The sequence below is a fragment of the Pseudoalteromonas sp. A25 genome (genome assembly GCF_009176705.1).
Taxonomy (GTDB): domain Bacteria; phylum Pseudomonadota; class Gammaproteobacteria; order Enterobacterales; family Alteromonadaceae; genus Pseudoalteromonas.
Genome location: NZ_AP021846.1, coordinates 3,760,687 through 3,818,357 on the forward strand (window position 1 = coordinate 3,760,687; position 57,671 = coordinate 3,818,357).

Here is a 57,671-nt window from a genome sequence, read left to right on the forward strand (position 1 = left end):
ACATAAAAAGGAATGCCATGATGATTGGCTAATACGGCTAGATTGTAAGTGCCCACTTTGTTGGCAAAGTCACCATTAGCCGCAATCCTATCTGCGCCCACAAAAATTTTATCCACTTGCTTAGCAGCCATTAGGCTTGCCGCCATGTTGTCGCAGATAAGCGTATACGGTATTTGCCATTTTGAAAGCTCAAACGCTGTTAACCTACCACCTTGCAATAAAGGCCTAGTTTCATCTACCCATACATGAACATTACCGTGAGCTTGGTGTGCTTTGTAAATCACCCCCAGTGCAGTGCCAATACCGGCAGTAGCAAGCGCGCCAGTATTACAATGAGTTAGTATGTTGTCACCTGCATTCACTAACTGTGCGCCTAATGTGGCCATTTGCTCACACAATGCCACATCCTCAAAAAACAGCTGCTCTGCGGTTTTAACTAACTGATTAACATAGTCATCATGAGCCAATGCATCACACATTTTTGCCATACAATGCATTAAATTAACCGCTGTGGGACGCGTTGCTTCTAAATCATCAATAGCTTGTGCTAATTGCGTTTTACTCTGCGCTTGTAATGCCAAATGGGCCACCAATAAAGTTGCCGCAAGGCCTATCAAAGGCGCTCCGCGCACTTTTAAAGACACGATATATGACTGCATTTGCTCTACACTTTCGCATAAAAGCCATTGCTGTTCATGGGGCAGTAAATACTGATCTAACACCCACAACTGGTTGTCTGTATATTTCAAACTTCGGGCAATTAAGGTCTGCATAATGATTCTCTACTCTAAATTCAGCGGTGTTATTTTACACCAGCACAAAAAGAAGTATAGACATCTAAACATTTAAAAGCTTAGAATGCCGTAATTAGTTTCGTTACTCTATGGCTTCTTATGACTAACTACACCACTTTGGACAATGCTCAAGCACTTGAGTATGTAAAAACTCAAACGCAACTTTTTAGCGATGATGCAAATCTGACTTGCTACGAGTTTGGCGATGGCAATCTAAATTTGGTTTTTCGTGTAGCCGATCAACACCAAAACAGCGTGATTTTAAAGCAAGCACTGCCCTACGCGCGATGTGTTGGTCAGTCGTGGCCATTAACATTAGACAGAGCACGTATAGAAGCTAGTGTACTTAAAAAACATGGCGAGATATGCCCAGATACAACCGTTCAGGTTTTGCATCAAAATAACGACTTAGCCATTACCATTTTGGAAGATTTGGGTCATATGCAGATCCTCAGAAGCCAGCTATGTGAAGGAAAAACCTTCGATCACCTCGCATCAAACATTTCCCATTACCTTGCTCATACGAGTTTTTTTACCAGTGATTTCTATTTAGAGCCGCAGCAGAAGAAAGCGCTTGTATCAGAGTTTACTAACCCCGAGCTATGCGCCATCACCGAAGGTTTGTTTTTTGACGATCCATATCGCGTCTGTGAAAGGAATAACTTTGCACACGGTTTAAAAGAGCAAGTCAACAAACTGCATCAAAACCATGCGTTAAAACTGGCGGTAGCGCAGTTGAAAGGCCAATTCCTATGTTCTGCGCAAGCATTACTGCATGGTGATATTCATACCGGCAGTATTTTTGTCGACAACAAACACGTAAAAGTCATTGACCCTGAGTTTGGCTTTTTCGGACCAATTGGTTTTGACTTAGGCTCTTTTATTGGTAACTTATTACTTAACTATTGCGCGCAAAATGCGCGCGCCAAAGCGTTACCACAGCGCAGAGATATACATGCTTACCTACTTAAGTGCATACAAACATGCGTGAGTGAATTTGAGCAGACTTGGCTGGCTTTAGCTCAAACGCACACTCAAGATTTAGCCTTACAAACAACAGGTTATGCTGAGTTATTTGTAGAGCAAGTGCTACGAGAAGCATTTGGCTTTTGTGGAACTGAACTGATACGCCGCACCATAGGACTTGCCCATGTTGCTGATATTGATGGCATTGAAGATGAGCAAGCAAAGCTAAACGCGCAGTCTCAAGCGCTACAGCTGGGCGAGCAACTTATATTACAGGCACCACATTGCAAATCGAAAGAAGATTTATCGCAACTGTTGTTGAGTTTACTACTCTAATACCAATCCGCTTAACTAAGTGGTCTATTTTGAAGCAAGAAAACCTTGTCGATAACAAGGCATAAATTTCGTGATTTAGTTGTTCTAAATGAGAAATTTTTAACGCAGCTGTCGTCAGGTTTAATCCTTCAAAAGGATTAAGTGTTATTGCGGATTGGTATAAATAATCAAATCAATGAAAAAAGCAGCTTGTGCTGCTTTTTGCTCTAAATTAGGTTTTCAAGCAACCTCATACCTGGGCATGAAGTTGCTCACCAACTAGCTCGCCGCTAGAGTTTGTTGAATATATTGCTCTATCTGCGCTTCTAGCAAGAATAAAGGCACAGAGCCATGGCGCAACACCTGATGGTGAAACTCTCGTAAGTCGAATTTGCTACCGAGCGCTTGTTCAGCCTTGGCACGTAAGCGCTTAATGGTGAGCTCACCAATTTTGTATGATAACGCTTGTGCTGGCCAAGAAATATAACGATCCGTTTCAGTTTTAACATTATGCAGTGATAAAGCCGTATTGTTCTTCATGAAATCCATTGCTTGCGCTCGAGTCCAGCCAAACATATGCATACCTGTATCGACAACCAAGCGAACGGCTCGCCACATTTCGTAGGTTAAACGACCAAAATTGCTGTAAGGGTCTTGATAGAAACCCACTTCAAGTCCTAAGTACTCAGAGTAAAGTCCCCAACCCTCACCAAACGCTGAAATATAGCTGTTGCGTCGATAATCAGGTAAGTGCTCCATTTCTTCATTCAGCGCAATCTGTAAATGGTGTCCAGGCACCGCTTCATGTAGCGTTAGCGCCTCTAAAACATACAGTGGACGTTTGTCTAGTGCATACGTATTAACCCAATAATACCCGGCTTCTAAGTCATTACTTGCGCCCAAGTAACGCCCCGTGGTGTATTTTGGTGCTATGCTGGCAGGCACCGGTGCAACGCCATAAGGACGACGTGGCAAGGTATGAAATAGCTGTGGTAACTTCGCATCTATACGTTTAGAAATATACGCAGCTTCTTTAAGCAATTGCTCTGGCGTTTTGGCATAAAACTGCGGATCCGTTCTTAAGAAATCTACAAATTCAGCGAAAGAGCCTGTAAACCCAACTTGCTCAATTACCGACTCCATTTCTTTTCTGATTCGCGCCACTTCTTTTAAACCCAACTCATGGATCTCTTTAGGAGACATATCTGTTGTCGTGTAATACTGGGCTCTGTTTTTATAAAAATCTTGGCCATTGGGTGTATCACGCAAAGCGATTGTTTGACGCGCGTTGGGACGATATTGCTCAGTAAAAAATTTAAGATAGGCACGGTAAGCAGGCATCACCTTAGTGCGCAATACTGACTGAGCTCGGTCTTGTAACTTGGCAAACGCATCGTCTGATAATTTTGCGGTATTTGATTTAAACGGCGAATAGAAAACCGACTGTGTGACATCTTCGTGAATAAAGCCAGCAATAGACTGCTCATATCCCTCTAACACCACTTGCGGTTGAGTATGCCCTGTTTGCATCCCCATCCGCATCCAATGCATATTTTGCTCAAAAAAACGCGGCACTTCTGCTAAACGTTTTAGATAAACGTCAAACCCGTCGGCTTTGGTAAAGTCACTATTGCTGATGACATAAGTGAGCTCGGAGTGGAACCCACCCTCTGAAGTCAGTGGCACATAATGTTTATTAAAGCGGTATTCATCCACCTTATTTTGAACTTGCGCACGCAATATCGTGTGATTAATCTGGTTTTCTTTAGACAGCTTTAAAAACTCAACCGCATCTAACTGTTTAAGTAGACTCAACTGTGCTTGGTATTGCTGCGCTAAATAATCAGCACTTAAATTAGGTAAATAATATTTCTTACCTGATGAGTCTACTTTGTAGGGATCTGATTTTTTTAGTAGCTGCTGAGCTTGTTGCTCCACTTGATGAAACATATCGTTACTCGTCGAGCTTGGCGTTATCTGACAGCCCGCCAACGACAGACTCGCAATCAATACACCAACCGTTAACGCAAAATTTCTAATCACATTTTTACCCTAAGATTCTGGACTTTTTTTGACTGTAACTGAGCAAACACAACGACTGCAACTAAAAGCGTTCAATCCCACAAATTGCAATATGTTTAATTTGCAGGCAAACTACGAAAAATTGCTGATAAAAAAAGCGAACAGTCGCATATTTTTAACTTTTCTATTTCAAATGTGGCTGTTTTGATTTTAAATACAGATTGCACTCAGTGCTCAAGTAGATATGATGTTAGTGACACTCAACCTATCATTTCAGGGAAAGTCACTGACTCGATGTAATGTTTTATTATTGCGGTAAATAGAATGATATTCCATGACTCCATGGCCAATGCACAAGAAAAAATGACACAGGTTTGCCTCTTTCTAGAGCAATATCATTTGCCGCCGACCCCAATGAACTATCATGTGGCGTATACCTATATTAGTAAGTGTGAAGCAGCTCTAAATAAAGCAATTGATAGCGCCATTCGAGAAAAGCACACGATAGACAGTATCTTTGTTGAACACCTGTATTTTGAACACCTGAACAAAGGACATAAAACAGAAACCGAGTTACTAAATAATGTAGACGGTGCTTTAACAAACTTATCCAAAGTCACTAACGAGTCTCAAAAACAATTTGCCAACTTTGCACACAAAGTCGCATCTTGTGTACAAGATCTAGATGAAAACAACATAGCCAAAAGCAAAAAAGCTGTTGTACAACTGAGCCACTCGACTGACGCCCTGCTAAAACAGCATCAACTCTTCAAAGCACAAATAAAAAAAGTACGCCTAATGTATATGAAGTCACAGCAGCAATTACAACATCTTCGTAAACAACATATGATTGACCCGCAGACGGGTCTTTATAAACGTCACTTTTTGAATCAACAAACACAAGTTTGGTTGGCAAAAGACCGGTCTATTTGCGCAATATCAATACAAATAAACAACTTGTCTGACTTCACCAATGAGTATGGCGATATCGTTGGTGAAGTGATCCTCAACCGAGTAGCAAAAAAAGTACGTAAGTACGTGCTCGAAAGTGGTTTGCCAGGGCGGACCAAAGAGCAAGAATTTACCGTTTTATTAGCAGATATTGAAACCAGCACAGCCAATGTGATCGCTGAAAAAATACGTAACAGTGTAGAAAAGCTTAAATTTGTCAGCTCCAGAGGCAATGTTGAATTACCTCGTATTCAGCTCTCTTTAGGGATCACGAAACGACAGCAAGAACAAAGCTTTGATGAGCTTGCATACAAAGCACATTTAGCAGCACAAAAGGCGCATTTATCAGGGCAAAGCTGTTTCACCAGCGCGTAACACCCAAAGCGTATCAAATTTAACAAATTCTGCTGTGATAAATTGCACCTCAGTCACGCAATCAAGTACACTAAAGCCCAATTTAGCGTAATGGCCAAAGCAGAGAAGCATCATGAAAGAGTCGCAACACCAAACCACTGATTTCGGTTATAAAACAGTCGCACGAGAAGAAAAAGCATCAATGGTTGCAGATGTATTCCATTCGGTCGCCGCCAAATACGACATCATGAATGACTTAATGTCATTTGGCATTCATCGTTTATGGAAGCGCCAAGCTATTGCTTGCTCCGGGGTACGCAAAGGTCATCGTGTACTGGATTTAGCCGGTGGTACAGGAGATTTAACGGCAAAATTCAGTCAGCTAGTCGGTGATACCGGTCAAGTTATTCTGGGTGATATTAATGACTCTATGTTAAAAGTAGGCCGTGATAAATTGCGCGATCTAGGGCTTGTCAGCAATATAGAGTACGTACAAATGAATGCTGAAGCGCTACCATTTCCAGATAACAGCATTGATGTGATCACCATTGCTTTTGGTTTACGTAATGTCACAGACAAAGATGCAGCGCTGCGCTCAATGTATCGTATTCTCAAGCCTGGTGGTCGTTTGCTGATCTTAGAATTTTCAAAAACTGACAGTGAAGCATTATCAAAGATTTATGACTTTTACTCATTTAACCTGCTACCAACCATGGGCAAACTCGTGGCTAATGACAGTGAGTCATATCGCTACTTGGCTGAATCTATCCGCATGCATCCAGATCAAGAAACATTAAAAAGCATGATGGAAGACGCCGGCTTTGAACAAACTAGCTACCAAAACATGACTGGTGGTATTGTCGCACTGCATCGCGGTTTTAAATACTAGAGGCTGACATGATTAACACTTTGCTGGTCGCTGCGGTTGAACGTGTGCTCAACGCAGCCCTAAAGTTAGATCCTAGTTTTGCAACATCGCTCGAAAAAACGCGGCATCAAGTGTTGCTGATTGAAATTAGAGATTGGCAACAGACTTTTGCTCTGACTTTTACAGGTCAAAGCTTTATGCTATTCAACAACTATCAAGAACACGCTGATTGCCATATAAGCGCAAGCATTGAGACTTTAACCCAGCTAAAAGACCCCAGTGTATTAACGCAACTCATTCGCCAAGAAAAGTTAGACTTACAAGGTAATTTAAACCTCGCTCAAGCCTACAGCCAGAGTTTCTCTAGCTTAGATATTGATTGGCCAGAACAATTATCCCCATATCTAGGTGATGCAGCCGCTCAGCAGCTAGCGCAGCATATACAGCTTGCTTGTGCTCGCACACAACACTTCGGCAAAGTGCTCAAAAGTACGACCTCTCAGTTACTGCAAGACGAACTCAAAGTGGCAGTCCATCCGCTTGAGGTCGCACAATTTAAAGCACATACTCGAGAGCTTAAACAACAAACCGCACAATTAGAGCAACGTATTAATCAACTACTCGCGCGTTAAAATTAAGGAAACTAGTTTGGCAATTACTCGCTTATACCAGATAACACACACCTTACTCAGTTTTGGGCTTGATGAGTTTATTCCTGCAAAAAAGCGACCTTGGTTTGCTCGCGTAGCTAGAAATAGTTTGTTTTGGATACGCAATAAACACGCCGACAAATCCATAGGTGTAAGACTGCGGTTAGCGCTGCAAACTTTAGGCCCGGTATGGGTTAAGTTTGGGCAAATGCTCTCTACCCGTCGCGATTTATTGCCGCCAGAGGTCGCTGAAGAGCTGGCTTTATTGCAAGATAAAGTAGCCCCTTTTGATGGTGCGCAGGCGCAACAATTGATAGAAAGCGCATTACAAATCAACGATATTAGCGAGCTATTTAGTGAGTTTGAGCAGGTTCCATTAGCTTCAGCCTCGATTGCGCAAGTTCATACCGCCACGTTGGTACATAAAGAACATGAGCGAGAAGTTGTCATTAAAGTGATCCGCCCAGGCATAGAGCAGCAGATCACCGCCGATTTAGCGTTAATGGCGCAGTTTGCCAAACTATTGGTGAAGCTTTTTAAGTCAAGCCGTCGCTTGCGTCCTGTTGAAGTTGTCAAAGAGTATAAAAAAACCTTACTTGATGAGCTGGATCTGATGCGAGAAGCAGCCAATGCGATTCAGCTTAAGCGAAACTTCACTGACTCTGAATCTCTTTATATCCCAGAGGTCTATAGCGATTACTCTCGTACCAATGTACTCGTTATGGAACGCATTTATGGGATACCCGTGTCTGATACTGACGCGTTGCTTGCGCAAGGCACCAACATGAAACTCTTGGCTGAGCGAGGGGTGGAAGTATTCTTCACGCAGGTATTCAGAGACAGTTTTTTTCATGCTGATATGCACCCTGGCAATATTTTTGTGTCGCGCAACACACCGCATAACCCTCAATACATCGGCATAGATTGCGGTATTGTAGGTACGTTAAATAAAGAAGATAAGCGTTATCTCGCTGAAAACTTTATCGCATTTTTTAATCGAGATTATCGCCAAGTAGCCCAGCTACACGTTGACTCTGGCTGGGTCCCTGCAGATACCTGTGTTGAAGAATTTGAATTTGCTATACGCACAGTCTGTGAACCTATCTTTAACAAGCCACTTGCTGAAATATCCTTTGGTCATGTTTTAGTTAATTTGTTCAATACGGCGCGACGCTTTAATATGGAAGTACAGCCTCAACTGGTATTACTGCAAAAAACCTTACTTTACGTTGAGGGTCTTGGCCGTCAACTTTATCCTCAGCTTGATTTATGGCAAACCGCTAAGCCCTTTTTAGAACAATGGGTTAAAGAGCAGGTCGGCCCTTGGTCAGTGTTAAAACAACTGTACGCTAACTTGCCGTTTTGGGCAGAAAAAATGCCTGAAATGCCAGATCTTATTTACCATAATCTCAAGCGAAGTAACCGCCAACTGACCCATACCAAAGAACAAAACGATGTAAAACCCATACTATTGGGCATGCTGGCTTGTACTTCGTTGATATGTGCGAGCTTGAGCTATTTGGCAAATGAGTGGTTGCTAAGCGGTTTAACATTATCTGCAAGCGCTATCCTATTTATCAGTGCGTGGCGCAAAATAGGGTGATATTTTACACACTGGGCGTATAATCACGACAAGTTGAGTATTTATAAACGGAGTCATCATGGGTTTAGGTGGGATCAGTATTTGGCAGTTATTAATCATCCTTGCCATCATTGTTTTATTGTTTGGAACAAAAAAACTACGTGGCATCGGCAGTGATCTAGGTGGAGCTGTAAAAGGCTTCAAAAAAGCAATGTCGGATGAAGACAAAGCATCTTCGGCTCAATTAACCGAGCAAAAACAACAAGAACAACAGACAAATACGACCGAGCAAGAGAAAAAAGACAAAGATAAGGTGTAAACTCATGGGTATGTGGGAGTTGGTCGTAGTACTTATTGTGGGCCTGATTGTATTAGGCCCTGAACGTTTGCCGGTTGCCATTCGAACCGTGAGCCGTTGGATAAATACTATCAAATCGGTTGCCAACTCTGTAAAAGCAGAAGTAAACGAAGAGCTGCGCGTTCATGAGCTACATACCAATTTAAAAAAAGCGGAACAGCAAAACATGCAGGACTTACCTGAGGACATAAAACACTCAGTAAGCGAGCTGCAAAAAGCCGCTGATTCAGTAAAACACAGTTACAAAAGCGCGTCAGACGCCAAAAAAGACTGAATAAGCAAGTAATTTAGAAGTTAAAGAGCAACCTATGTCACAAGCACAGCACAGCGGTTTTATTGGCCATTTAATTGAGCTTAGAAATCGGGTTATGAAGGCGCTACTGAGTGTTTTGCTGATCTTTATCGCACTGGTCTATTTCGCCAACGATATCTATGGCTATGTTGCAGCGCCCTTAATCGCAACATTGCCGGCGCAAAGTACGATGATAGCTACAGATGTAACAGCTCCCTTTTTTGCGCCTTTTAAACTCACGCTGTTTGTTGCACTATTTGGTGCCATCCCAATTATACTTCATCAAATCTGGAGCTTTATTGCCCCAGGCCTTTACCAACATGAAAAACGTATGCTGATCCCCGTACTGCTCTCAAGTATCGTGCTGTTTTATTGCGGCATCGCGTTTTGTTATTTTGTTGTGCTCCCTATAGTTCTGAGCTTTTTTACCAGTGTTGGGCCACAAATGATGACCATATCTCCAGATATTAGTAGCTATTTGAGCTTTGCCTTAAAGCTATTTTTTGCATTTGGAGTGGCATTTGAAATCCCTGTCGCTATTATGTTGTTGTGCTGGAGCGGCGCAACATCGGTAAAAAGCCTCAAAGAAAAACGGCCTTATATGGTCGTGGGTGCATTCGTCGTAGCCATGTTTTTAACACCACCCGATGTACTCTCACAGACCCTTTTAGCAATACCTATGCTATTACTCTTTGAGCTAGGCTTATTACTAGCGAAATGTTATACAAAAGAATCAGAAAAACAGGAATCCGAACAATGAAAAAAATAGCACTTTTAAGTGTGGTATTAGCAAGTGCTACTGCGTTTGCACAACCTGTAGATCAACAAGCTCTGGCAGCTTGTACACTCATTAAAAAAGATTTTAAGCGTTTAGTGTGCTTTGACAAAGTAATGGCCAATCAGCCAATCAATATCGAGCAAACGATTACCCAAAATGCACCACCTGAACTGTCGGACGAAGAGCGTTTTGGCATGTCTAAAAAATTATTAAAAGAGAAAACTGACTACTCAGAAGCACAGCAGATCAATGCCTCTGTCATTGAAGTTAAAAAATCTCCGTTAGGCACCCGTTTATTTAAACTTGATAATGGGCAGTCATGGAAACAGCTCGACAGCGGTGCATTCTACGCCAAAAAAGGGGATGATATCCAGATAGAGCGTGGCACTTTAGGGTCATTCATAATGACTAAAGCAGGCTCAAACCGCAGTATCAGAGTCAAGCGAGTGGACTGATGACCGCGCATTATATTGATGCTGGTATAAACTTAACGAGTTCACAATTCGACAAGGATCGTGACGACGTTGTAGTACGAGCAAAACAAGCCAGCATCGATAATATGTTACTTATCGGCAGTAATGTTGAAGACTCCAAACACAGCCTGCAACTGGCGCTACAATATGACTTTGTAAGCACCGCAGGCATTCACCCACACGATGCAAAAGATGCGCCTAGCAACTACCTTGCGCAATTAACTCAATTATTAGGCCAGCCCAAAGTCGTCGCGGTGGGTGAGTGTGGTCTGGATTTCAACCGAGACTTTTCACCTCGCCCGCAACAGATAGAAATCTTCACACAACAGCTTAGCCTGGCACAGCAATTGGCTATGCCTGTTTATTTACATGAAAGAGATGCGTTTAATACGATGCAAACCGCGCTGACACAGGTTAATGTCCAAGGCGTCTTGCATTGCTTTACAGGTAACAAAGCCGCGTTAGAATTTTACTTAGACTATGGCCTCATGATTGGAGTGACAGGCTGGGTTTGTGACGAGCGTAGAGGTGCACAGCTTCAACAACTCATCCCACTTATCCCTGATGATAAACTACTTATCGAAACAGATGCTCCCTATTTATTGCCACGTACTTTAAAGCCAAAACCAAAATCACGCCGCAATGAGCCTGCATTTGTTAATGAGGTGGCGCGCCAAGTAGCCCTTTTAAGAGGACAAAGTATTGAGCATGTAGCGCAAATTAGTCGTGATAACTTTAAGCAACTCTTCAAAGTTGAGGGTGAAATACAGTGATCCGCCTACTCTGTGTTTTACTCTGCATGTTCGTCACTTTTTCTACTCATGCATTTGAAATTAAAGAAACATTTAGCAAGCGTGAAACGTTGCCTTTTTCGTATGTGCAAAACAACAGTGAAACGCTTGAGCAACTAACAAGTACTGAGCTTGATTGGCAACACGTTGACAGTGGATTTTTACACCTTAAACCAGACTTGAAAAATATTTGGCTCAAAGTTGTTTTAAACAACCAAACCAACCAAGATCTGCCACTGCTACTGAGTGTGAACAACAACCAATTGGATAACATCACCGCGTTTATTCCCGAGCAAAATCGCTCTATTTTGGTCGCACCTAACAGTGAATACCAACTAGGTGCTCAACAACCTATTTCACATCAAGTCCAGTTAGTGCCAATCAAACTGTCTGCCCATGAGGGCAGCACAATTTTCATTAAATTAAAAAATAGCGGCCAAACTTATTTACCGCTAAGTTTATGGCATCCCATTGAATACCTAAAATACACCAGTAAATTTAACTTACTCTATGGGGTGTTGGCTGGGTTCATTGTAGCTATGGTTCTGACTAATATCTCACTGTACTCCTTTACCCATAAGCACTATTTCTTATTTGCCGGTTTGACCATCGCAACCATTTGGCTGCTCAATGCACACCTCTACGGGTTTAGTCATCGTTATATTTATAGTAACTGGCTGTGGCTACAACAATATGGGCAAGCGCTTTTCTTGTTTATTTCGACTTGGCTGTTTATCCCTATCTTGAAAAGCACACTTGTCCCTAAAAGTGCATTGCGTACACAATACATCTTAAGCGTGATGTTAAAAGTAGGCCTTATATGTGCAGCCGCGCTCCCTATGGCACCATACAGAATAGCTTTATTCGTTGCGTTTACCTTAAGCTTTGCGACCACCGTCATCTATCTAGCTTTAGCCGTAAACGCTTACAGGCACTCAGCCCCATTTTATAAAGCCTATGTGCTAATGTTTAGTACCTTATTACTTGTACTTGTCTATCAAAGTACTTTTGAGCTGGGGCTACTTTCAAGCCCGGTTCTGGATAGACCTTTAAGCTACCTGTGCTACTTATTAATTAGTATGACCTTAAGCTACGCGTTGGTGCGTCAATTTATTCAAGAACGCGACAACAAAATTAAACATCAACAAGCTCGTCTTGCACAAACACGGGCTGAAGATGCCTTACTAAAAGAGCGTTTGCTCATACAAGAGCAAGCACAAGAAAAACTGGAAACCAGTATTGATGAGCGCACCTTTAAACTTGAAGTAACGCTTCGGGAGTTACAAGAGAAGAACCGCGAGTTAGAAAAACTCAATATGGAAGATGCACTTACAAAAGTAAAAAATCGACGCTACTTCGATAAACGCATCCTGATGGAAGTGAGACGCTCAAGAAGAGAGCAAACCACCCTAAGTGTGGTCATGTTAGACATCGATCATTTCAAAAAAATAAACGATAACTATGGTCATGTTGTCGGCGACCAAGCTATTTGCGCCATTGCCAAAATAATAGAGCAACATCTTAAACGACCATTAGACGAAGTATTTAGATATGGTGGTGAAGAATTTGTATTGCTACTACCCAACACTCAACAAGATGGGGCATTAGAACTTGCCGAGCAAATTCGTCATAGTATATCTACCACAAACTTCGACTTTGCTGTGGTGCAATTGCAAATGACACTCAGTGCGGGTGTATATAGCGCCATAGCCAATGACAGTAAAAACCCCACCTTATTTACCGACTTAGCAGACAAGGCCTTGTATCAAGCTAAACAACAAGGTCGAAATCAAGTTTTAGCGTACGAATAATTTTAGGAGACTATAGTGGCTCAATCAGGATTAGATTTATTTCCATATACACGCATGCGTCGTATGCGCCGAGATGATTTTTCAAGACGTTTAATGAGTGAAAGCCAGCTATCGGTTAGCGACCTTATTTTTCCTGTATTCGTCTTAGAAGGCAAAAATCGCAGAGAAGCCATTGAGTCTATGCCCGGAATTGAGCGTCTATCGATAGATCTACTCGTTAAAGAAGCGTTTGAGCTTGCTGAATTAGGCGTCCCCGCAATCGCAATTTTTCCTGTCACGCCAGCTGATAAAAAATCGCTCAATGCAGAAGAGGCCTACAATCCAGAAGGCCTAGCTCAGCGTACAGTAAAAGCATTAAAAGCGGCGGTGCCTCAGCTTGGAGTGATCACGGATGTGGCACTCGACCCATTTACTGTTCATGGGCAAGATGGCATTATCGATGACAGTGGCTACGTGATTAACGACGTAACGACCGAAATTTTAATCAAGCAAGCATTATCACATGCACAGGCAGGTGCTGACGTGGTTGCACCTTCTGATATGATGGATGGCCGCATTGGTGCAATACGTGAGGCTCTCGAAGCCGAAGGACATATTCACACTCGCATCATGGCATATTCAGCAAAGTATGCATCTAGCTACTATGGACCTTTTCGCGACGCTGTTGGTTCAGCTGGTAATTTAAAAGGCGCAGACAAAAAAACCTATCAAATGGACCCAGCCAATTCAGACGAAGCATTACGTGAAGTGGCTTTGGATTTACAAGAAGGGGCTGACATGGTGATGGTTAAACCGGGTATGCCATACCTAGACATCGTTCGTCGTGTAAAAGATGAATTTCAAGTGCCTACTTTTGCGTATCAAGTCAGCGGAGAATATGCGATGCACCGCGCAGCGATTGACAATGGCTGGCTGGCAGAAAAGCCGTGTATAATGGAGTCGCTGTTAGCGTTTAAGCGCGCAGGTGCAGATGGCATTTTAACCTATTTTGCCAAACAAGTGGCTATCTGGCTGAACGAAAAATAACAAACTTTAAAGCTTATTGACCCTAGCTTTTATACAAAAAATGCGCCAGAAGGCGCATTTGTTATTTGCTTGCTAAAAGTTGCTCAGCTCTGGCAAAGCCCGCCTCGCTTACAGTCCAACTGTAAAAAAATGTCATCTCACCACTTTGCAGTTCAACTTGCAAAACAGTCAACAACAAAAATCGTTTGCGTTGAATATGCTTAATATCTTCCGTTAAAATATAACGGGTCCCACACCCAAAAGAATAACTAATACCCGCCCTATCAATGTGCACAAAACGCTTATTGAGCAATGCAAGTCCCAATGGTATGAGGCTTGCCACCAACAGCGCATAACACAACACAGATAAAATGAATGCGTTTAGCTCTAAAGCAGACACAGAAAAAAACAGGCTCGCACAAGCGAAAAGAAATATCCCAAATAATAGCCAATTTACCGATAAATCAACCGTTCTCACTGCTAAGTCTCCAAACGTTTTATCACTCTTATAGAAGTGAAGTTTATTTCTATAGGCGCAATAATAAACAGTAATTGTACCCAAATCAAGTTCAAACGATATAAATCAAATACTTTTTTATTAGACATAAAAAAACCGCTTGACTACCAAGCGGTTTTTTAAAAAAGCTTAAAAGCTAACTAAAATTACTTAGCCGCTTTTTTCTCTTTTTCTGCAGCAATTACTGTGTCAGCAACGTTTTGCGGACAAGGTGCGTAGTGTGAGAACTCCATAGAGAACTGACCACGACCTGAAGTAATTGTACGTAAGTGACCGATGTAACCGAACATTTCAGAAAGAGGTACGTCACCCTTGATGCGAACGCCTGTTAGGCCAGCTTCTTGGTCTTTGATCATACCACGACGACGGTTAAGGTCACCGATCACGTCACCTACGTTGTCTTCTGGCGTGAACACGTCAACTTTCATGATTGGCTCAAGAAGTTGTGCACCCGCTTTAGGGATAGACTGACGGAATGCGCCTTTTGCTGCGATTTCGAACGCGATTGCTGATGAGTCAACTGCGTGGAAACCACCGTCGAATAGTTCAACTTCAACGTCTAATACTGGGAAGCCAGCTAGAACACCTTCTTCCATCATTGACTTGAAGCCTTTCTCAACTGCAGGCCAGAATTCTTTAGGAACGTTACCACCAACAACGGTAGACTTGAACGTAAAGCCTGAACCAACTTCGCCTGGCTTGATACGGTAATCAATCTTACCGAACTGACCAGAACCACCTGATTGCTTCTTATGCGTGTAGCTATCTTCAACTTCTTGCGTGATAGTTTCACGGTAAGCAACCTGAGGCTGACCAACGATTAGGTCTACACCGTAAGTACGCTTAAGGATATCTACCTTAATGTCTAGGTGTAATTCACCCATACCTTTAAGGATAGTTTCACCTGAATCTTCGTCAGTCTCAACTTGGAATGACGGATCTTCTGCAACCATCTTACCGATAGCGATACCCATCTTCTCGTTACCGCCTTTATCTTTAGGCTGTACCGCGATTGAGATTACCGGCTCAGGGAAGATCATCGCTTCAAGTGTACACTCGTGCTTTGGATCACACAGTGTGTGACCTGTTTGAACGTTCTTCATACCAACAACCGCGATGATGTCACCCGCTTGTGCTTCAGTCAGTTCGTTACGCTCGTCTGCTTGCATCTCAACCATACGGCCGATACGTTCTGTTTTACCAGTTGCAGAGTTAAGGATGGTATCACCTTTTTTCATGCGACCAGAGTAAATACGGATAAAGGTCAAGGCACCGAAACGGTCATCCATGATCTTAAACGCTAGCGCTTTAAGCGGCTGATCAGCGTCAACAGTTGCAACTTCACCAGTAGGCTCACCAGTTTCTTTGTCTGTAAGCGGCTGAGGATCAACTTCTGTAGGTGCAGGTAGGTAATCAACAACAGCGTCAAGTACTAGTTGAACACCTTTGTTTTTGAACGCAGAACCACAGTAAGTTGGGAAGAACGCAAGGTCACGTGTACCTTTACGGATACAACGCTTGATGTCTTCATTAGAAGGGATTTCACCTTCCATGTACGCTTCCATTAAGTCGTCATCTTGCTCTACCGCAGACTCGATAAGTAGCTCATGGTACTCTTCAACTTTGTCTACCATGTCTGCAGGAACGTCTTGCACTTCATAGTTTTCAGGAAGACCTGAGTCATCCCATACGTATGCTTTCTTTTCAAGTACGTCGACAACACCACAGAACTCGTCTTCGATGCCGATTGGTAATGTCATAACAAGTGGATTAGCTGCAAGTACGTTTTTAACTTGACCTACAACGCGGTAGAAGTCAGCACCCATACGGTCTAGCTTGTTTACGAAGATAACACGTGCAACTTCTGATTCGTTCGCATAACGCCAGTTAGTTTCTGATTGTGGCTCTACACCACCTGAACCACAGAATACACCGATACCACCATCAAGTACTTTTAATGAACGATATACTTCAACTGTGAAGTCAACGTGTCCCGGAGTATCGATAACGTTTAAGCGGTGACCTTTCCACTCACACGTTACAGCAGCTGACTGGATTGTGATACCACGCTCAGCTTCTTGTTCCATGAAGTCAGTAGTAGACTCACCGTCGTGTACCTCACCGGTTTTGTGAATCTTACCTGTAAGCTTTAGGATACGCTCAGTGGTGGTAGTTTTACCCGCATCAACGTGCGCGAAAATACCAATGTTTCTGTACTTCGATAAATCTGCCATTGTTTTGCTCTATTTAAAGTAGAAAAATTATTCGGCGGGAGTATATCACCTCTTATTACGAACATCATCCTTGATATCGCTTAAAATGCGCACAATTTGTGAAAAAGTTTTTATTCGTGGCGATAAGTGATCGCAAACACGGCCACAATCAGCTTGCGATCCAAATAAAAGTTGACCTAACCTAGAAAACGCTAGATATCTTGGGCGATTGCGGCCTGTTTACTGCACAAATGACTCAAAATAGAATAAATAACCCTAAAATAAGTGCCAACCCTAGTAGAGGCACAACCACAGTCAACATTGCCAGAGGCCAATAGGCAGCTTGGTGCGTTTCTTTACATATTGCTCTGACCGTTGTCACCACATATCCGTTATGGGGCAAAGTATCTATGGCACCAGAGCTGATAGCCACGACACGATGAAGTTCTGAGTTGTTGACACCTAAATCAATATAGTGCGGTGCCACTAACGGCAAAGCAATCGCCTGCCCACCCGAAGCAGATCCGGTTAGACCCGCAATAACACTAACCGCAATCGCAGCCCCTAATAACTCATTGCCTGGAATTTGGGTCATCAAAGCGACAGCATCTTGAAAAGCGGGCGTCACTTTCGCGACGGCACCAAAGCCCACCACCGCTGCTGTGTTGCCAATCGCCACCAAAGCCCCAGTAGTACCAACATTGATTGCCTGTTGAATATTCACAAAATGTTTGTAGTTCAACACTAAAATGCTCAACACACCACCGAGCAGCGCCACAATTAACGCACTTTGCTGAAGCGTTTCATGTAAAGTAAATGATAAAGCTAATACGATCAGCAACGGAACAAGACCTGTGATTGGGTGCGGCAAATGTCGCTTTGCTTGAATGGGGTCATCGTCGCGCGCGGTAAACACCTCGCCATTTTGCTGTGCTTTTTTGATCATTCTAACTAACAAAAAATAACCTAATATCGCCATAAACACAGCCACGATAAGGCTCTCTTGCCATGCAGCATAAGGGGAAGTACCTAAATACTTAATGGGTATCCAATTTTGGATCTCAGGAGAACCCGCTGAGGTCATGGTAAAAGTCACCGAGCCAAAGGCAAGCGTTGCAGGGATAAATCGCCTCGGTAGATTGGCGTCTTTGAATAAACTCAATGCCATAGGAAAGACCGAAAATGCAACGATAAATACACTCACCCCACCATAAGTAAGCAAAGCACAAGCCAGCACCACTGCAAGTACGGCGTACTTCATACCCAGCTTACCAACAATATAGTGTGCCACCGCATCCGCCGCGCCAGTATCTTCCATAAACTTGCCAAACAGAGAGCCAAGCAAAAACATGAAAAACCATGCTTGAATAAAGCCACTAAAACCACTCATATAGCTGCTAATAAAGTCTACTTCTGCCCCTGAAGGAAACAGCGTAACATTACTGCTTAGCGCAACTAATAAGGCACATAATGGCGCGCACAGAAACAAGTTCATTCCACGCAGCGTCAGGATAATTAACAGTGCTAATGCACCAACAAGTCCAAGCATACTAAGCATTAAAGTCCCTTCTTTTTATTATTTTTCAGAACAACATGACTTTAGCATTGAACAAAAACGCACCAGGTTCAAGAGGGAAAACTCTGTTTTATCTCACTTATAAGCGCCATTTTTGTTTAAACAGAGCAGTTTGTTTGCGCGACAGCTGAACTTTAAGCTGATTATTTAAAGTGACTTCTAAAGAACCACCTACTTCCAATTCAACCGTTTTTATTTGATTAACATTAATGATCCAGCTTCGCCCAGCTCTAAAAAAATCATCACTGGGCAATCGGCTTTCAATATGTGACATAGTTCGGTAAACGCTTACTTTTTTGCTTGATAAATGTATCTGCGTATAATTTCCCATCGCTTCAAGTGACTGCAACGCAAACTCATCATATGCCGTAACAAATATCACGCTTGGCACGTAATCCAACTGCGCAAGTAGGTCAAAACCACTGCCATCAGGCATGTTTATATCTAAAAATATTAGTTCTGCCTGTAAAGGCTCTATTTTTTCTAATGCATCGGCAACCCCGCCGCTTCTGCAACAATGTCTTGTTCGCCAAGCTCTGCGAGTTGCATTTTTAGCTCTACACGAGCCAGGCGACTATCGTCAATGAGCATTATTTTAGTCACGCTCTAACGTGCCAAGGGCAACACTTTGCTCATCACTACATCCAGCTAATAAAACGAACAATATGATACTAAGCCACGCCTTTATCTGCCTGAACTCCCTATCAAAAATAAAGGCGAGTCTTTAAGCTAGCAAAAAGCGTGAAAAATAAACTATTTAAATTATGAAAGGCATGTTTTTAATGAGCAAACATGGGTTACATCAAGTTTGCTCAATATAAACGGAGGGATTTAAACTGAACTCAGTTTGATTATAAGAGTTCAATTTTCAATTAACGCTGACTATATTCAACAAGCTCTCTACGCCCCCCGATAAACTTAGTCGCTAGTATCTTGTCACCTTTAATATCGCTGATATAAGAGGTGTCTTTGTCTAATGTCGCCACTATTTCCAGTTCATGATTAGTTAAATTGTAACGCCAAAAATTAGATTTAATATCAAGACCATAGATGTTATCACTTTTAGGTAACGCATAATTACCCTCTAGTTTTTGATTAAGTATTGCAAGCCCCTGCGTTCCATTATTTGCTTGAAGCCAGAAGTTTCCTTGCTGATCTACGTAAACAATTTGATTGTCTTTGGTGTACGTTGCCCACGAAACGTTTTGAATATTGAGGTCAGTTGTCTCACCTGTGTTAAGGTCAATATTAAATAATTGCTGTTTATCGGCTTGATTGTCTATAACCAACAATTTATGTGGAATGGTCCACGGTAATACCAAACGCGCAGCAACAGGTGACTCAACCATTTGATAACTGCCATCCAAATTGACTAAAGTGATTTGATTATTAACGTTCACGACTAAACTATTCCCATCCGGCGCCCAATCGTATCGCGTGCTCTTGAGGCCTTGTTCGAACTTAGTTAATTGATAGGTTTTATCATTATCTTTTATCCATAGTTGATACTCTCCTGAACGAGAAGAAACAAAAGCAATTAAATTACCGTTAGGCTGAAACTTTGCATTAATATCAGGGGCAGTAGAGCGTGAAAAAATATCAAACTCAACTTTCTCACCACCTAAGGTTAAGTAGCCAATATCAAAGTCTTTAGTACCATAGGTGACAGCAAACTTTGTTTGGTCGGGGTGGTAACTCGGTGTCCATAATCCGGTGTGACTAACTGGATGCAGGAGATCTAACTGACCGTCTAAATTCAATCGATAGATCTTACCTTCTATATCAGTAATGAAATGGCTACCATCTGGAGCAAATTTTATGAAAAATCGTTCATACACTGAATGGCTGGCATGACGTTTAATTTCCGCCTCACTTTTGACTTCACCTGATAGAGTAAAAGTTCTCACAACATTCGAGTTTTCGCGGCCTAAAGTGACCGTCGCCAAAAGGCCTGATTTGCGCGAATAGTCTAATGAGTAGATGCGCCCAGCATGATCATGTGGTACCTGCGATATTTGATCGGTAACAGCATCGTAGATAACCAACTCAGGTTGATTGCTCTCTGGCTCTGGGTATTGAAGTAAGGCGATACGTCCGTCATTTAACCATGTTGGGTGAGTCGTTTTTATTTCTGCACAGTCATAACGTAACTTATTGTTTGCGTTACCGTTCCATGCATGAGCAAAATCCAAGGTTTGTAATTGCCAGCACTGTTTGACTTCTGTTGGTATATCAGAACAATCGGATTGCAGCACAAATGCTAATTGTGAACCATCAGAAGACCAGCTCAATTGACTATAGTGCCCAGGCTCGCTACTTAATCGCTGCTCTTGATTATTGTTCAGATCTTTTGCCCACAAATGACTTTCACACTGACCGACAAATCGATTAAAGACTAAGTATTTACCATCAGGAGAGTAGGCAGCATTGTATTCTTGTTCATCACTTGCAGTAAGCGGTGTTACTTGATCATAAATAACGGGTTTAGATGGCCATAGAATAAATAGCGATAAAATAGCGATAGCAGTAACAGCAAATAACAACCCGTTTTTGCTCTGCTTAGATTGTTTAGATATTAATTGCGGGGTCTGCTTAATTTCATTATTTTCCCAACGAACATTGGCTTCTAAGCTATATCCCTTTTTTGCGTGGGTTTTGATAAACGCTTGTTTTTTACTATCGTCGCCAAATGCTTTTCTCAATTGAGCAATCGCTCTTTGTAACGTATTGGGGCCAACAACGCTATTTTCCCAAACGATGTCCATAAGCTCATCATGACTCACAACTTCGCCAGCGCGTGAAGCCAAAACTTCTAACACCTTAAGTGCTTTTGGTGGAACAGGCGTAGCCTGTTGTTGATGCTCTATTTGATTACGAGAAACATCAATAAAGTAGTTATTTACCCAAAACGCTTTGGTCATAAAAGAGACGATAGGCCTTATTCGTTATGCGTCAAATCTTACCTCGCTCTTTGCCTCAAAATAAAGAAAAAATAAAGAAATCAGCTAAACGTCAGGTTTTTTTCATGTATGTCAGGTCGTATACAGGCAAGTTGGAGCAATAGTTATTCACTATGAATCCAAAGTGACTAAGAAAAGAGAGAAAGACAATGAATTTACCTAGCAAAAACATAATGATAATAGCCTTGTTGACTAGTTTGTGTAGTATGGCTTCTGCTGAAACTAAATTAACGGGGCCATATCTAGGGCAAAAAGCTCCGGGATTAACAGCTGAAGTATTTGCACCAAACATTATCTCAACAAAAGGCTGGGAATATGGCGTTGTTTTCGCACCAAACATGAAAGAAATGTACATGGTTCGCGAAGTAAATGCTGACACAAAACCAGAGCAACAATTTGTCGTATATGAAAAAGACGGTGAAAACTGGATCGATCGTGTCATCTCTAAACGCGTTGGTACGCCGACGTTATCACCGAATAACAAAATCATGTTTTTTGGTAGAGGTTATAAAGAGCGTACAAAAGATGGTTGGTCAGAAATGAAGAGATTGGGTCCCGATTTTGAGCCTTATCGCATCATGCGTGTAACCTCTTCTCTAAACGGTACGATAGCATTTGATGAAGCTGGCAGTGACGGTAATGGGATTTTGCGTTATTCAACTATGGAGCACGGCAAGCTAAGCACACCAAAGCCATTCCCAAAAGAAATTAATACAGGTACTTGGAATGCTCATCCTTTTATCGCACCTGACGAAAGCTATATCATTTGGGACGGACAAAGAGGTGAGGATACCCGTAATTCAGATCTGTTTATTAGCTTCAAAGAACCAGATGAATCTTGGGGAGAAGCAATTAAATTTGGTGATAACGTCAACACCCCTAAAAATGAGTTCGCAGCTCAATTATCACCTGATGGTAAATACCTATTCTTTAACCGTAATGGCGATAACAGCAATGTAGATACCTATTGGGTAGATGCCCAAGTCATTGAAGACCTAAAACCAGCTCACATTAAAAAATATCTAGCCAAACTAGGCCCATTGCCAACAGCGGAGCAAGCTTCAGGTTCTCTTTGGGATATTCCTGTATTGACAAAATCATATACTAATACCAAGCCAGTATCGACGGATAACAGCCTAGTTGCAGGGAAGCTACCTCTTTCAAAAGATAAGGCGTCAGCGATTATTAACCTAGCGAAAGAAATTGGCGAAGGTAAACATGGAAAATACGACAGTTTGTTAATTGCTAAGAACAATAAACTGGTTTTCGAAAGCTACCACCAAAGAGGCCGCTTTGGGTTAGCTCATGGACAAGCTTCTGCAACCAAAGGGTATACTAGCTTGATCGTTGGCCGTGCAATCCAGTTAGGCTATTTATCCATGGCCGACTTACATAAACCGCTAATCAGCTTCTTAAAAGAATTAGACACGAGCAAACTAGTGGCTGGCGCCGATAAGATTACGCTACATAAAGCACTAACGATGCAAGGTGGTTTAACAATTGATCGTGATAAATGGCAAGAAATAGAAAAAGCACCAGAACAATTAAAAGGCCAAAAACTAGTGCAAAGGCTTTTACAAGAAAGTGCAGCAATCACTGAAGAAACGCAATCGTATAAATACGGTAATTTCAACCCAATGCTTGTCATGACTGTAATCGATGCAGTGGTTCCTGGTGGTGCGGAAGTATTTATCAAGACTGAGATACTAGACAAACTAAACATCTCTAATTATAAATGGGACACACACGCAAGTGGCTTGCCACAAGCAGGATGGATGGTTAGTTTAACGTCACGGGACATGGTTAAACTTGGCAGTATTGTTGTCAATAAAGGAAAGTGGCAAGGAAAACAGTTTGTTTCACCTACTTACTTAAGTAAAGCAACAAGTAATATCATCAAGCCAACTGAAGACTGGATGCCTGATGAATACCGTTATGGTTACTTCTGGTACAGTATGCCTGTAGTCGTTGAAGGTAAAACGTATGATCTTGATATCGCTTGGGGCGGCGGTGGAAACCGCGTAATAGTCGTTGAGGAGCTTGACTTAGTCATCGCTATTACTGGTCATGACAGAGAAGATACCATCATGAAACAAATTGCAGATGTCGTTATTCCAGCGTTTGTTAGTTAATGAAACTAACCTATTGAGCCTAAAAAGGGCTAGTTTGTTGAACTAGCTCTTATTTGATGCTTATAACCCTAAGCATCTAGTAAGTCTTTACTATGCAGATTGAATCGACACTAATTTGCTAGACACCTCTTAGTAAATTCTTAAATAAAAGATGCCTACAGTGTTAGGAGAAGATCAATCGTAAAAGTCTTTGCTGGATTGATGTTTGAGGTATTGCTTAAGGGTTTAAGTAGCGAGGCAAAGTTATAAAAATTTAAGCTTCATAAAAACGCACCAGGTTCAAGAGGGAGAACTCTATTTTATCTGAATTAGTCTCGACTTGATCTGACATTTCGATTTGAAAAATTGAGAGTTACCCGTTTTGATAAAGGTGTCGAATCTTTTAATCAAAACAACCTAAAAGGTGGTAACTCTCATGTTGCATACTAACAACCCAATTATAAAACACAAAACTGGATTACTTAATCTTGCAGAAGAACTAGGTAACGTTTCAAAAGCCTGTAAAGTCATGGGCGTTTCAAGAGATACATTTTATCGATACCAAGAGCTAGTAGAGGACGGTGGCTTGGATGCGTTAATTGATAAAAGTCGTAGATCGCCAAACATTAAAAACCGTGTAGATGAAGTTACTGAGAACGCAGTGGTTCAATACGCTATCGATTACCCAGCTCATGGCCAGCACAGAACTAGCAATGAGTTGCGTAAACAAGGCGTCTTTGTTTCAGGCAGTGGCGTTCGCTCAATCTGGTTACGCCACGATTTAGAGAACTTCAAGAAACGCTTAAAAGCTCTAGAAGGTAAAGTTGCTGACGAAGGTATTATCCTCACCGATAGCCAAATCGCTGCGCTTGAGAAAAAGAAAAGCGATGACGAAGCTTGCGGTGAAATTGAAACAGCACATCCGGGTTACCTAGGCTCACAAGATACCTTCTATGTTGGCAATCTCAAGGGTGTTGGGCGTATCTACCAACAGACGTTTGTCGATACCTACAGCAAAGTAGCCTTCGCAAAGCTGTATACGACCAAAACACCAATTACTGCGGCTGACATACTCAATGACAAGGTTCTGCCTTACTTCGAGCAACACGAGTTGCCAATGTTACGCATTTTGACTGACCGAGGCACCGAATATTGCGGTAAGGTAGAGCACCATGATTATCAGCTCTATCTGGCAATTAATGATATCGACCATACGAAAACTAAGGCAATGTCGCCTCAAACCAATGGTATCTGCGAGCGATTCCACAAGACGATACTTAACGAGTTCTATCAGGTTACGTTCCGTAAAAAGCTTTACGGTTCGCTAGAGGAACTTCAAAAAGATCTGGACGAATGGATGGCTTATTACAATAATGAGCGAACTCATCAGGGAAAAATGTGTTGTGGCAGAACGCCATTTGAAACATTGCTTGATGGAAAATCGATTTGGGCTGAGAAGAATTTAGCTCAAATCTAAACTGACAGTCACCGATTGAAAAACGGGTAACTGTCAGATCAAGTCTGAGCTAGTACAATTTTATCTCACTTATAAGCGCCATTTTTGTTTAAACAGAGCAGTTTGTTTGCGCGACAGCGGCACTTTAAGCTGGTTATTTAAAGTGACTTCTAAAGAACCACCTACTTCCAATTCAACCGTTTTTATTTGATTAACATTAATGATCCAGCTTCGCCCAGCTCTAAAAAAATCATCACTGGGCAATCGGCTTTCAATATGTGACATAGTTCGGTAAACGCTTACTTTATTGCTTGATAAATGTATCTGCGTATAATTTCCCATCGCTTCAAAAGCCAACACGTCATCCAAAGCAATAAAAAAGCACTTGTTGGCGTCTTTAATAAAGAACTTACTGCACAGTGACAACGGTTTTGCCGCTTTTTGCTGATACTTTTCAAGTGCCGCTTTTATACGCTCGTCGGTTACAGGTTTTAAAAGGTAATCAAGCGCATTCACTTCAAATGACTGCAACGCAAACTCATCATATGCCGTAACAAATATCACGCTTGGCACGTAATCCAACTGCGCAAGTAGGTCAAAACCACTGCCATCAGGCATGTTTATATCTAAAAATATTAGTTCTGGCTGTAAACGCTCTATTTTTTCTAATGCATCGGCAACCCCTGCGGCTTCTGCAACAATGTCTTGTTCGCCAAGCTCTGCGAGTTGCGCTTTTAGCTCTAAACGAGCCAAGCGACTATCGTCAATGAGCATTATTTTGGTCATACATACTCCTTGGGTAAAGATATCTTCGCCAACATGCTTTTGCCCTGCTGTGTCAATACCATACTAGCTTTGCCTTGATATAACAGCCTGAGTCGATCTTGAATGTTTTTCGTGCCAATACCTAAACTAGGCTGCCTAGACCGCTGACAAATATATGGGTTAGAAATCTGTATTTCTAGGTTATCACCATTTATGCGCACGACAACAGCAACCTCTCCCCCCTCGACACTTGGAGCGATACCGTGTTTTACCGCATTTTCTAAACACATCTGTAACATCAACTTGGGGACCAAACACGTCAAAGACAGCTCATCAACCTCGAACTTGTATGACAACCTAGACTCTAAACCGAACTGACACAAAGCGAGGTAATTTCGGGCACATTCAAGCTCACTAGACAGCGCTACTTTATCACCCTCTAATGGTTGTAAGCTATAACGCAGTATATCCGACAATTGCGCCAACCCTTTCCTCGCCTGTTGCGGTTGCTCTAATATCAATGCGCGCAAATCATTGATCGCATTAAACAAAAAGTGTGGGTTAAGCTGATTGTTTAATAGTTGCAGCTGACTTGCTTGCAATAGGCTTCTCGCCTCATGGAGCTGCCTTACCTTGGTGAGTGTTAAGTAGCATGTCGTCCACAACAGGCTCAACCAGAGCATATTAAAGGCATTACTTACAAATACTTTTTCTATAACAAAACCCCATTGCGAACGAGGTATCGGGTAGGACCAACCCAAATGAGCGAACAAAAACACTGCAACCAAAAGCAATCCAGTCGAAATGCTCGTCATCAGCACAACTGAGCAAGCGAAATATAAAATTTGTTGCAAGTTAGACCGATATGAAAAATAACGCTTAAATAGCACTCGAACAATATGGCTTAACAAAGCAGCACTGCTCAACAAAACTGCCCCATAGACATACTCTAAAGTGGTAGCAAACGGGTTGCGCGCTATCATATAACTAAAGATAAGGTAGGCCCCAACCCATCCAGCCACTTGGCACAGTAAATACTGTTTTTGCTTGTCTTTCATTGTTTATCCAGTTGGTTAAATAGTAACATCCCAATCTGAGTGACATTAGCAACACCTGCGGCGAGTACGATAACGGCTTGTTGTTTATTCGGGTTAAATATAACCATGGAGGCATAACCTCCCGTTTGTCCGTTATGCCAATAAGTATGCTCAAATTGACGCATCCAGCCATAACTCATTTGCTCATTTAAAGGTGTCAAAGTCGCACTCATTTTTTGGTGCAACAAAGGGTTGCTCTGTTCAAACCGCCAATATGATGAGACCCATTGCTGCATATCATGTAATGATGAAACTGCAGCGCCTGCCCCAGCTAAGCTATCAAACTGCCATGGTTGAACCCGCTCTCCATAGTAATCTTGCGCACCCACAAGGTTAATCTCTTCATGTTTGTTATCCGTACTCAAAGCCATTACTGTATTATTCATTCCTAGCGGCTTAAAAAGGCGTTCATTTAAAATCGTGTCAAGTGTTCCATCTAGTTGCTTAGTTAACAAGTAAGCCAACACGGCATAACCATAATTTGAATACTCAAACGCTTTTGAATCTCCCACCGTCGCTTTCAAAGCAACCAGCAATTGGTTCGTATCATATGTTGCATATGGATTGTTCATATCCGCTGGCGAGAAATTACTCGGTAAGCGCGGCAATCCCGAGGTATGCGTAATTAGCTGCTGCAAAGAATACTGGTGATGAGTAAACGTTTTATCCTCTAGAAGCTTTGCTATTGGCTCAGATAACAGCCACTGATGTGACTGCACCAAATCACTCGCAACGGTTGCAACCATCGGCTTAGTTAACGAGCCAACCTCAAAAAGCGCATGCTCGTTAACTTTGTCGCCAAAAAAGTAATGTCTCGGCTGGCCATCTGCAATAATAGCAATGGCGGCGTTGATACCCTTAAAGTGCTCTGCAAGTATTTGCTCTGTATTTCCATTTACATATTTATCACTTACGCTCATTCTGTTTTTTTTTTAAAGACAATGGCATTGCAAACCCTTGGGTAAACGTACCATTGTACTCACCCTCTTTCATCGTTCCTTTAAAAGCAGCGTTAATCATCTCAGACTCAAAACTCAGCACCTGAGTGGTTATCGCAAATTGACTGAGGGGGATACCAAAACTTTGCTGCGCAGGGCTGTCTAATGTTGCATGAAACCCATCTTCTAGTGCAGCAACCTGCAACTCCAAAGGCAGCTTTTTCCCATTGATATCCAATGCGCCTGCGTAAGTACCCTCGAGCGCAAGCTGTGATTTAGCATCGGCCGTCAGTAAAGAGAAAGTCAAAGGCCTCGCTTTACCCTGCGTAAACGTCCCCACTAACTTGCCATCAACGAATTGTCCTTCATAACTTGCATTGAGTTTATTATCTGAAAAACTTACGGCTTTATCAGACACCGAAGCTTCTGTCGGCACGTACTCAAACATTTTTTGATTAGGGCTATCAAGCGTAAGGGTCTGAGTGTCAGTATCTATATTGACCCCAACCACAAGCGATATCTGTTTTGATATCTCAAGTTTACCTCGCCATTGCTCTACCGCTGCATGGGAGGGTATTGCGCAAAGTAATATCAAAGTTCCTAAAATTTTAATCATCATGCTCTGTCTCCTTAAAAGTTACAAATACCGTATCAGATCTCTGCGTCATGTTGCTTAAATTATGACGAGTCAGGCCATTTTCTTTTTAAATTGTGCGAAAAATATGATGAGCAAAGATTTTAAATCAGCAAAACACAAATGAAAATAAATCTCATTTAACCGTTGACACATCCAAAGATCTAACTGATAATCAATCTCAACAAAGCGAGATTGACGGCTCACTTTGTTGGATAATTCATATTGTTTCTCGACCCTGAAACAAACGTGTGGCGCACGCAAACAGCCATAGGTTGAGCGTGTTTGCAGCAACGCCCCTTGATGCAAACGCTTTCAACCAACTCACTATTTTACTTGCTACATTGCTCATATCGGTGACGGTAGATATGACACTAAAAAGCCCCTTGTGGGCTTTTTTTATGTCTGCTTTTTAAGTTTTCATCACACTAAAATTAAATGATAATTAATCGCATTTAATTATTGACACACTGCTAGATCTAATTGATAATCAATCTCAACAAAGCATGATAACATGAATTTTGTTACTCTAATTGTTGATACCCTTGTTCTACGTTTGGCAAACGTTAACTGCTAGGTTCAGGTAACCCTTTACACTGAACCACTCACTATTTTACTTGCTACATTGCTCATATCGGTGACGGTAGATATGAAACTTAAAAAGCCCCTTGTGGGCTTTTTTTATCTCTAAATTTTACCCTTTAGATGTGTAATCCGCTGTAATCGACTATAAAATCAACACCGTGTAAGATGCAGTCTACTTCTAGCGTGAATAATAAAAATACTCATGGACCATGCTCGACGCCACTGCAATATCATCTTAACTCTGTTGTTATTGGCCGGGTTCACTTTTACTAGTTGGTTTAGTTATCACATGGCACACAACTCTTTGAGTGAAGGCATTGTTGATGACGCGCTTCCTCTTACTAGCCATTTAATTAGCACTGATTTACAAAAACAACTGCAAGCACCAATTTATGTAGCACAAAGCATGGCACAAAATCACTTTGTCCACTTGTGGCTTAAAAGCAATCAAGGTGACACTGAGCAACTCTTTGCGTTTTTGAAGAAAACCAAAACCCTGTTTAAAAGCCAAACCAGCTTTTTAGTTGACCACCGAACAAACAAGTACTATCACTTCGATGGCCGCACCAGCGTGCTCGATTTAAACTCGCCAGAAGGGTCTTGGTACAGCGAAGTATTAAACTATGCACAGCTGGATTACGTACTCAATGTTGACGTATCCCCTCAAGACAACTTTAGTCCCATCGTGTATGTGAACCATAAAATCATGGTCAATAATGAGCTACTTGGCGTAACAGGCGTTGGCATTCAACTCGATGATTTACAACACCTTATCAATCATTACCAAAGTGAATATAAGCGTAAGGTGTATTTTGCTGATCATCGAGGCAGGCTGATTTTTTATAACCAAGAAAAAATGCCAAGCGACTCTTTAGCTTCTGAATTTGCTGAACACTACAGTGCCATCGTCAGCCAACCAAGCTATAAATTTTCTATCGAACAGCATGGCGTACAACGCCTAGTCAATTCGCGTTACATTCCCGATTTAGGTTGGCATCTAATTGTTGAGCAAGCATTCACGCCCGAAACCAAACTGACGGACGCACTCATCGCAAACTTATTATTGGGTGTGGTGATCACCTTGTGCATTTTAGTCATCGCCCAGCTCACTTTTAACCAATATCAAAAGCGCTTAGAAACCATCGCATTAACAGATAAACTGTGTAATGTATTAAATCGCCAAGCTTTTGAACCTCTATTACAGCGCCATATTTTGCGCGCTAAACCTGGCCGGGTACCACTCAGCTTACTGCTTTTAGATATTGATCACTTTAAACAGGTTAACGACCAGCATGGTCACTTAGTTGGCGACCAAGTGTTAAAACACTTTGCCCAGCTATGTATGAGCGTTGCTGATAGTAGCGATATTATCTGCCGCTGGGGTGGTGAAGAGTTTATGATTTTGATGCCTAATTCTTACATAGACCATGCCACACAATTTGGGGAGCGCTTAAGAGCGAAACTCGCTGCGTGTGATTGTATTGTACCTATCACAATCAGTATTGGCGTTGCGCAATATCAGTCACAAGAAAGTGAAGATGACTTTATTAAACGTGCGGATGACGCTTTGTATCGAGCAAAACGGTTGGGCAGAAATAGAGTAGAGTTGGCTGCGTGATGCAGCCAACATGGTAGGGTTAGCGTCGATTTTTACGAGCGCGAGCGCGACGTTGCTTTTTCTCTTCTTCTTTTGCGGCCTTTTTAGCTTCAGCTTCTGCGCGCAGCTGCGCTACCATCACTTCTTCTTCTTCACGCATCTGCGGTGTTTCCATCGTGATACGGCCAATCACCGCATCGCGCAGTTCATTGATTAAAATTTCAGACATCTTGTGTGTATCGATTTGATTGCCACCTCGGATACAACCGCGCTTTTTACCCGCCATTTCGATAAACTCCCAATCTTGCTCTGGTAATTCATCAATTTTGTAGCGTGCTTTAAGTAATTGAGGATAAGCCTGTATGAGGTATTCTGCGGTATAACTTGCCACTTCTTCATAATCAATGGCAGTGTCTCGAATGGCTCCTGTCGCAGCCAGTCTATAGCCTGAATTTTCATTCTCCACTTTAGGCCACAACATACCTGGTGTGTCGTATAGCATAATGCCATCATCTAACTTGATGCGTTGCTGCGCTTTTGTGACAGCGGGCTCATTACCCGTTTTAGCCACAATACGCCCAGCCAAGATATTTATCAGGGTCGATTTACCTACGTTAGGAATCCCCATGATCATGGCTTTTAGCTGCTTGTCTGCACCTACTTTTTGTGGCGCTAACTTTTTACATAACTCATTAATTTTATGAACTTCTGCCGCTTTATCATGACCAAAAGCAAGCGCTTTTACACCACTTTCTTGCTCAAAGTAACTCATCCACTGCTGAGTCAATTCTGGGTCGGCTAAATCGGCTTTATTGAGTATTTTGATGACCGGCTTATCGCCTCGAAGTGCCGACACCATTGGGTTCTCGCTACTGTAGGGAATGCGCGCATCTAGCACCTCTATGATCACATCCATCTGCGGCATGATCTCTTTGATCTCATTACGAGCCTTATTCATATGCCCAGGAAACCACTGGATGGCCATATTTTTCTCCTACAAGTACAAATAAAAGCGGCATTTTACCTAGGTATAGACAAAATTACCTCAATAGAGCGAAAAATTTCTGCTTTTATCCGTAGCAAAGCCAACTATAGCCTTTAACTCAAGTATACTGCGCGCATCATTTTATGTGGGTAACGATTCATATGGCGTTAAAGTCAACTATTATAAAAACACACCTGTCGATCAGTGATATGGATAGACATATCTATGAGACCCTTTCACTGACAGTTGCGCAGCACCCATCAGAAAACGAGCAACGTTTAATGGTTAGGCTTTTAGCTTATGCGCTGCAATATAAAGAACATCTGGAGTTTACCAAAGGACTATGCGCCGACGATGAGCCGGAAATTTGGGTAAAAAACTACAGCGATGAAATTGAGTTATGGGTAGAACTGGGCTTGCCTGACGAAAAACGTCTTAAAAAAGCCTGTAACCGAGCAAAACAGGTTGTGCTTTATACCTACGGTGAAAACACCCAAGCTATCTGGTGGCAAAAAAATCAGGCTAAACTGGCAAACTACAACAATTTATCTGTAATTAGCCTGCCCTTCAGTGCCACCGAGCAATTAGCTAAAATGGCGGCGCGCTCATTGTCTTTAACGATAACCATACAAGATGGTGAGATATGGGTAAGCGATGAAAAAAACAGCGTACATTGCACCCCTGAATTATTAAAGTAGGAGATTGTATGGCGATAAAGCGTGTGGTGGTATTACACGGTTTGTACATGTCTGGGTTTGTGATGCATCCGCTTTGCACCAAGCTCGAAAAAGAAGGGTTTGAAATATTAAACCTCAGCTACAATACGCTGTCGCCAGATAAGCGCGCCATTTTTTCAGCCATTGATGAATTTATTAATGGCCAACCTACCGCCCTTGTTTGTCACTCAATGGGTGGCTTAGTCGCCAGAGCCTATCTTGAACATCACTCAGAGCAAAGTCATTGGGTAAAAAAAGTGATTACCCTAGGCACGCCACATAAAGGCAGTGCCATTGCCCAACACATGCATGACAAAGGCTTTAATATGCTATTGAAGAACAGCATCGAATTTTTACTCAGTGACAATCAAGATTGGCCATTTAAAGCCAAACTTTATAGTATTGCAGGCGATTTACCGCTAGGCCTGATGCCGCTCCTTAAAAAAGGCAGCCGCTCTGATGGCACCGTACTCCTTGAAGAGACAAAGCTCCAAGGTATGGCCGAGCACAAGGTATTTCATTTAAGCCATACTACGATGATTTACTCACGTCAGGTCATGCAGTATATCCAACAGCTACTAAATCAAGACGAATAGTGAGCCTGATTGGTATTAAGACATCACCGTGATTTAAGTGGCGTATCTTTAAGGTTAGAGCAATGCATCAGCCAAAACGCCGCCGCTGCAAAAATTCCTCCACTTAGAGTCAGTAAAAACCAAAAAAACGAGCCAAGAAACCACAACTTCTGCTCGCGCTTTTTAACTTGCTCAGCCTCATGATAAACCCCATACGCCAACACCAAGTGAACAAACATCATAAACACGGTGCAAGTAAAAACCGACCTTCTTGCACCGTACAGTGGAGGCTTCATTTTTTAGCCGATTTTAGTGATCACCGTTCGCAGCCACTTTATAGGCAATAAACGCTATGATACCCGTGATCAACGGAACGGGGGCGGCAATATAACCAAACGCATCCGAATTGGCGAAACTGGCACCGGCAAGATGCCCAACTAGCCCCACCACAAATGCAAGCAATGCAATACAAACAACGATGATCTCTGATTTATGTTGTGACGCAGTTTTACCTTGCATAGCCATTCTCCTTAAATATTTTGATGAATTACAAGTTCATTATGCGCCTTCATACGGGTTGTTTTTTGACCTAAATCAAAGACCATTTTACGACCAACACCTTGTCGACTGGCGATTGTTTCAGATCAATTTTCACGCAATTCATTAAAAATGTGATTAATTTTGGCAAGCTTTATTCCCAGGTGAAGGTATTAGGCTAATAAAAAGTTATGAGTTTCACCCTCTAGGGTAGAAATATCATTATTCGCCCATAGGTCAATCATTGAAAAGGTAATTAAAATTTTATTTTTGATTTGTTTTTTCGATTGGATGCATAGATTTTACTCGATAGTCATGGGCGCGCTTTTCACCCATACTGAGCACATCAAAACAAGGAGCATATTATGAACACGACAAACTCAATTGGTTTAGACAATCAAAAAAGCCAAGCATTAGTGACTGCATTAAACACCTTACTAAGTAGCTACCAAATTCAATACATGAATGCGCGTGGTTTTCATTGGAATATCAAAGGCCGTAACTTTTTTGAATTGCACCTTAAATTTGAAGAAATTTACAACCTACTGTTAGAAAAAGTAGATGAAATAGCTGAACGTATTTTAACGATTGAAGGTAAGCCGCTACATGCGTTTTCTGACTACCTTGAAACCAGTAAAATTGATGAAGCAAAAAACATCAGTGATGGCTCTGATGCCCTAAATAACCTGTTAAGTGGTTACAAAACCTTAATTGCAATGCAACGAGAGATTTTAGAGCAAGCGGGGGAAGCACAAGACGAAGGCACCGCTGCGTTGATGAGTGACTATATCAAAGAGCAAGAAAAGCTAGTTTGGATGCTTAAAGCGTATCTTAACTAACTGCTCAATATTCTCTTGATGATGAGGCTGCTTTGACAGCAGCTCATCCATCGACTCATAAAAGCATGCCTCAGTTGTGGTGTCTTGCCACAACTGAGCCAACATATGGCGCGCTAATGCATTAGCCCCCACATAATTTACTTTCTTCAAGCCCCGTTGTGTTACCCCAACAAAATACTGCCGCGTATCTTCGATACTGTCGGCCGTACTCATTTCAAACTCAGTTAAGTCAACAACCGCTTCAGCAATACTTTGCGGCGCAAATTGGCTCGCTGTTGCCATCAAATCATTTTGAAAAGCAACAACACCTTCTTTGTTAAATGCCCCTTTCATACTCATATAGGCATAAGGAGGGTGCATACAAACGCGCCAAAGACCATGGGCTATAAACATCAAAGCTACCTTATCAACAACTGCTTATTTTGATAATAAAGCAATAAAGAAAGTCATTTCTAGTGCTTTTTCATGTAAACTTTTAAAACGTCCAGACGCGCCACCATGACCGGCTTCCATATCTGTTTTAAATAACAATACGTTATCATCTGTTTTTAGTTCGCGTAGTTTTGCAACCCACTTCATTGGTTCCCAGTATTGAACCTGAGAATCATGTAACCCTGTGGTCACTAGAATGTTGGGATAGGCTTGGGCTGTTAAATTATCATAGGGTGAATACTGCAATATGGTTTGATAAGCAGCATCTTCATTGGGATTACCCCACTCATCATATTCATTGGTCGTCAGTGGAATAGACTCATCTAGCATGGTGGTTAGCACATCTAAAAATGGCACATGCACACCTACTCCCAAATAGAGCTCAGGTGCTTGATTAACAATAGCACCCATTAATAAGCCACCAGCACTGCCGCCTGATGCAAATATTTTGTCTTTATGACCATAGCCTTGCTTGATTAAAGCTTGGGTAACATCAATGAAATCATTGAAGGTATTTTGCTTATTGGCTTTTTTTCCTTGCTCATACCAATGACGACCCAACATTTCTGAGCCTCTGATGTGGGCAATAGCATACACAAACCCTCTATCTAATAGCGATAATGTGGTGCTAGAGAAGCTCGGATCGATAGTAATTCCGTATGAACCATAACCATACTGCAGTAACGGATTACTGCCATCTTTGGCAAAGCGCTCTTTGCGATACACAAGCGACACTGGCACTTGTACACCATCTCTGGCAGTGACAAACAATCGCTCGGAAGCATAATTAGTAGAGTCAAAATTTCCCAGCACTTGCTGTTGTTTACGTAAGATCTTGCGCCCTGTCGTTAAGTCACAGTCATAAACAGTGCTTGGTGTTGTTAAGCTTGAGTAATGAATTCGTACCGTTGCAGCATCGGGCTCTGGGTTATAGCCAATTCCAGCATAAAAGCAGGCATCATCAAAACTGAGCTGATAGCTCTCACCTTGGTAGTTGTGCACAACAAAGCGAATTTGACCAAGTTCACGTTCGGTGATCACAAAATGGCTAGCAAATAGCTCCATGCCTTCAATCAAAATATGCTCACGGTGCGCTATCAGCTCTTGCCATTGGTTCATATCACCAATGGTGTGCTCATTGGCTTTAAGTAAACGAAAATTCTTTGCTTGATGGTTAGATAAAATAAAATACTCGCCCGCCAGCTTATCGATACCAAACTCATGGCCCTCAAGGCGCGGTAGTAAGCGTTTAAATTGCCCCATCGGCGCATTAGCATCCAGCACTAACACATCACTGGTTTCTGTCGCAGCAAGATGTATATAGATTTCACTGTCGTCTCGGCTTTTACCCAACTCCATATAAAACTGTCGGTCTTGCTCTTCATATACCAACGTATCATCGCTTTGTGGTGTACCTAATATGTGGCGGTATACTTGATAACCTAGTAGGGTTTGCGCATCTTTCTTAACGTAAAACACCGTTTTGTTGTCATTGGCCCAAACCAATTGACCTTCGGTGTTCTCTAAGACATCATCGAGATAAGTGTCGTTGCTTAGGTCTTTAAAGCGAAAGGTATAAATACGTCGACCATCTAGGTCTTCACTATAAGCCAAGAGATGCTCATTAGGACTCACCGTCATCTCACCGACATCGTAATACTCGTAACCTTTTGCTAATTCATTAATGTTAAGCAAAAGCGTTTTATCACTCAGTTGCTCATCCGACGCACGGTAGTGACTGGCATACTCATCATCGCCTTGTACATCACTCACATACCAATAATTACCATCTTTAACGGGTACTGAGCTGTCATCTTTAACGATCCGCCCTTTCATTTCTTCAAATAAGCTATTTTGCAGCGCTTGATGAGACGCCATATTTTGCTCTACATAGTGGTTTTCTTTTTCAAGGTGAGCGAGCACATGCTCGGCTTGCCTTTCATCATCACGCATCCAGTAATAATTATCGATACGTGTGTGTCCATGATGTGTCATGCTGTGAGGGATTTTTTTCGCTATTGGCGCAGATACTTTATCAGTCACTATGGTGTTCCTATTTTTATTTTTTAGCAGTCTAACACAGCTGTAAACTGCTCGCAGTGTCGTCTATACAAAATAAAAAAGGCCAATCTCTCGATTGGCCTTTCAAGATTTTCGCTTAAAACCACTAAGCGTTTTGTACTTTACTTTTGGCTTTGAACAGCCCCTTTATACCACGACCTAGTGTACCAAAAGCACCTCTTACATCGGTCATTATGATGTATAGGCACGGCACCAATAGCAGTGTAATAAGCGTGGCAAAAACAACCGCAAAGCCAAGCGATACAGCCATAGGAATAACAAACATTGCCTGTAGGCTGGTTTCAAACATAATAGGTAATACCCCAACAAAGGTGGTAATTGAGGTCAATGTGATTGCCCTAAAGCGCGCACAGCCGGCATTAATCACCGCCTCTTTTAGATGCGCCCCTTCTTTGCGGGCTTGGTTCACAAAGTCAGTCATCACTAGCGAGTCGTTAATCACCACCCCAGCCGCTGCAATAATGCCGTAGGTAGACATCATGCTTAAATCTAAACCAAAGAACAAATGCCCCCAAATAGCACCGACCAGACTAAATGGAATTACCGACATAACAATCAACGGTTGCGCATAGCTTTTTAATGGAATAGCTAGCAAGATGTACACTATCAGCATGCCAACAATAAAGAACACCAGTTGTTCATTGGCCTGCGCTTGTTGCTCTTCAACTGAACCACCCAACTTAGTTTTAACCGATGGGAAATCTTTAAGTAGCTGCGGTAACAAGTCATCATCAATGCGTTTTGTCACAGCATTCGGCTCGACTACTTCTTCATCGATATTACCGTAAACATACACTGTACGATAACCCTCTTCTCGGCGAATGTAGCTGATCCCTGGCTTTTCATTTAGGTCCACAACATCACCCAGCATCACTTCTTTGCCTTTTGGTGTTTTTATCATGGTGTGTTTTAACGATGAAAATGCTTCTCGTGTCAGTTTAGGGTAACGCACCATCACACGCACTTCTTCACCATTTCGGATCACACGCTGAGCTTCGCCGCCGTAAAAACTCGCCCCAACCTGACTACCAATGTCTTGTAACGAAAGCCCCAAATCATAAGCCACTGGCTTTAAGGTAAGCTGAATTTCCTTACTTGCAGGGTCGATCGTGGAGCTAATATCAAACAGCCCTTTTTCATCTTGTAGCATGCGAATTAATTGACGACCCGCAGCATTCAAGGTGTCGATATCAGAGCCATATAACAGGTAACCAAAGTCGCCATCTTGTCCTAAGTTAATCACTTCTTCTTCGATTAAAATCGATTTTACGCCCGCGATCTCGGGCATGTTTTCTCGCCAGCGTCGAGTTAGTTCAAAGGTATTAAATGGCCGCAAATCTTCATCTACCAGTGGTGCCAGCACTCGACCCTCAGTTCTTTCTCGGTTCATCACCAATACATCGCGAACCATTTTATGACCAAATTCCTGCTCAATTTTCTTATCTTCTAACATGATAAGTTGCTCTAACTGACGAATTGCTGAAATAGTCTGCTCGTCTGAGGCATTATCATTCATCGTCAAGTTTATGGCAGGAAAATCATGAGGGATCTTGGGCACGAACAGCGTTCTTACCGCTCCACTTGTAATAAGCGCAACACTCATAATAAACATGCCAACAAAAGCAAAAAGTACCGTCCAGCGCCATTGCACACACAAGGTTACAAAGCGCTTATATGGGCCATTTACAAAACTGAAAAAACGTTTATTAAAGCGTACTCGCCAGCTGGTTTCAGCCATTGGTTCAAACTTAGTATGAGCAATATGGGCAGGTAGAATAAGCTTAGATTCCACTAAGCTAAATGCGAGACAGAGTAATACAACCCCAGCAATAGATATAAAATTAGAGCTATCAGGTCCACTTGAAAACATCAGTGGCGCAAAGACTGCCATCGTGGTAAGTACACCGAAGGTTGCCGGTGTTGCTACCCGTTTTGCGCCGCGCACAACATTCTCTACACCGGGTCCTTTATTCTCAATTTCTGTGTAGGCGCTTTCTCCTATGACTATGGCGTCATCCACCACAATCCCCAGCACCATAATAAATGCAAACAAAGACACCACATTAATGGTAATACCAAGTAGTGGCATCGTCATAATGGCACCCAAGAAACAAATGGGTAAGCCAACCATAACCCACAATGCTAACTTAAAGCGTAAGAAAATAGACAACATAATGGCAACCAAAATCGCACCTTGGAACAGGTTTGTTTTCATCATGTTTAATCGGCCATTAAGATAATAAGTCATATCAACCAGCGGTACGATTTCTACACCTGCAGGCAACTGTGCATTTTTTTGCTCTATATACGCCTTGACGGTTTCCGCTATTGGGATCATGTTCTGATCTTTGGTTGCTTTCACCGAAATGTACACGCCATTTTTGCCATTAAGCTTGAAATAACGTTCACCTTCAGTGAACTCATCTTTCACGACAGCAACATCTTTGAGCAGTAATTTTGCGCCATTCTCCCCAACTTTTACTGGGATTTGGCGAAACTGCTCTGCATTGTAAGATTGGTTTTCTACACGTACCGAAATAATACCGGCATCGGTACGCAGTTGACCTGCCGATAAATTGGTTGAATAGGCTCGAATAGCCGCAGTCACATCATTAATAGTCAAGCTATACTGACGTAACATGTCTGGGTCTATTTCTATTCCGATTTCATCCAAAGGTACATTTACCTCAACCAAAGACACATTACTGAGCTGCAGCAATTCATCTTCAATATTCTTGGCAATGGGTTTTAAGTCCGTAAGTGGTAAGTCAGCTGAGACCGTCATACCAATCACATCTTGACGAAACTCTCGTTGGCTGACCGTTAACGGCTCCATAGCCGCTGGAAACGTCGCGATACCATCAACACGAAGCTTCACTTTATCCATAACATCGGCAAGCTCAACATCAGGGTCAATCTCTAGTGTCGCACTACCACCATTACGAAAGGCGCGATACACACCTTCTTCAATTTCGGTCACATCTTTAAGTGCTTCTTCAATCTTAATTAAAATGCTTTCTTCGATTTCTTGCGGAGAGGCACCGGGGTAAGTCGCTTCCACATTGATGTAATTAAGCTCAACGTTTGGAAACATTTGTCTTTGAATCGTAAAATATGACGCTATACCTACAATGAGGATAAACCACATTAACAAGTTGGCTGCGACTGAGTTATTAGCAAAATAGGCGATGATGCCCGTTTGCTTTTCGTGCTGTTGCATACTCATAGTGTTCACCCGTCCTTAAAGCTTTTGAGAAGACGGTTGCGCATCTGAAGAGTCAGCCCCAGCAACCTTAACCGCCATCCCTTTTTGCGGATATTCAGGTACCGTGGTAACAATTCGCTCATTATCATTCAAGCCAACATTCACAAAGAAGAACTCACCTTCCTCACGAATCACTTGCACCTTACGAGGTTCAAGTTGGTTGTCATCATTTAGCAACCATACCGTTTGATTATTCACTAAGTCTTGTGGCAAACGATAAATACGATTAAGTGTTTTGCCTGCAAAATTAACTTGTACAAACGCACCAAACTTAATGGCTGGTTGATCTGATTTTAGGCCATACGGGTCGTCTATTCGAACCACCAAGTTAACCATCCGCGTTTGCGTATCGACAGTGCCTAAGTCTCTGTCGATCACCGCTTCACGGGTAAAACCATTTAGGCCACTTTGTGTCACATTCGCTTTAGTACCTGCAACCACTTTTGGCAAAAATGCACTATCAAAGCCTGCGATAGGAATGATCACTTCTGCAGATTCAATATTATTGAGTTGCGCAACCGCCGTGCCTACGCCGACAAACTGCCCTAAACCTACGTCACGAGTCACCACTAATGCATCATATGGCGCAACCACTTCACAATTATCCAAATCTCGCTGGGCACGTTTAAGTGCCGCTTCTGCTGATTTAACCGATGCGCTAGCACTCATTAGCTGGGGTTTACGAAGAAATAAGTCAGTGTGCTTTTTACTTGGAAAGCGTCGCGCTTCATCTTCTGCCACATCGGCAAGTGCTTGCTCTTCAATTAAAGCCGCTTTAGCGCGAGATAGCTCAGCTTGAGCTTGCAGCAATGCAGCTTCATAATTGTCTTTTTCGATGCGCATCAACACATCTCCGCGTGCCACAATACCACCGGCAATAAAATTAGGGTGCCAATAAGTCACTTCACCTGAGACTTGCACCGACAATTGAGTTTGTTCAAATGGCTTAACTTCACCATAACTATTGATCATTACTTGGTAGTCTAAAGCGGAAATTGACTCGACTTCTACCACGGGTCGACTGTCAACGGCCTCCTTTGCTTTTGGGTCTGCTGCAATAGCGTTGATACCGACAGCGCCAACCGCACCGATCATTAATACCGCAAAGGGCAATATCCATTTGAGAGTTTTTGTTTGCATGACTTCACCTTGTAAAATTTTCCTATGCCTATAGTAACAATTATATGCGCAAGGAGAATGTGACATTTGTAATTTTATGTTTCTTACTTTGACATAAAAAGAAAGTCAGCCATAGCAAGACTTTAAATTAAGGGAGGCACGTCACTACATACTCAAACCAACCGTCTTGAGAATAAATAAATTTAATAAGAAACAAATAACTATAAGTTAAGCCAATACACTCAAAGCGCTACATTGAAGCCTGGAATATCTGAAAAGGTCACCGTTTTGCACTGCGGGTCGTTCAAGCTTAATTGTTTAAGTGGTGATTGCACCCAACACAACTGATGCTGTTTGGCTTCATTGCTAGTATTGAGCCAATCATCAACAGTTAGTTTTGGTGTGTCTTGGTTATTCACTTTCGTTATAATATCACCTACTTTTAAACCAATATTGCTTGCCCTTGGCGCGACAGCTCTTACGACAAAATAACCACTTCGTAGCTTTCTAAGCTCTAAACCAGACAGGTTATAACGCGATTGAAATGCCTGCGCTCTAGGCTGTAAATAGAGCGTATCGGTATGATAATCAATAGTTGATACAAACTGATTTAGAAATGCGTTACCGATGATCCACAATTCATCTTCATCTTCTGTTGGTATAAAGTTTGCCTTTACATTAGGAACTATCAAGTTTGCTATCTGAATACGTTTGATATGTCCTCTTTGATGCTGCGTTTTTCCTGATAAGCCAAAGTCGGCAGCATTCACAAGCCGACCCATATCCAATTTATGGTTTTCTATATACCTAGCACTGAGCTTTAAGTAGTGGCGTGAGCCCGTATCTATGACAATCGGCATGTTAACCGTATGCGCTTCAGTTAGTTGAAATTGGGCTGATATCTTTAATTTACTCAATGAGCGTGAGATAGATATTTCATGCGCACCCGGCTGGGGGCTATGTGCGCGCTGCGATAACACAATTTGCTTTTTCGCTTTATCAAACGTCCAGGCAAAATGACGCATAACATCATGACCAATTATGCCATCAAATGTCGCCTCATCATCACGTAAATAGTATTTACTCGTTGACGTTGGAATAACCGCCATTATCAAGTTATTAAACCTTGCAGCTCCCAAGTCAAAAACACCCACCTGAGTCTTATAAGCCAAACTATTTTCTTCATCTCCCCACCCTCCAATCATTAACTGAGCCTGTCTCGGTAGTCTCATTGCCGCAACTTTAGGCGTATCAAACAAAGAGCTAAAACTGGCGCCCGTATCTATTAGTAACTTCAAGCGATGACCATCTACATCCACATATAGGTAGCTTTTCTCTCCCTCAAAATAGGCATTTAATAATGTGCTGACCTGCTGAGATTGCCAGATAGGCTCAATATCAGAGTTGGCCCACTTCATACCTACTGTGCGTACAAAAGTACAACCAGATAACATGACAACCAGTGTCACTAGTAACCCTATTTTCATAATGTATCTTGAGTAAATAAACTTACCAGCAACATACAACCCTATAAGTGAAGTAAGTGTGAAACCGCATCGTGATATATCTTTTCAAACTAAAAACAAGTTGCGAGCTGACCATGTAATAGATACATTGTTCGTAGTACTAATCGAAGTAAGCCCAATCATGAAATTCGTTATTCTGCTCTTGATTTTTGCCTTAACTGGCTGCTCGCATACAGCGAAAAAAGTTGAACCTATTACAATCCCAGCTCCCGTATCCCTGATGAATCATGCATTATTTAAGACTGTTCACGTTGCTCAAGAAGAACACATTTTTACGCTGCCAGAACACGAGCAACTCGCTTTCAAAGCTCATGTAAAACAAGCACAAGATAAGCAAGTACGAGCCGATCGCATCATTGCAGATTATTTAGAGTCTAGGATCAGCAACTTTAGTTATGATGGCGCGACATTAACAGCCAGTGAGGTGGTCGCGCAAAACGAAGGTAATTGCATCAGTCTCGCTATTTTAACTCAAGCGTATGCTGACCTTATTGGCGTTGAAACCAGCTTTAGTGAAGTTGCATCCATACCCGTATATAAACAGCAAAACCAAACCGTACTGATTTCTCACCATTTTAAGACCAAGCTTTATGCCCCTTTAGAGGAAGGGTCTGATTGGATATACTTTATGAAACCAGGAACCGTGATTGACTATTTCCCCGTCAAAGACATAGCCTTTGTTGGCAGTGCGAGCTACCAAGATTTAGTTGCTAAGTACTATGCAAACTTAGCTACAGAAGCCTTACTAAAAGAACAGTTTGATCTGAGTTACTCTTTGCTAGTAAAAGCTTTTTTATACGCTCCGTATGATCCTGAACTGATTAGTTTAGCTGCGATATTACATCGGCGTTATGGCGATACTCAAACAGCACTAGCACTATACGAGTTTGCCTATAAAAACCAGCTTCTCTCAAGTAATTTACTTCACAACTACAGCTTTCTTGCACTGCAACTTGGTCAAACTGAACGGGTCAAAGAACTTGATAATGCGTTATATAGCAGCGCTAAAACGCCGTTTGATTTTATCCAGCTTGCAGAGCAGGCTATTGATCGCAAGAAATATATAAAGGCTGAGAACATTTTGCAGGAACTAGCGCAAAATGCACCTTACCTGCCCGAACCCTTTTTCTCATTGGCAAAAGTGCGCTACTTACAAGGTGATATCAAAGCAGCTCAACAGTATTTGCAAAACGCTCTAGATAAAGCTGAAGATCAACACAAGCAGGGTATCTATCAGGCTAAACTCGCCACCCTAAAGCAATTTGATAGCGGTTATAACTAAATCAAAGTACAAAATTAAATACAATGTTAATTTATTATTAACATTGTATTTACCTCACCGTTTTTTCGTTCTACCTTAGATGTGTCTAACTTTTAGACAAACACATAATAAGCATGTAAGGATAAACAATGAAAAAACGCTATTTTCTTCCGGCTCTGGGTTTCGCTTCAATGACAGCGCTAGCTCAAGCACCGTTGACCGAAACACAAATGATGAACTTCACCAGTAAAACCAATGAAGCAGTGATCGGTAAAACAGCCACGTTAAACCTCGCATTAAGTGGTAAAACAAACACCATTATGCAAACAGTCTCTCATCCTAATGCCAGCTATCTCAAACTGCACTTTAAAAATGTTAATCTCAAAGGAGGTGGCAAATTAGTCGTTAGAGCAACAGATAATAGCGAGCGTTATGAGTACACTGAAGCAGACATGCGCAAAGCAACCTTGGAAAAAGGTGATAATGGCGTGAATCATTTTGCAGCAATGTCAGTGTCAAGCGATACAGTTATTGTTGAATATACCCCTGGTGCAGACCTAAATACTACACTAGGTACGCCTGTTATTGATTACTACCACTTTGGTATTGAAAACCAACTTAGCAGTGATGATTTGGGCACAGATTCTACATGTGGTGCTATGGAGCGCCGTGATGTGCAATGTTGGTCGCAATCTCACCCTGAAGAATTTGAACGCAGCCGACCTGTTGCGCGTCTAGTCATCGGTGGTCGCAGCCTATGTACAGGCTGGCGTGTCGGTGCTGACAACCGCATGTTCACCAATAATCACTGTGTGGAAACAGCCTCTGAGCTCACTTCAACCGAAGTATGGTTTAACTACCAGCACACAACCTGTAATGGCACAACAAAAGAAACCGTTGTTAAAGTGACGGGTAAAGATTTCTTAAAAACTGATTACACCCTCGATTATACGCTGTTTACAGTGAACAACTTTGAGCAAACGCAACCATTTGGTTACTTTGGTCTTGATGTTAACGATGCCACCCAAGGGCAGCGTATTTATATTCCTCAGCACGGAGCAGGCAATCCAAAAGAGCTATCTATCGAGTCAGATCAAGATAGCAATGGCCTATGCCAAGTCAACGAAGCAAATGCGAACGGCCGCGGCACAGGCACTGACTTAGGTTACTACTGCGATACCATTGGTGGCTCTTCCGGCTCACCAGTTTTGGCAGCTGATACGCGCGACGTTATTGCCTTGCATCACCTTGGCGGTTGCACTAACAAAGGTGCCAAAATCAGTAAAATTTGGCCACAAGTGTCTTCTCACTTTAACAATGAGGTACCTGTAGGCGACCAACCAACTGGCGACCCAGTCCCCGTTGCGAGCTTCACCTATTCATGTGACCTACTTAGTTGTCAATTTGATGGCTCTGCTTCAAGAGTAACTGACGGCTCAATCACACAGCATGAGTGGCAATTTGGTGACGGTAGCAACGCTGACTTTGGCAGTAATGTTACTCATAGCTATGCCAGCGCGGGTGATTATTCAGTAACACTAAAAGTGACTGATAACAATGGCCAAACCGCTTCTTTGACTAAAACAGTCTCTGTCATCAATACCGAGGATCCTGCGCAATTACAAAAGGGCGTTGCCAAAACAGATTTATCTGGCGCAAAGTACTCCGAACAGTTTTTCTACTTCGACGTACCTGCTGGCGCATCAAATATTACGTTTAAAATGGCTGGTGGCACAGGCGATGCCGACTTATACGTGCGTAAAGGCGAAAAGCCCACAACTTTAATTTATGATTGCCGCCCTTACCGTTGGGGCAATGGTGAAACTTGTACACAAAATGATGGTTCAGGTCGTTATCATGTGATGATCAGAGCTTTTTCATCTTTTAATGGCGTCCAGCTGACTGCTGACTATACTAATTAGGGCATATCGGGGAGCATGTAGGCAGCGATTGAGCTTACGAGCATAACGCATACACCTGACATGCACGTCATTCTCCATATCTGTTTCATACCCAAGGCGACAGCCATGTCGCCTTTTTTCAAAATTTATCAATAAGCTATAAATCGTACCATAAACCTAACCAAGCACGGTTTTCATTTTCGAAACTGTCGCCTTCCACTCGACTTATCCCCAAATCAACACGGAAATCACTTAACCCAGCCGGTGCAAATTTTCCTAACCATGATTGACCGTTAAAGCCTGTTGACCACTTCAATCCATAACTTTGTCCATATACTTGCTGATCAAGTTGGTGCTGCTGATAGTAAAGCCATGGAAAACGCTCTCGTAAAGCAATAGCCCCTCCATACCCTTCATATCTATGGCCTTGAGCTGCGTAAAATGGTAGATCTGGCGCAGTAATCGTATTGACCATACGAGTATCTGGCAATAAAGACGAGCTAAAGCCACCTAAATACAAAGCCTGCTCTTGTCGTTTCGCAAACTGATATGACAACGACATTGGAATATGAAATACCTTACCAAACAAAGTCGCAGCGAGGTTTTGGCCTTGCCAGTCATGCCCGTCAGTTTTTCCTTCGCTCCAAAAACCGCTCAGCTGCTGACCAATAGAAAACGACTGGTTATCATATTGCCACATCTGTCGAGCGCCCACTCTTAACCACTGATGATCGATGCTTTCCCCTTGCAGCTCCTCACTTGCACGCAAACCAGCAAACACCCCTTTTAGGCGTAACTGCTGCCATTGCACATCATGACTAAACTGACCATAAATCCCCATCACATTAGCTTTATTCCCTTGATTGGCTCGCTGCTGTTTTTGACTGTCGAACTGATAATCAAAAACATGCGTATCCCATTGCGATGCACCGTGCTGATATCGCGCCTTAGCATATACTCCGCTAAGCGCACCATCTGCAATATCCTGAGCAACACCGATATGCCAACTTAGTTTCTCTAAAAAGTCAGATCCTTTCACGCCAATATTTAACAACGATGTGCTCGCAGAGGTATGCTGTGCACCTAATACCAATGACGCTCTTTGTTGCCAAATGTCATACTGGCTTATCTCAGCGCCATAGTGATAGATTTTTGCTTCTGGCAGCTTTATTGAAGCATTAAAGTGCGCCGCCTTTTCATCCACTGAACTATGTTGCACCACCACATTATCAGGTACTACAACACTGCGTGGTGCAAGCTCATAAACCAATTCTCCCTGTAATGTGGCAGGAAGCTGGTACATATCATTACCTTCAAAGCCACTTGCCAAATACAATAACTCACCGCTTGGCAGCTCCAATGGCGATGCAAACAGCGATTGTCCTTGTGTTAATTTGTATAAAGCTCCCGTTACCAATTCAAAACGATAAATATCCACACTGCCATTGGTACCGGCAATGAAATAAAGCGCCTCACCATTTTTAGACCAACTAGGCTGAGTGACATATTGATAACCCACAGGCATAGGCACTTGCACCTGTTCCTGGGTATGTACATCTTGTATATACAACTGCCAATTTTGATTCAACGTATGCTTAAGGTAAGCAAGTTTTTGTTGCTCGTGATGTAACGTTGGGTAATCATATAAAGTACTTAACTGCTTGGTAAATAAAGGTTCAATGGCTTGGCTATGGAGGTCAATTTGGACTAATTCTGAGTAACCATACAAAACCTGTTCAGCAATAACAGCGCGCTTATTTTTACTCAATGTAAAACGGCGAATAGCAGCTCCTTGTGTCAATTGCTCAACCTTACCAGTCTCCAGAGACCAACTAAATAGCTCTCCTCTTCGCACGTGCATAACGTCCGCATCATTCACCGACCCAACAAAATAAATGGTATTACTGTCAAACCATTGTGGGAAACGTATGCCCGAAAAGTTTATCGGCTCAAGTGTGTGACGTGTTTTTTTTGCAAATACTTTTGGTCTTACATCTACGATATCTTGTGGGTCATTAATTAATATTTCTTTTTGTTTTTCAATGAACTTTTCTTCAGCAGTGACGTCCTCCTTAGTCTCATACACATTTAACTTTACTCTGCCCTTAGAGTCACGCTCAACAATAGCAAGCAGACTGCCGTCTTCACTAAGTACAGGACTACTTGCCGTATATTGATAGTCTTGCCAAAGTTCGTTCATCAATGCAGGCTCTTGCTGCTCCTTTAACATCGATTTATAGGTAAACTCAGCAACAAAACGGCGGTAGAGAGTGCTGGGATACTCAGAAAACACCCCATAAAATGCACTATTAAAATCACGAGACTCTACCGCTCTCATACGCGTCCATACAGCATCAAGTGTTTTATCTGAGTAGCGCTGTTCCAGCCATGCTAAAAACCGCCCACCTATCAAATAAGCCATAGATTTAGAGTAATACTCATCGTTTCCCTCATTTAGCTGAGCGTATGAGAGTAAAGCCCCCTGCTGAGCAAGCTCTGTTAATAACGCCTCACCAAAATTGTCATAAATTCGCCCTCGCCCAGTCATTTTTGACTCCATTAACGTGGCATATCCTTCAGCAACCCACCGAGGCATCATTGCTTGAGAAATATCGTATAAATCCCAGCTATCTCTAAGCGCCTGCCGCCAACGGTGTCGACTGGGTTGTGACAAATGTACTAAGTGTATATATTCATGAAGAATTAAAAGTTGCTGCCAACTAGCATGATTGGAAATAACGCTGTCAGATTGCGGTGGCGCGGTAAAAAGAGCCATCAAGGGGTTATCTGTACTAGGTAATGCAAAGCCATTTGCCGCATGTATTGGATCAAATACCACCACATCCGCTTTGCCTTCAAGAACGCGTTTTTGTTGCTGCCAAACTTTTTCTCTAACGATTTCAAGCTCTTGTGCTGCAGAACGCGCCCAAGCCTCATGACCCTCTGTATAGTGAATATTAAAATGATCAGTATTGAGCGTAAACCACTGTGGTGTTGCCCACGCAGACATCACCCATAAGCTCATTAGCTTAATCCAGCTTGTTACAATAATTCTGCAGCGCATCGACATAACCTTATGATATTGAATCTACAAATTATGCCAATAAATTAAGAATGTGGGTGTATTAAATTGTAAGGGTTAATGACAAGTGCGATAAGACGGAAAATGCTCATCAAACACCCGTAACGCATACCCCATTTTTACCACAGGGTATGCGCTAGAGATACAACTAAATCCAGCGTATCGTCGTTGCTAACGTATGACTTTGACCTGGTGCAACGATTGCCATGTCTTCCATCACATTCGCTGCCTCTAAGCACAACATTGTGTGATATTCATCATCTCGAAAGTTACTTAACCGTTTAGACTTTTCAATCCAAGGGTTCCACAAAACACATGAGTGAGAATTTTCTCGTGTCACGGCAATCGCTCCCTCAGGAGTATGTATTGTCTGCGCTGCACCAGCTTGGGTGTATACCATGTCTGTTTCACGCGCGAAGCTAATCACGTCCTGTTGAATAAACGGCCCTTCATTAAACTCGATATAACTTGCACCTTGCAAGCCATCAACCGTGGTGTTCTCAATGTCAGAAGTAGGAAAATAAGTATGTAAAGCCTGAGACAACCTAAAAGCGCTATCACCTAAATTAGTATTTGTCAGACGTACCTCTAATTGCTCAGAAAAACGAAATTCAACTTCCAATTTTGACTTATGAGGCCAATATGTTTCATCAACTAAACGCATCGGTAGCGATAAGCGAACCACGATGTGATCGCTAAATTCATTAACCTCTTCGGCACGCCATAGCAGCTTACGAGCCACACCATGAATGGGCCAATCCGCGTTTTCATGTACACCAAACCAAGGCCAGCAAATGGGTATTCCACCTCGGATCGGCTTTCCTTCTTGGTAATCTTCATCGGCAGACACCCATATCAAGCTACTTTTGCCCTTTGGTGTAAACTCAGTCAATTGAGCGCCCTGTAAAAACACTTTTCCAGTACATAGCGGGCTGTCAATATTGATATATTCAAGACCGCTGTCGGTATGTTGGATAGACACGGATGCAGATAATTCCATCTTTCACCTTATTGTTAGTCTGTGGCTTTCGCTACATTACCGAAAAAGTGCGCTACGAGTAAATAAATAACGGCGAATGATGAAGGTTTCTCATCATTCGCCGTTAGCGTGAGGTAAATATCATCATTGGATGTTGAAGGAGTTACAACGTCTCTATTGTGAACCATCCAAACGCTTATCCACAGTTGAGGTTAAATAGCTTATACCTTAAATTGACCGACCAGATCTGACAGCTGCGCTGACAGTTTATTCATTTTCTCGCCGCTTTGCGCCGTATTTGCTGCGACCTCTGTGACACTGTCGGCGGCATTTTTAATTTCAACAACATTTCTACTAATATCTTCAGCAACATGTTGCTGCTCCTCTGCGGCAGTGGCGATTTGCATGTTAACATCACTAATCGTTTGAATTGACGTTGTAATGTCTGCAAACTGAGTCTGTGCAGACTCACTAAGCTCAACAGCACCTTCGGTTCTTTGCAAACTTTTACGCATTTCTTGTGACACTTGCTCGGTCATTTTGCGTAGCTTATCTAATTGCGAAGCAATCTCTTCTGTTGACTCTGAGGTACGCTGCGACAAGGCGCGTACTTCATCGGCGACAACCGCAAATCCCCGCCCGTGTTCGCCAGCTCTTGCCGCCTCTATGGCGGCATTTAGCGCCAACAAGTTGGTTTGCTCTGCAATACCCCGGATCACGCTCAATATAGACATAATGTTTTCACTTTCACTGTCTAATTGGGTTATGTCGTTGTTAGCATTGGTGATCACCGATGAGAGTTCAGCAACACTTTCCACCGTCCGTGAAATAACACTCTGACCAAGCTCAGATGCTTGCTGTGTTTGTGACGCAAGCTCTGCTGCGTTAGCACAGCTTGCTGCCACTTCATTTGCTGTAGCCGCCATCTCGTTGATCGCCGTTGCGGCCATTTCCAAAGCTTGTCTCTGCTGTGCTGTTGACTCCGTTAACTCTGCAGCTTGTGAGGACGTTGCTTGGGCTGTATGCGTCACCTGCTGTGCACATTGATTTATCTTAGTCACCAACTGCGCAATGAGGTTTAAAAATAAGTTAAAGCTATTTGCCAGCTTACCCGTCTCATCTTTGGTTTTTATATCTAAACGCTGTGTTAAATCTCCGCCGCCTTGCGAAATGACAGTCAGTCCATCGCTTACCTCAGTAATGGGTCCAGAGATTAAACGAGAAATATAGGTACCAAGTGCGACAAAAACTGCGATTAGAATGGCACTTAACACCACGATGGTGATGGTCATATTGTTTGCCGAAGCCATCACTTCACTTTTTTGCACCAAGCCTACAAACTTCCAACCTAATGACTGCGAGGTATAAATATTGGCAAAGTAGTTTTCCCCATTGACTGTGACTTCATGCAAGCCACTATCAAACCGTGCGAGTTTCGCAAACACTCCCCCTGCCACTTCATCAAAAGCTTTAAAAGTATGCTCAGGATACTTGGCATCTGCCAGCACAGTCCCAGTATTTTCAACAAGTACCAAATACCCTGTTTCTCCTAAGCGAATTTTTTTCACAATACCAGTCAAATCACTCAGTGATACATCCATTCCCTGGGCGCCGATAAGTTGGCCGTCCTGTATAATTGCTTTTGCAGTTGACACAATAACCATATCATCTGGTGGCCAATAATAAGCATTGGTGCGCACAGCCTTAGCATTTGCTCGCTCTGCAGTTTGATACCATGGCCTTTCACGCGGATCGTACCCGGCATTGACCTCCCCCTGTGGCCACTGAATATAACCTCCTTCAGTGTTCCCCATGTAAATATATGCAATGCCAGGATGTGTATCCCCAAACAGTTCAAACACTTGATAGGCTTCTTTTTCTATTGAAGAGTTTTGCATCGAAGTAAGGTTAGTTGCCGTACTTTTATCAAAGTAGGTTTGCACCTGTGTACGAGCACTAATCACATTGGGGTGGCTGGCAAGGTAGTCAACATTTTTCGCGATTTCTGCAAAAAACATCGAAATCCCATTATCAATTTGCAATGCTTCTCGGTTTGCCATTTCCGTGAAGTTTTCCAGTGATGCTTGGCGGGTTTGCGAGATCATCAGCCCAGCAATAATAATTAAAGGGAGCGCAATGGCAGACATAAATGCCAAACGCAGCTTTTGAGAAATTCTCATACCCGTACCAACTTCAACTGTTCATTATCAAAATATAGTTAGCGTTTTCTAAGACGGTCAAGCATTCGGAACGTAATCATTAAAATGAGTTTAAGTGGTTGTTTCTAATTTGAGTTAAAGCGCCAATATGGTCTACCCTATTACAGACAACTAACTATCATAGTAACTCTAAAGTGGGTAACCATGCATAAATTAACATCTCTCGCGCTCGCAATGAGCCTAGCTCCCTTCGCTACTCAAGCTAGCGATGCAGAAATCGACAAACTCAAACAACAGTTAGCTGATTTGCAAAAGCAAATACAAAAGTTAGAAAAAAAATCTGTCGAAAAATCCAAGAAGAAATCGTCTGGTATCAAAGTTGGCGGCGCTGTGCGCACTAACTTCAGCCACACCTCTTATAACGATGGAAACAAAAATCGCGGCGGTGATTTCGACTTTGATATTTTTCGGGTGAATTTCGCCGGAGATATTGGCAATGTTCAGCTCAATGCGGAAATCCGTTTTTTTGACTATATGAGTGCCGTAAAATATGCCTATGTAGGGTATGATTTCGCCAAAGACTGGCAAGTACAGGCCGGGATCACCAAAGTTCCATTTGGAAACTGGCCCTATAACTCACATAACTGGTTCTTTAATACCACATATTATATTGGCCTTGAAGACGATCATGATTTAGGTGTCTTGTTCAAGCGAAAACTCAAAGACAACTGGCAATTAGATGTCGGCTTTTTCAAAAATGATGAACTGGGGGGTGTTGACGGGTATGTAGAAGACCGCAGTGACCGCTACTCATACGATATTGTTGGCTACCGTAAAGCGGGCGATGGTATTTATGACAACCCAACTCAGCCTTTAGGCGAATACAATACATTTGTAGGGCGCTACGCTTATCACTTTGAACACAAAGGCGGCACCACTGAGCTTGGCTTTTCAGGTCAAACTGGGGGGCTACACAATGGTATTGAGCGCGCTGGCGATTATCAATCTTGGGCAGTACACGTAAACAGCAACATGGGTCCTTGGAACTTTCAGCTGCAACATGGTGAATATAATTATGATGTAGACGGAGTTGATCGTATGGCGGTAGGTGCTTACGCTTTTTACGATAGCATTGCCGCAGAAGCAACGATGTCTAACCTAAACGTTGCTTATAGCTTACCTGTAAAATGGGGCGCAGTAACGGGGCTGCAGTTTTACAATGATTTTGGCATTATCTACGATAAATCAGATAACACGCAAGACACGTGGATGAATGTTACCGGTGTATCCGTCGCTGCAGGTGGCTTTTTCACTTACTTCGACTTTGTGAATGCTAAAAACCAACCTTTTGTTGGCGGTTCAATTGCGGGTGACAGTGACGATACCGAGCGACGCTTTAATATCAACATTGGTTACTACTTTTAACAGTACGCCGTTGGCAGCCAACAATGCATCGAGCTTTTTGGCTGTCATTAATACTCGCAAACTCACCGCTGTGTGATAAGCTTTTAAAAATAACCTTTTGCGTGAGCTTAGCTATGGCAAAACTTTTTAATAAATGTTTTTGGCTTCATTTTGCTGGCATTAGTTTTGTTGGGCTAGGCTTTATTGGTATTGTATTACCAGTCATGCCAACAACGGTTTTTTTTATTTTGGCATTAGCTTGCTTTACCCGCTCCAACCCCAAATTAGCTAACTGGTTGCTGACTCATAAAAAGTTTGGCCCTTCTCTGGTGCAATGGCATGAATACCGTGTGATCCCAAGAAAAGGCAAGCTGTGTGCACTACTGGGTATGTCTCTTGGTTTTGTCTTACTATTGTTAAGTGACCCTGCTGTTTGGGTGATAGTCACAGTCGCAGTTTGTGAATTAATGGTCATAGCCTATATTTTTTCAAAGCCCTCGCACCGCCCACTATCTGCTAAGTTAAAGTAAAACCGCCAACGTTTCCTAGCTCTCTCTTTTTTGTATAATACTCGCCTCTATGACTAAAAGGATTTGCAATGAACTTAAACCAAGTCACTCTTCCCGTTCATAATATGTGCCAGTGCACTCACTTTTATCGTTTACTCGGCTTTTTACAAATCGTCGACACTGAGCATTATGCACGTTTTGAATGTCCAAATGGCGCCACCTTTTCGTTATCTTTAAGAGAAACTCTGCAGCAACATAATGTGACTATTTATTTTGAGCATGAACAACTTGATGAATGGGTAGAACAACTACAGAAAAAGGGTATCACTTTTACCGAACTGCCTCAGGATAAACGTTATTTATGGCGCGAAGCGAAACTGAAAGATCCCAGTGGCAACAACATAATACTCTATTGGGCAGGTGAAAATCGTTTAAACCCACCATGGAGAGTTGAGAGGCGCCAGTAATTTAAGCTTTCAATAGAAAAAACCGAATACGGCAATCGAGATAAGCCACTGTCAATCCGATAAGTTCATATCTATAGTCTAAAATACAGTCAATGCTTGTAAGTTAACGATGCGAGTAACGAGCGAGCTAGTCATGTAAAATTTTAGTCTAAAAGGGTAAGAGCATGGATCAAAACAACAAAAGTGCAACTGGGAAGTGCCCCATTATGCACGGCAGCAATACTCGTGTAGGTGACGATCGAACTAAAAACACGGATTGGTGGCCCCAACAGCTAAACCTAAAAATCCTTCATCAAAACGATAGAAAAGCCAGCCCTCTTGGTGAAAATTTTAATTACGCCAAAGCCTTTAACAAACTTGACTTAAGCGCCGTAAAACAAGATCTACACGCACTAATGACCGATTCAAAAGAGTGGTGGCCAGCAGATTTTGGTCATTACGGTCCCTTTATGATCCGTATGGCCTGGCATGCTGCTGGAACCTATCGAACGGCAGATGGTCGAGGGGGTGCCGCCACCGGAAATCAGCGCTTTGCACCATTAAATAGTTGGCCGGATAATGCCAACCTAGATAAAGCTCGTCGACTACTTTGGCCGATAAAACAAAAGTATGGCAACAGTATCTCGTGGGCTGACTTGTTTATTCTGGCGGGCAACGTGGCGTTAGAGTCTATGGGTTTAAAGACTTTCGGCTTTGCCGGCGGTAGAGAAGATATTTGGGAACCAGAAGAAGATATTTACTGGGGCGTGGAAAAAGAATGGCTAGACAACCAGCGTTACAGCGGCGACAGAGAGCTTGAACATCCATTAGCTGCTGTGCAAATGGGCTTAATATATGTCAACCCAGAAGGCCCTGATGGCAACCCAGATCCCGTTGCTTCGGGCAAAGATATTAGAGAAACATTCAAACGGATGGCAATGGATGATGCTGAGACGGTCGCACTGACGGCTGGGGGACATACTTTTGGTAAATGTCACGGTGCCGCCTCTGATTCCCATGTGGGTCCGGAGCCTGAGGCAGCCGCCATTGAAGAAATGGGATTTGGTTGGCGCAATCAATATGGTCGTGGTCAGGGTTCAGATACTATTACTAGCGGCATTGAGGGCGCTTGGACGCCAAACCCCACACAATGGGATAATGGTTACTTTGACATGTTATTAGGCTATCAATGGACCCTGTCTAAAAGCCCTGCAGGTGCGCATCAGTGGGTGCCTAAACAACTTGCCCATGAACACCATGCCCCTGATGCAGAAGATGCCAGTAAACGCGTTGGTATCATCATGACTACCGCTGATATGGCGATGCGTGAAGACCCTAAATATCATGAGATATCAAAATACTATCATGATAACCCTGATGCCTTTGCGGATGCTTTTGCACGCGCATGGTTTAAGCTCACCCATCGTGACTTAGGTCCAAAGTCACGCTACTTAGGCCCTGAAGTACCTGATGAAGATTTACTATGGCAAGACCCACTGCCAAATGTGGAACATGAACTGGTCGACCAACGAGACATCGATTACTTATCAGCTCAGATCCTAGCTACAGGGCTAAGCGTTTCAGAGCTTGTATATACAGCTTGGTCATCAGCGTCGACCTTTAGAGGCTCTGATTGTCGCGGCGGTGCAAATGGCGCTCGCATTCGTCTTGCTCCGCAAAATCAGTGGCAGGTAAATCAACCTAGTCAATTGCAAAAAGTACTCTCTACATTAGGCCAGATCCAGCAGCAGTTTAACGATACACAAACATCAAATAAAGCCATTGCTTTGGCAGATCTGATTGTATTAGCCGGCGCAGTCGCCATTGAAAAAGCGGCAAAAGATGCAGGGTTTGACATATCTGTGCCGTTTACGCCTGGACGTAGTGATGCCACCGCAGAGCAAACTGATATTGAGTCTTTTGAGGTACTAGAACCCATTGCCGATGGGTTTAGAAACTACCTTAAAAAAGATTACAGTGTTAGTGCTGAAGAATTATTACTAGATAAGGCACAATTACTGACACTTACAGCACCAGAAATGACCGTATTAATAGGCGGTCTGCGAGTGCTAAATAGCAACTTTGACCAACAACCTCATGGCGTATTCACAAGTCGTCCTGGTGTGTTAAGTAATGACTTTTTTGTTAACTTATTAGACTTGGATACACAATGGCGTCCTGATAATGAGCAAAGCAGCACTTTTACTGGGTACTGCCGAGCTACAGGAAAGCCAAAGTGGCAAGCAACACGTGTAGACTTGGTTTTTGGCTCAAACTCGCAGTTAAGAGCGATCAGTGAAGTGTACGGCAGTGACACAAATCAGTTGAAATTCGTAGATGACTTTATTTTGGCCTGGAACAAAGTCATGAACGCCGACAGATTTGATATTAGATAAACAGAGTAACCTAAAAGAGCACATCACTGGTGCTCTTATTTAAATCGGTGGGCTATGCCTTTTGACTCGGTGTTAGCCCCCACTCTACACAACGCCAGTCAGAGACTTTGCCAGTCATATTTTCAAAAATACAAATGCCACCCGTAGGCACTTTAAGGTTACTAAAGCCAAACTGAGAGTCAATGACATGACTAAATCGCATAATTCCATTGCTGCTGACCATCAAGGTCGTTTTGTCAGCTTGGTTTGTTAACAGATTTTGAGCAAATGAACGCCACCCCATGCGCAATGCGTCAGGGTTGACTAACCAACCTTCCGGGACCTGAGCATCACGATTCCAGCGCTCAATTACCTGTTTGCCAAGCGCGATATCACCGCCACCTAAACGCTTCATCACCATCTCTTCGACTTGGTTTTCATCTGGACCATAATCGATTTCGTTTAAAAACTCATCTAGTTTAATAGCCGTAACATCGAGATTCAGCACCTCACAAATCAGCTGCGCTGTTTGTTGATGGCGCTTTAATGGACCTGCATAGACGACATCTGGTGAAAGGTGGTTATCACGCAAATAATGACCTACTGATGTGCTTTTGGTTTGTTCAACTAAATCCAAATCGGTACGCGCCCCCACTCGAGTAGGCGTATCTGTTGGCAAAAAGGTATTGCCGTGTCTTACTACGATTAATCGGGTTGTCATTAATATTTATCCAATTTTATTCAAATCTACGCATAATGATCACAACATTATCTGGATAGATCATATTCGCCATCTTTGGCAATAATCGCTTGTGCACGCTCAATATCTTCGGGGCTATCTACACCACTCATGCCCGTTCGGCCTCGATAACTTACAGGCACCATTTTCACAGCCATCGCATTTTCTAAAAAGCGCATTTGCTCAAGCCCTTCACACGCTTCATAGGTGCTTTCTGGTAACGCTAAATAGGCTTCTAATGCCTTCGTCGTATACCCGTATAAACCGATATGACGCTTAAC

48 protein-coding genes (2 of these 48 only partly in view) are annotated in these 57,671 nt (G+C 42.5%); 24 read left to right on the top strand and 24 right to left on the bottom strand.

Translation table 11 applies throughout. The annotated features are described in order from the left end of the window. On the bottom strand, nt 1-773 hold the 5' portion of the coding sequence (mtnA, locus tag GDK41_RS16185; protein WP_152087367.1) for an S-methyl-5-thioribose-1-phosphate isomerase. Its footprint begins 244 nt before the window's first position; only the first 773 of its 1,017 coding nucleotides appear in the window; the start codon lies at nt 771-773; the stop codon falls past the left edge of the window. A 120-nt stretch (nt 774-893) separates the two neighbouring features. On the opposite strand from mtnA, the gene mtnK reads away from it, so the two are divergent. Further along, nucleotides 894-2,096 (top strand): S-methyl-5-thioribose kinase, encoded by a 1,203-nt coding sequence (gene mtnK / locus GDK41_RS16190; protein WP_152087368.1) that lies wholly within the window; start codon nt 894-896, stop codon nt 2,094-2,096. 258 nt (nt 2,097-2,354) lie between these two features. Here the strand turns inward: mtnK and GDK41_RS16195 are convergent, their stop codons facing one another. Next, entirely contained in the window at nt 2,355-4,025 is a 1,671-nt protein-coding gene (locus GDK41_RS16195) for a DUF885 domain-containing protein (RefSeq protein WP_152087613.1), read from the bottom strand. Nucleotides 4,026-4,421: 396 nt separating this feature from the next. On the opposite strand from GDK41_RS16195, the gene GDK41_RS16200 reads away from it, so the two are divergent. The 11 genes from GDK41_RS16200 (at nt 4,422) to hemB (ending at nt 14,031) form a co-directional block, all read left to right on the top strand. Beyond that, nucleotides 4,422-5,423 carry a GGDEF domain-containing protein gene (locus GDK41_RS16200; RefSeq protein WP_152087369.1) on the top strand — a complete coding sequence of 334 codons (1,002 nt, stop codon included), beginning with the start codon at nt 4,422-4,424 and terminating at the stop codon, nt 5,421-5,423. A 112-nt stretch (nt 5,424-5,535) separates the two neighbouring features. Beyond that, entirely contained in the window at nt 5,536-6,291 is a 756-nt protein-coding gene (gene ubiE, locus GDK41_RS16205; protein WP_152087370.1) for a bifunctional demethylmenaquinone methyltransferase/2-methoxy-6-polyprenyl-1,4-benzoquinol methylase UbiE, read from the top strand. 8 nt (nt 6,292-6,299) lie between these two features. Next, nucleotides 6,300-6,902 (top strand): ubiquinone biosynthesis accessory factor UbiJ, encoded by a 603-nt coding sequence (locus tag GDK41_RS16210; RefSeq protein ID WP_152087371.1) that lies wholly within the window; start codon nt 6,300-6,302, stop codon nt 6,900-6,902. A gap of 16 nt (nt 6,903-6,918) precedes the next feature. Further along, complete coding sequence (ubiB, locus tag GDK41_RS16215; RefSeq protein ID WP_152087372.1) at nt 6,919-8,523, top strand: ubiquinone biosynthesis regulatory protein kinase UbiB; 1,605 nt, start codon at nt 6,919-6,921, stop codon at nt 8,521-8,523. Between the two features lie 58 nt (nt 8,524-8,581). Beyond that, nucleotides 8,582-8,821, top strand: a complete 240-nt coding sequence (gene tatA / locus GDK41_RS16220; RefSeq protein WP_152087373.1) for a Sec-independent protein translocase subunit TatA — start codon at nt 8,582-8,584, stop codon at nt 8,819-8,821. Nucleotides 8,822-8,825: 4 nt separating this feature from the next. Continuing rightward, nucleotides 8,826-9,134, top strand: coding sequence for a Sec-independent protein translocase protein TatB (tatB, locus tag GDK41_RS16225; protein WP_152087374.1), 309 nt, complete (start codon nt 8,826-8,828; stop codon nt 9,132-9,134). 34 nt (nt 9,135-9,168) lie between these two features. After that, a complete protein-coding gene (tatC, locus tag GDK41_RS16230) occupies nt 9,169-9,912 on the top strand; it encodes a twin-arginine translocase subunit TatC (RefSeq protein ID WP_152087375.1) in 744 nt (247 codons plus the stop codon). Continuing rightward, the gene (locus GDK41_RS16235) at nt 9,909-10,385 is read left to right on the top strand and encodes a hypothetical protein (protein WP_152087376.1); all 477 of its coding nucleotides are present in this window, start codon (nt 9,909-9,911) and stop codon (nt 10,383-10,385) included. Before tatC ends, GDK41_RS16235 begins: the two co-directional genes overlap by 4 nt. Continuing rightward, nucleotides 10,385-11,176 carry a TatD family hydrolase gene (locus GDK41_RS16240; RefSeq protein ID WP_152087377.1) on the top strand — a complete coding sequence of 264 codons (792 nt, stop codon included), beginning with the start codon at nt 10,385-10,387 and terminating at the stop codon, nt 11,174-11,176. The genes GDK41_RS16235 and GDK41_RS16240 overlap by 1 nt, the downstream gene beginning before the upstream one ends. Next, nucleotides 11,173-13,005, top strand: a complete 1,833-nt coding sequence (locus GDK41_RS16245) for a sensor domain-containing diguanylate cyclase (RefSeq protein ID WP_232056485.1) — start codon at nt 11,173-11,175, stop codon at nt 13,003-13,005. Before GDK41_RS16240 ends, GDK41_RS16245 begins: the two co-directional genes overlap by 4 nt. Before the next feature lie 15 nt (nt 13,006-13,020). Continuing rightward, nucleotides 13,021-14,031: a porphobilinogen synthase gene (gene hemB / locus GDK41_RS16250; protein ID WP_152087378.1), complete on the top strand. Its 1,011-nt coding sequence runs from the start codon at nt 13,021-13,023 to the stop codon at nt 14,029-14,031. A gap of 61 nt (nt 14,032-14,092) precedes the next feature. Here the strand turns inward: hemB and GDK41_RS16255 are convergent, their stop codons facing one another. The 5 genes from GDK41_RS16255 to GDK41_RS16275 form a co-directional block, all read right to left on the bottom strand. Then, entirely contained in the window at nt 14,093-14,488 is a 396-nt protein-coding gene (locus tag GDK41_RS16255) for a hypothetical protein (protein WP_152087379.1), read from the bottom strand. Nucleotides 14,489-14,673: 185 nt separating this feature from the next. Further along, complete coding sequence (fusA, locus tag GDK41_RS16260; RefSeq protein WP_152087380.1) at nt 14,674-16,761, bottom strand: elongation factor G; 2,088 nt, start codon at nt 16,759-16,761, stop codon at nt 14,674-14,676. A 235-nt stretch (nt 16,762-16,996) separates the two neighbouring features. Further along, nucleotides 16,997-18,298, bottom strand: a complete 1,302-nt coding sequence (locus GDK41_RS16265) for a GntP family permease (protein ID WP_152087381.1) — start codon at nt 18,296-18,298, stop codon at nt 16,997-16,999. Between the two features lie 97 nt (nt 18,299-18,395). After that, nucleotides 18,396-18,752, bottom strand: a complete 357-nt coding sequence (locus GDK41_RS16270; RefSeq protein WP_152087382.1) for a LytR/AlgR family response regulator transcription factor — start codon at nt 18,750-18,752, stop codon at nt 18,396-18,398. A 436-nt stretch (nt 18,753-19,188) separates the two neighbouring features. Then, the gene (locus GDK41_RS16275; protein ID WP_152087383.1) at nt 19,189-21,237 is read right to left on the bottom strand and encodes a winged helix-turn-helix domain-containing protein; all 2,049 of its coding nucleotides are present in this window, start codon (nt 21,235-21,237) and stop codon (nt 19,189-19,191) included. 245 nt (nt 21,238-21,482) lie between these two features. Between GDK41_RS16275 and GDK41_RS16280 the strand changes: the two genes are divergently transcribed. Together GDK41_RS16280 and GDK41_RS16285 are read left to right on the top strand one after the other, a co-directional pair. Then, a complete protein-coding gene (locus GDK41_RS16280; protein ID WP_172971632.1) occupies nt 21,483-23,408 on the top strand; it encodes a serine hydrolase in 1,926 nt (641 codons plus the stop codon). Nucleotides 23,409-23,823: 415 nt separating this feature from the next. Then, nucleotides 23,824-24,864, top strand: a complete 1,041-nt coding sequence (locus GDK41_RS16285) for an IS481 family transposase (protein WP_152085062.1) — start codon at nt 23,824-23,826, stop codon at nt 24,862-24,864. A 69-nt stretch (nt 24,865-24,933) separates the two neighbouring features. On the opposite strand, the gene GDK41_RS16290 is transcribed toward GDK41_RS16285, so the two are convergent. From GDK41_RS16290 to GDK41_RS16305, 4 genes are read right to left on the bottom strand one after another with little or no spacing between them, the layout of a single operon-like run. Further along, nucleotides 24,934-25,629, bottom strand: coding sequence for a LytR/AlgR family response regulator transcription factor (locus tag GDK41_RS16290; RefSeq protein ID WP_152087385.1), 696 nt, complete (start codon nt 25,627-25,629; stop codon nt 24,934-24,936). Continuing rightward, entirely contained in the window at nt 25,626-26,666 is a 1,041-nt protein-coding gene (locus GDK41_RS16295; RefSeq protein WP_152087386.1) for a sensor histidine kinase, read from the bottom strand. The genes GDK41_RS16290 and GDK41_RS16295 overlap by 4 nt, the downstream gene beginning before the upstream one ends. Next, complete coding sequence (locus GDK41_RS16300) at nt 26,663-27,625, bottom strand: serine hydrolase domain-containing protein (RefSeq protein ID WP_152087387.1); 963 nt, start codon at nt 27,623-27,625, stop codon at nt 26,663-26,665. The genes GDK41_RS16295 and GDK41_RS16300 overlap by 4 nt, the downstream gene beginning before the upstream one ends. After that, nucleotides 27,612-28,262, bottom strand: coding sequence for a hypothetical protein (locus GDK41_RS16305; RefSeq protein ID WP_152087388.1), 651 nt, complete (start codon nt 28,260-28,262; stop codon nt 27,612-27,614). Before GDK41_RS16305 ends, GDK41_RS16300 begins: the two co-directional genes overlap by 14 nt. Before the next feature lie 889 nt (nt 28,263-29,151). Here GDK41_RS16305 and GDK41_RS16310 point away from each other — a divergent pair. Beyond that, on the top strand, nt 29,152-30,480 hold the full coding sequence (locus tag GDK41_RS16310; protein ID WP_232056486.1) for a sensor domain-containing diguanylate cyclase: 1,329 nt from the start codon (nt 29,152-29,154) through the stop codon (nt 30,478-30,480). A gap of 19 nt (nt 30,481-30,499) precedes the next feature. Here GDK41_RS16310 and ylqF read toward each other — a convergent pair whose 3' ends face one another. Further along, nucleotides 30,500-31,444: a ribosome biogenesis GTPase YlqF gene (ylqF, locus tag GDK41_RS16315; protein ID WP_152087390.1), complete on the bottom strand. Its 945-nt coding sequence runs from the start codon at nt 31,442-31,444 to the stop codon at nt 30,500-30,502. A 161-nt stretch (nt 31,445-31,605) separates the two neighbouring features. On the opposite strand from ylqF, the gene GDK41_RS16320 reads away from it, so the two are divergent. Both GDK41_RS16320 and GDK41_RS16325 read left to right on the top strand, forming a co-directional pair. Next, entirely contained in the window at nt 31,606-32,142 is a 537-nt protein-coding gene (locus tag GDK41_RS16320) for a YaeQ family protein (RefSeq protein WP_152087391.1), read from the top strand. 8 nt (nt 32,143-32,150) lie between these two features. Beyond that, nucleotides 32,151-32,756 (top strand): PGAP1-like alpha/beta domain-containing protein, encoded by a 606-nt coding sequence (locus GDK41_RS16325; protein ID WP_152087392.1) that lies wholly within the window; start codon nt 32,151-32,153, stop codon nt 32,754-32,756. Between the two features lie 23 nt (nt 32,757-32,779). On the opposite strand, the gene GDK41_RS16330 is transcribed toward GDK41_RS16325, so the two are convergent. Then, nucleotides 32,780-33,031 carry a hypothetical protein gene (locus GDK41_RS16330; protein WP_152087393.1) on the bottom strand — a complete coding sequence of 84 codons (252 nt, stop codon included), beginning with the start codon at nt 33,029-33,031 and terminating at the stop codon, nt 32,780-32,782. 13 nt (nt 33,032-33,044) lie between these two features. Continuing rightward, nucleotides 33,045-33,254 carry a hypothetical protein gene (locus tag GDK41_RS16335; protein WP_152087394.1) on the bottom strand — a complete coding sequence of 70 codons (210 nt, stop codon included), beginning with the start codon at nt 33,252-33,254 and terminating at the stop codon, nt 33,045-33,047. Nucleotides 33,255-33,637: 383 nt separating this feature from the next. Between GDK41_RS16335 and GDK41_RS16340 the strand changes: the two genes are divergently transcribed. After that, entirely contained in the window at nt 33,638-34,111 is a 474-nt protein-coding gene (locus GDK41_RS16340) for a Dps family protein (RefSeq protein ID WP_152087395.1), read from the top strand. Here GDK41_RS16340 and GDK41_RS16345 read toward each other — a convergent pair. From GDK41_RS16345 to GDK41_RS16365, 5 genes are all read right to left on the bottom strand, one after another. Continuing rightward, nucleotides 34,079-34,504, bottom strand: coding sequence for a hypothetical protein (locus tag GDK41_RS16345; protein ID WP_152087396.1), 426 nt, complete (start codon nt 34,502-34,504; stop codon nt 34,079-34,081). The genes GDK41_RS16340 and GDK41_RS16345 overlap by 33 nt on opposite strands. Nucleotides 34,505-34,528: 24 nt before the next feature. Then, nucleotides 34,529-36,538, bottom strand: coding sequence for a S9 family peptidase (locus GDK41_RS16350; RefSeq protein WP_232056573.1), 2,010 nt, complete (start codon nt 36,536-36,538; stop codon nt 34,529-34,531). 172 nt (nt 36,539-36,710) lie between these two features. After that, nucleotides 36,711-39,851 carry an efflux RND transporter permease subunit gene (locus GDK41_RS16355; protein ID WP_152087398.1) on the bottom strand — a complete coding sequence of 1,047 codons (3,141 nt, stop codon included), beginning with the start codon at nt 39,849-39,851 and terminating at the stop codon, nt 36,711-36,713. 15 nt (nt 39,852-39,866) lie between these two features. Beyond that, nucleotides 39,867-41,030 (bottom strand): efflux RND transporter periplasmic adaptor subunit, encoded by a 1,164-nt coding sequence (locus GDK41_RS16360; RefSeq protein ID WP_152087399.1) that lies wholly within the window; start codon nt 41,028-41,030, stop codon nt 39,867-39,869. A gap of 221 nt (nt 41,031-41,251) precedes the next feature. Further along, nucleotides 41,252-42,496, bottom strand: coding sequence for an aspartyl protease family protein (locus GDK41_RS16365; protein ID WP_152087400.1), 1,245 nt, complete (start codon nt 42,494-42,496; stop codon nt 41,252-41,254). Nucleotides 42,497-42,554: 58 nt separating this feature from the next. Between GDK41_RS16365 and GDK41_RS16370 the strand changes: the two genes are divergently transcribed. Beyond that, entirely contained in the window at nt 42,555-43,817 is a 1,263-nt protein-coding gene (locus GDK41_RS16370) for a tetratricopeptide repeat protein (protein WP_172971633.1), read from the top strand. A 128-nt stretch (nt 43,818-43,945) separates the two neighbouring features. Further along, complete coding sequence (locus GDK41_RS16375; RefSeq protein ID WP_152087402.1) at nt 43,946-45,718, top strand: PKD domain-containing protein; 1,773 nt, start codon at nt 43,946-43,948, stop codon at nt 45,716-45,718. 136 nt (nt 45,719-45,854) lie between these two features. Here the strand turns inward: GDK41_RS16375 and GDK41_RS16380 are convergent, their stop codons facing one another. The 3 genes from GDK41_RS16380 to GDK41_RS16390 form a co-directional block, all read right to left on the bottom strand. Next, entirely contained in the window at nt 45,855-48,722 is a 2,868-nt protein-coding gene (locus GDK41_RS16380) for a TolB family protein (protein WP_152087403.1), read from the bottom strand. Nucleotides 48,723-48,927: 205 nt separating this feature from the next. Beyond that, nucleotides 48,928-49,779, bottom strand: coding sequence for a D-hexose-6-phosphate mutarotase (locus tag GDK41_RS16385; protein ID WP_152087404.1), 852 nt, complete (start codon nt 49,777-49,779; stop codon nt 48,928-48,930). A 200-nt stretch (nt 49,780-49,979) separates the two neighbouring features. Beyond that, the gene (locus GDK41_RS16390; RefSeq protein WP_152087405.1) at nt 49,980-51,938 is read right to left on the bottom strand and encodes a methyl-accepting chemotaxis protein; all 1,959 of its coding nucleotides are present in this window, start codon (nt 51,936-51,938) and stop codon (nt 49,980-49,982) included. A 183-nt stretch (nt 51,939-52,121) separates the two neighbouring features. Between GDK41_RS16390 and GDK41_RS16395 the strand changes: the two genes are divergently transcribed. The 4 genes from GDK41_RS16395 (at nt 52,122) to katG (ending at nt 56,672) form a co-directional block, all read left to right on the top strand. Further along, nucleotides 52,122-53,342 carry a porin gene (locus tag GDK41_RS16395; RefSeq protein WP_152087406.1) on the top strand — a complete coding sequence of 407 codons (1,221 nt, stop codon included), beginning with the start codon at nt 52,122-52,124 and terminating at the stop codon, nt 53,340-53,342. Nucleotides 53,343-53,455: 113 nt separating this feature from the next. Beyond that, entirely contained in the window at nt 53,456-53,851 is a 396-nt protein-coding gene (locus GDK41_RS16400; RefSeq protein ID WP_152087407.1) for a YbaN family protein, read from the top strand. A 68-nt stretch (nt 53,852-53,919) separates the two neighbouring features. Beyond that, the gene (locus GDK41_RS16405; RefSeq protein WP_152087408.1) at nt 53,920-54,297 is read left to right on the top strand and encodes a VOC family protein; all 378 of its coding nucleotides are present in this window, start codon (nt 53,920-53,922) and stop codon (nt 54,295-54,297) included. A gap of 164 nt (nt 54,298-54,461) precedes the next feature. Next, on the top strand, nt 54,462-56,672 hold the full coding sequence (gene katG / locus GDK41_RS16410; protein ID WP_152087409.1) for a catalase/peroxidase HPI: 2,211 nt from the start codon (nt 54,462-54,464) through the stop codon (nt 56,670-56,672). 52 nt (nt 56,673-56,724) lie between these two features. On the opposite strand, the gene GDK41_RS16415 is transcribed toward katG, so the two are convergent. Together GDK41_RS16415 and GDK41_RS16420 are read right to left on the bottom strand one after the other, a co-directional pair. Further along, entirely contained in the window at nt 56,725-57,372 is a 648-nt protein-coding gene (locus GDK41_RS16415; protein ID WP_152087410.1) for a histidine phosphatase family protein, read from the bottom strand. Between the two features lie 47 nt (nt 57,373-57,419). Further along, a protein-coding gene (locus GDK41_RS16420; protein WP_152087411.1) for a 3-deoxy-manno-octulosonate cytidylyltransferase family protein crosses the window boundary here: on the bottom strand, nt 57,420-57,671 show its 3' portion. 570 nt of this gene lie beyond the right edge of the window; only the last 252 of its 822 coding nucleotides appear in the window; its start codon lies beyond the right edge, outside the window; the stop codon is at nt 57,420-57,422.

Excerpts from the sequence above, each read along its gene's own strand:
- GDK41_RS16350 (WP_232056573.1), bottom strand. The coding sequence starts at position 36,538 with ATGACACATCATGGACACACACGTATCGATAATTATTACTGGATGCGT.
- fusA (WP_152087380.1), bottom strand. The coding sequence starts at position 16,761 with ATGGCAGATTTATCGAAGTACAGAAACATTGGTATTTTCGCGCACGTT.
- GDK41_RS16400 (WP_152087407.1), top strand. The coding sequence starts at position 53,456 with ATGGCAAAACTTTTTAATAAATGTTTTTGGCTTCATTTTGCTGGCATT.
- GDK41_RS16325 (WP_152087392.1), top strand. The coding sequence starts at position 32,151 with ATGGCGATAAAGCGTGTGGTGGTATTACACGGTTTGTACATGTCTGGG.
- GDK41_RS16300 (WP_152087387.1), bottom strand. The coding sequence starts at position 27,625 with ATGAGCGTAAGTGATAAATATGTAAATGGAAATACAGAGCAAATACTT.
- GDK41_RS16380 (WP_152087403.1), bottom strand. The coding sequence starts at position 48,722 with ATGAGCTTATGGGTGATGTCTGCGTGGGCAACACCACAGTGGTTTACG.
- ubiE (WP_152087370.1), top strand. The coding sequence starts at position 5,536 with ATGAAAGAGTCGCAACACCAAACCACTGATTTCGGTTATAAAACAGTC.
- GDK41_RS16275 (WP_152087383.1), bottom strand. The coding sequence starts at position 21,237 with ATGACCAAAGCGTTTTGGGTAAATAACTACTTTATTGATGTTTCTCGT.
- GDK41_RS16310 (WP_232056486.1), top strand. The coding sequence starts at position 29,152 with ATGGCACACAACTCTTTGAGTGAAGGCATTGTTGATGACGCGCTTCCT.
- mtnK (WP_152087368.1), top strand. The coding sequence starts at position 894 with ATGACTAACTACACCACTTTGGACAATGCTCAAGCACTTGAGTATGTA.
- GDK41_RS16270 (WP_152087382.1), bottom strand. The coding sequence starts at position 18,752 with ATGCCTGATGGCAGTGGTTTTGACCTACTTGCGCAGTTGGATTACGTG.
- katG (WP_152087409.1), top strand. The coding sequence starts at position 54,462 with ATGGATCAAAACAACAAAAGTGCAACTGGGAAGTGCCCCATTATGCAC.
- GDK41_RS16285 (WP_152085062.1), top strand. The coding sequence starts at position 23,824 with ATGTTGCATACTAACAACCCAATTATAAAACACAAAACTGGATTACTT.
- tatC (WP_152087375.1), top strand. The coding sequence starts at position 9,169 with ATGTCACAAGCACAGCACAGCGGTTTTATTGGCCATTTAATTGAGCTT.
- GDK41_RS16210 (WP_152087371.1), top strand. The coding sequence starts at position 6,300 with ATGATTAACACTTTGCTGGTCGCTGCGGTTGAACGTGTGCTCAACGCA.
- GDK41_RS16330 (WP_152087393.1), bottom strand. The coding sequence starts at position 33,031 with ATGAAGCCTCCACTGTACGGTGCAAGAAGGTCGGTTTTTACTTGCACC.
- GDK41_RS16345 (WP_152087396.1), bottom strand. The coding sequence starts at position 34,504 with ATGTTTATAGCCCATGGTCTTTGGCGCGTTTGTATGCACCCTCCTTAT.
- GDK41_RS16390 (WP_152087405.1), bottom strand. The coding sequence starts at position 51,938 with ATGAGAATTTCTCAAAAGCTGCGTTTGGCATTTATGTCTGCCATTGCG.
- GDK41_RS16240 (WP_152087377.1), top strand. The coding sequence starts at position 10,385 with ATGACCGCGCATTATATTGATGCTGGTATAAACTTAACGAGTTCACAA.
- GDK41_RS16340 (WP_152087395.1), top strand. The coding sequence starts at position 33,638 with ATGAACACGACAAACTCAATTGGTTTAGACAATCAAAAAAGCCAAGCA.
- GDK41_RS16280 (WP_172971632.1), top strand. The coding sequence starts at position 21,483 with ATGGCTTCTGCTGAAACTAAATTAACGGGGCCATATCTAGGGCAAAAA.
- GDK41_RS16355 (WP_152087398.1), bottom strand. The coding sequence starts at position 39,851 with ATGAGTATGCAACAGCACGAAAAGCAAACGGGCATCATCGCCTATTTT.
- GDK41_RS16405 (WP_152087408.1), top strand. The coding sequence starts at position 53,920 with ATGAACTTAAACCAAGTCACTCTTCCCGTTCATAATATGTGCCAGTGC.
- GDK41_RS16385 (WP_152087404.1), bottom strand. The coding sequence starts at position 49,779 with ATGGAATTATCTGCATCCGTGTCTATCCAACATACCGACAGCGGTCTT.
- GDK41_RS16320 (WP_152087391.1), top strand. The coding sequence starts at position 31,606 with ATGGCGTTAAAGTCAACTATTATAAAAACACACCTGTCGATCAGTGAT.
- tatA (WP_152087373.1), top strand. The coding sequence starts at position 8,582 with ATGGGTTTAGGTGGGATCAGTATTTGGCAGTTATTAATCATCCTTGCC.
- GDK41_RS16360 (WP_152087399.1), bottom strand. The coding sequence starts at position 41,030 with ATGCAAACAAAAACTCTCAAATGGATATTGCCCTTTGCGGTATTAATG.
- GDK41_RS16365 (WP_152087400.1), bottom strand. The coding sequence starts at position 42,496 with ATGAAAATAGGGTTACTAGTGACACTGGTTGTCATGTTATCTGGTTGT.
- GDK41_RS16305 (WP_152087388.1), bottom strand. The coding sequence starts at position 28,262 with ATGATGATTAAAATTTTAGGAACTTTGATATTACTTTGCGCAATACCC.
- GDK41_RS16235 (WP_152087376.1), top strand. The coding sequence starts at position 9,909 with ATGAAAAAAATAGCACTTTTAAGTGTGGTATTAGCAAGTGCTACTGCG.
- GDK41_RS16395 (WP_152087406.1), top strand. The coding sequence starts at position 52,122 with ATGCATAAATTAACATCTCTCGCGCTCGCAATGAGCCTAGCTCCCTTC.
- GDK41_RS16335 (WP_152087394.1), bottom strand. The coding sequence starts at position 33,254 with ATGCAAGGTAAAACTGCGTCACAACATAAATCAGAGATCATCGTTGTT.
- GDK41_RS16200 (WP_152087369.1), top strand. The coding sequence starts at position 4,422 with ATGATATTCCATGACTCCATGGCCAATGCACAAGAAAAAATGACACAG.
- tatB (WP_152087374.1), top strand. The coding sequence starts at position 8,826 with ATGGGTATGTGGGAGTTGGTCGTAGTACTTATTGTGGGCCTGATTGTA.
- ylqF (WP_152087390.1), bottom strand. The coding sequence starts at position 31,444 with ATGGCCATCCAGTGGTTTCCTGGGCATATGAATAAGGCTCGTAATGAG.
- GDK41_RS16295 (WP_152087386.1), bottom strand. The coding sequence starts at position 26,666 with ATGAAAGACAAGCAAAAACAGTATTTACTGTGCCAAGTGGCTGGATGG.
- GDK41_RS16415 (WP_152087410.1), bottom strand. The coding sequence starts at position 57,372 with ATGACAACCCGATTAATCGTAGTAAGACACGGCAATACCTTTTTGCCA.
- GDK41_RS16265 (WP_152087381.1), bottom strand. The coding sequence starts at position 18,298 with ATGCTTAGTATGCTTGGACTTGTTGGTGCATTAGCACTGTTAATTATC.
- GDK41_RS16195 (WP_152087613.1), bottom strand. The coding sequence starts at position 4,025 with ATGTTTCATCAAGTGGAGCAACAAGCTCAGCAGCTACTAAAAAAATCA.
- GDK41_RS16375 (WP_152087402.1), top strand. The coding sequence starts at position 43,946 with ATGAAAAAACGCTATTTTCTTCCGGCTCTGGGTTTCGCTTCAATGACA.
- GDK41_RS16290 (WP_152087385.1), bottom strand. The coding sequence starts at position 25,629 with ATGACCAAAATAATGCTCATTGACGATAGTCGCTTGGCTCGTTTAGAG.